The 56,656-nt window shown below is 37.6% G+C and carries 66 protein-coding genes, 2 pseudogenes and 1 riboswitch; of the genes and pseudogenes, 59 read left to right on the forward strand and 9 right to left on the reverse strand.

Translation table 11 applies throughout. The features are described 5' to 3' along the window. A pseudogene (locus tag HMPREF0556_RS13645) lies at positions 1-75 on the reverse strand (hypothetical protein); the annotation flags it as partial. A gap of 151 nt (positions 76-226) precedes the next feature. Between HMPREF0556_RS13645 and HMPREF0556_RS12540 the strand changes: the two are divergent. The 4 genes and pseudogenes from HMPREF0556_RS12540 (at position 227) to HMPREF0556_RS12555 (ending at position 1,962) form a co-directional block, all read left to right on the forward strand. Continuing rightward, positions 227-907: an IS6 family transposase gene (locus HMPREF0556_RS12540; RefSeq protein WP_003759224.1), complete on the forward strand. Its 681-nt coding sequence runs from the start codon at positions 227-229 to the stop codon at positions 905-907. Between the two features lie 22 nt (positions 908-929). Next, positions 930-1,115 (forward strand): annotated as a pseudogene (locus tag HMPREF0556_RS13465) (DUF2185 domain-containing protein); the annotation flags it as partial. A gap of 228 nt (positions 1,116-1,343) precedes the next feature. Beyond that, entirely contained in the window at positions 1,344-1,547 is a 204-nt protein-coding gene (locus HMPREF0556_RS12550; RefSeq protein ID WP_003759228.1) for a helix-turn-helix transcriptional regulator, read from the forward strand. A gap of 1 nt (position 1,548) precedes the next feature. Continuing rightward, positions 1,549-1,962 (forward strand): hypothetical protein, encoded by a 414-nt coding sequence (locus HMPREF0556_RS12555; protein ID WP_003759230.1) that lies wholly within the window; start codon positions 1,549-1,551, stop codon positions 1,960-1,962. Between the two features lie 44 nt (positions 1,963-2,006). Here HMPREF0556_RS12555 and HMPREF0556_RS12560 read toward each other — a convergent pair whose 3' ends face one another. Next, on the reverse strand, positions 2,007-2,573 hold the full coding sequence (locus tag HMPREF0556_RS12560) for a hypothetical protein (protein ID WP_003759232.1): 567 nt from the start codon (positions 2,571-2,573) through the stop codon (positions 2,007-2,009). A 265-nt stretch (positions 2,574-2,838) separates the two neighbouring features. Between HMPREF0556_RS12560 and HMPREF0556_RS12565 the strand changes: the two genes are divergently transcribed. Next, complete coding sequence (locus HMPREF0556_RS12565) at positions 2,839-3,183, forward strand: hypothetical protein (RefSeq protein ID WP_003759236.1); 345 nt, start codon at positions 2,839-2,841, stop codon at positions 3,181-3,183. After that, entirely contained in the window at positions 3,171-4,451 is a 1,281-nt protein-coding gene (locus HMPREF0556_RS12570) for a Y-family DNA polymerase (RefSeq protein WP_003759238.1), read from the forward strand. The genes HMPREF0556_RS12565 and HMPREF0556_RS12570 overlap by 13 nt, the downstream gene beginning before the upstream one ends. A 63-nt stretch (positions 4,452-4,514) precedes the next feature. Here HMPREF0556_RS12570 and HMPREF0556_RS12575 read toward each other — a convergent pair whose 3' ends face one another. Continuing rightward, positions 4,515-4,859 (reverse strand): hypothetical protein, encoded by a 345-nt coding sequence (locus tag HMPREF0556_RS12575; protein WP_003759240.1) that lies wholly within the window; start codon positions 4,857-4,859, stop codon positions 4,515-4,517. Continuing rightward, positions 4,859-5,695, reverse strand: coding sequence for a ParA family protein (locus HMPREF0556_RS12580; protein ID WP_003759241.1), 837 nt, complete (start codon positions 5,693-5,695; stop codon positions 4,859-4,861). Before HMPREF0556_RS12580 ends, HMPREF0556_RS12575 begins: the two co-directional genes overlap by 1 nt. 695 nt (positions 5,696-6,390) lie before the next feature. Here HMPREF0556_RS12580 and HMPREF0556_RS12585 point away from each other — a divergent pair. From HMPREF0556_RS12585 to HMPREF0556_RS12810, 46 genes are all read left to right on the forward strand, one after another. Then, on the forward strand, positions 6,391-8,040 hold the full coding sequence (locus tag HMPREF0556_RS12585; protein ID WP_040486955.1) for a primase C-terminal domain-containing protein: 1,650 nt from the start codon (positions 6,391-6,393) through the stop codon (positions 8,038-8,040). Positions 8,041-8,912: 872 nt separating this feature from the next. Further along, positions 8,913-9,458, forward strand: a complete 546-nt coding sequence (locus HMPREF0556_RS12590) for a hypothetical protein (RefSeq protein WP_013315191.1) — start codon at positions 8,913-8,915, stop codon at positions 9,456-9,458. 632 nt (positions 9,459-10,090) lie between these two features. After that, positions 10,091-10,408: a hypothetical protein gene (locus HMPREF0556_RS12595; RefSeq protein ID WP_003759248.1), complete on the forward strand. Its 318-nt coding sequence runs from the start codon at positions 10,091-10,093 to the stop codon at positions 10,406-10,408. Between the two features lie 136 nt (positions 10,409-10,544). Then, the gene (locus HMPREF0556_RS12600; RefSeq protein WP_003759250.1) at positions 10,545-11,537 is read left to right on the forward strand and encodes an AAA family ATPase; all 993 of its coding nucleotides are present in this window, start codon (positions 10,545-10,547) and stop codon (positions 11,535-11,537) included. Between the two features lie 42 nt (positions 11,538-11,579). After that, the gene (locus tag HMPREF0556_RS12605) at positions 11,580-11,897 is read left to right on the forward strand and encodes a hypothetical protein (protein ID WP_003759252.1); all 318 of its coding nucleotides are present in this window, start codon (positions 11,580-11,582) and stop codon (positions 11,895-11,897) included. 136 nt (positions 11,898-12,033) lie between these two features. Further along, positions 12,034-13,008, forward strand: a complete 975-nt coding sequence (locus HMPREF0556_RS12610) for a hypothetical protein (RefSeq protein ID WP_003759254.1) — start codon at positions 12,034-12,036, stop codon at positions 13,006-13,008. 49 nt (positions 13,009-13,057) lie between these two features. After that, the gene (locus HMPREF0556_RS12615) at positions 13,058-13,423 is read left to right on the forward strand and encodes a hypothetical protein (protein WP_003759257.1); all 366 of its coding nucleotides are present in this window, start codon (positions 13,058-13,060) and stop codon (positions 13,421-13,423) included. Positions 13,424-13,572: 149 nt separating this feature from the next. After that, the gene (locus HMPREF0556_RS12620) at positions 13,573-14,034 is read left to right on the forward strand and encodes a hypothetical protein (RefSeq protein WP_040486957.1); all 462 of its coding nucleotides are present in this window, start codon (positions 13,573-13,575) and stop codon (positions 14,032-14,034) included. 20 nt (positions 14,035-14,054) lie between these two features. Beyond that, complete coding sequence (locus HMPREF0556_RS12625) at positions 14,055-14,432, forward strand: hypothetical protein (RefSeq protein ID WP_003759262.1); 378 nt, start codon at positions 14,055-14,057, stop codon at positions 14,430-14,432. Positions 14,433-14,550: 118 nt separating this feature from the next. After that, a complete protein-coding gene (locus HMPREF0556_RS12630) occupies positions 14,551-14,916 on the forward strand; it encodes a hypothetical protein (protein WP_013315193.1) in 366 nt (121 codons plus the stop codon). 13 nt (positions 14,917-14,929) lie between these two features. Then, entirely contained in the window at positions 14,930-15,661 is a 732-nt protein-coding gene (locus HMPREF0556_RS12635) for a DUF6710 family protein (protein WP_003759266.1), read from the forward strand. Positions 15,662-15,819: 158 nt separating this feature from the next. Next, positions 15,820-16,521 carry a WxL domain-containing protein gene (locus HMPREF0556_RS12640; protein ID WP_003759268.1) on the forward strand — a complete coding sequence of 234 codons (702 nt, stop codon included), beginning with the start codon at positions 15,820-15,822 and terminating at the stop codon, positions 16,519-16,521. A 16-nt stretch (positions 16,522-16,537) separates the two neighbouring features. After that, positions 16,538-17,575 carry a WxL protein peptidoglycan domain-containing protein gene (locus HMPREF0556_RS12645; RefSeq protein WP_003759269.1) on the forward strand — a complete coding sequence of 346 codons (1,038 nt, stop codon included), beginning with the start codon at positions 16,538-16,540 and terminating at the stop codon, positions 17,573-17,575. Between the two features lie 12 nt (positions 17,576-17,587). Further along, positions 17,588-19,180, forward strand: a complete 1,593-nt coding sequence (locus HMPREF0556_RS12650; protein ID WP_003759271.1) for a hypothetical protein — start codon at positions 17,588-17,590, stop codon at positions 19,178-19,180. Positions 19,181-19,203: 23 nt separating this feature from the next. Next, positions 19,204-21,513: a thioester domain-containing protein gene (locus HMPREF0556_RS12655; protein WP_003759274.1), complete on the forward strand. Its 2,310-nt coding sequence runs from the start codon at positions 19,204-19,206 to the stop codon at positions 21,511-21,513. 13 nt (positions 21,514-21,526) lie between these two features. Then, the gene (locus HMPREF0556_RS12660; protein WP_003725233.1) at positions 21,527-21,925 is read left to right on the forward strand and encodes a hypothetical protein; all 399 of its coding nucleotides are present in this window, start codon (positions 21,527-21,529) and stop codon (positions 21,923-21,925) included. Then, the gene (locus tag HMPREF0556_RS12665; RefSeq protein ID WP_003725234.1) at positions 21,925-23,178 is read left to right on the forward strand and encodes an ATPase, T2SS/T4P/T4SS family; all 1,254 of its coding nucleotides are present in this window, start codon (positions 21,925-21,927) and stop codon (positions 23,176-23,178) included. Before HMPREF0556_RS12660 ends, HMPREF0556_RS12665 begins: the two co-directional genes overlap by 1 nt. Positions 23,179-23,214: 36 nt before the next feature. Continuing rightward, on the forward strand, positions 23,215-24,018 hold the full coding sequence (locus HMPREF0556_RS12670) for a hypothetical protein (RefSeq protein WP_003725235.1): 804 nt from the start codon (positions 23,215-23,217) through the stop codon (positions 24,016-24,018). Further along, positions 24,018-24,806 (forward strand): hypothetical protein, encoded by a 789-nt coding sequence (locus HMPREF0556_RS12675; RefSeq protein ID WP_003759280.1) that lies wholly within the window; start codon positions 24,018-24,020, stop codon positions 24,804-24,806. The genes HMPREF0556_RS12670 and HMPREF0556_RS12675 overlap by 1 nt, the downstream gene beginning before the upstream one ends. Before the next feature lie 31 nt (positions 24,807-24,837). Continuing rightward, positions 24,838-25,200: a hypothetical protein gene (locus HMPREF0556_RS12680; RefSeq protein ID WP_003759282.1), complete on the forward strand. Its 363-nt coding sequence runs from the start codon at positions 24,838-24,840 to the stop codon at positions 25,198-25,200. 193 nt (positions 25,201-25,393) lie between these two features. Next, positions 25,394-25,564: a hypothetical protein gene (locus tag HMPREF0556_RS13470; RefSeq protein ID WP_023559425.1), complete on the forward strand. Its 171-nt coding sequence runs from the start codon at positions 25,394-25,396 to the stop codon at positions 25,562-25,564. Between the two features lie 86 nt (positions 25,565-25,650). Further along, a complete protein-coding gene (locus tag HMPREF0556_RS12690; RefSeq protein WP_003759285.1) occupies positions 25,651-25,869 on the forward strand; it encodes a hypothetical protein in 219 nt (72 codons plus the stop codon). 12 nt (positions 25,870-25,881) lie between these two features. Beyond that, positions 25,882-26,508 carry a hypothetical protein gene (locus tag HMPREF0556_RS12695; protein WP_003759288.1) on the forward strand — a complete coding sequence of 209 codons (627 nt, stop codon included), beginning with the start codon at positions 25,882-25,884 and terminating at the stop codon, positions 26,506-26,508. Between the two features lie 31 nt (positions 26,509-26,539). Beyond that, positions 26,540-26,719 carry a hypothetical protein gene (locus HMPREF0556_RS12700; protein ID WP_003725240.1) on the forward strand — a complete coding sequence of 60 codons (180 nt, stop codon included), beginning with the start codon at positions 26,540-26,542 and terminating at the stop codon, positions 26,717-26,719. A gap of 107 nt (positions 26,720-26,826) precedes the next feature. Beyond that, positions 26,827-27,570 (forward strand): hypothetical protein, encoded by a 744-nt coding sequence (locus HMPREF0556_RS12705; protein ID WP_223196546.1) that lies wholly within the window; start codon positions 26,827-26,829, stop codon positions 27,568-27,570. A 24-nt stretch (positions 27,571-27,594) separates the two neighbouring features. Further along, positions 27,595-27,774, forward strand: coding sequence for a hypothetical protein (locus HMPREF0556_RS12710; protein ID WP_003759289.1), 180 nt, complete (start codon positions 27,595-27,597; stop codon positions 27,772-27,774). Between the two features lie 109 nt (positions 27,775-27,883). Then, positions 27,884-28,174, forward strand: a complete 291-nt coding sequence (locus HMPREF0556_RS12715) for a hypothetical protein (protein ID WP_003725244.1) — start codon at positions 27,884-27,886, stop codon at positions 28,172-28,174. 53 nt (positions 28,175-28,227) lie between these two features. Further along, positions 28,228-28,710: a hypothetical protein gene (locus HMPREF0556_RS12720; protein ID WP_003759291.1), complete on the forward strand. Its 483-nt coding sequence runs from the start codon at positions 28,228-28,230 to the stop codon at positions 28,708-28,710. A gap of 18 nt (positions 28,711-28,728) precedes the next feature. Next, a complete protein-coding gene (locus HMPREF0556_RS12725) occupies positions 28,729-31,278 on the forward strand; it encodes a type IV secretory system conjugative DNA transfer family protein (RefSeq protein ID WP_003759293.1) in 2,550 nt (849 codons plus the stop codon). Between the two features lie 3 nt (positions 31,279-31,281). Continuing rightward, positions 31,282-33,513 (forward strand): pLS20_p028 family conjugation system transmembrane protein, encoded by a 2,232-nt coding sequence (locus HMPREF0556_RS12730; protein ID WP_003759296.1) that lies wholly within the window; start codon positions 31,282-31,284, stop codon positions 33,511-33,513. 2 nt (positions 33,514-33,515) lie between these two features. Further along, positions 33,516-33,869, forward strand: coding sequence for a DUF5592 family protein (locus tag HMPREF0556_RS12735; RefSeq protein ID WP_003725248.1), 354 nt, complete (start codon positions 33,516-33,518; stop codon positions 33,867-33,869). Beyond that, positions 33,850-34,665 carry a hypothetical protein gene (locus tag HMPREF0556_RS12740; protein ID WP_003750065.1) on the forward strand — a complete coding sequence of 272 codons (816 nt, stop codon included), beginning with the start codon at positions 33,850-33,852 and terminating at the stop codon, positions 34,663-34,665. Before HMPREF0556_RS12735 ends, HMPREF0556_RS12740 begins: the two co-directional genes overlap by 20 nt. A gap of 12 nt (positions 34,666-34,677) precedes the next feature. Then, positions 34,678-36,612 (forward strand): VirB4 family type IV secretion system protein, encoded by a 1,935-nt coding sequence (locus HMPREF0556_RS12745; RefSeq protein ID WP_003759298.1) that lies wholly within the window; start codon positions 34,678-34,680, stop codon positions 36,610-36,612. A gap of 30 nt (positions 36,613-36,642) precedes the next feature. Then, positions 36,643-37,308, forward strand: coding sequence for a hypothetical protein (locus tag HMPREF0556_RS12750; protein ID WP_003759299.1), 666 nt, complete (start codon positions 36,643-36,645; stop codon positions 37,306-37,308). After that, on the forward strand, positions 37,301-38,386 hold the full coding sequence (locus HMPREF0556_RS12755) for a bifunctional lytic transglycosylase/C40 family peptidase (RefSeq protein ID WP_013315196.1): 1,086 nt from the start codon (positions 37,301-37,303) through the stop codon (positions 38,384-38,386). Before HMPREF0556_RS12750 ends, HMPREF0556_RS12755 begins: the two co-directional genes overlap by 8 nt. Before the next feature lie 17 nt (positions 38,387-38,403). Then, positions 38,404-39,324: a hypothetical protein gene (locus HMPREF0556_RS12760; RefSeq protein ID WP_003759303.1), complete on the forward strand. Its 921-nt coding sequence runs from the start codon at positions 38,404-38,406 to the stop codon at positions 39,322-39,324. A gap of 361 nt (positions 39,325-39,685) precedes the next feature. Next, the gene (locus HMPREF0556_RS12765; RefSeq protein WP_003725253.1) at positions 39,686-39,973 is read left to right on the forward strand and encodes a hypothetical protein; all 288 of its coding nucleotides are present in this window, start codon (positions 39,686-39,688) and stop codon (positions 39,971-39,973) included. Next, positions 39,966-41,129, forward strand: coding sequence for a MobP2 family relaxase (gene mobP2, locus HMPREF0556_RS12770; RefSeq protein ID WP_003759306.1), 1,164 nt, complete (start codon positions 39,966-39,968; stop codon positions 41,127-41,129). Before HMPREF0556_RS12765 ends, mobP2 begins: the two co-directional genes overlap by 8 nt. Then, complete coding sequence (locus HMPREF0556_RS12775; RefSeq protein ID WP_003725255.1) at positions 41,122-41,553, forward strand: hypothetical protein; 432 nt, start codon at positions 41,122-41,124, stop codon at positions 41,551-41,553. Before mobP2 ends, HMPREF0556_RS12775 begins: the two co-directional genes overlap by 8 nt. Before the next feature lie 5 nt (positions 41,554-41,558). Then, positions 41,559-41,777: a hypothetical protein gene (locus HMPREF0556_RS12780; protein WP_003759308.1), complete on the forward strand. Its 219-nt coding sequence runs from the start codon at positions 41,559-41,561 to the stop codon at positions 41,775-41,777. After that, positions 41,774-42,340 (forward strand): restriction endonuclease, encoded by a 567-nt coding sequence (locus HMPREF0556_RS12785; protein ID WP_003759310.1) that lies wholly within the window; start codon positions 41,774-41,776, stop codon positions 42,338-42,340. Before HMPREF0556_RS12780 ends, HMPREF0556_RS12785 begins: the two co-directional genes overlap by 4 nt. 32 nt (positions 42,341-42,372) lie before the next feature. Continuing rightward, entirely contained in the window at positions 42,373-43,818 is a 1,446-nt protein-coding gene (locus tag HMPREF0556_RS12790) for an LPD29 domain-containing protein (protein WP_139028135.1), read from the forward strand. A 63-nt stretch (positions 43,819-43,881) separates the two neighbouring features. Further along, positions 43,882-44,730: a hypothetical protein gene (locus tag HMPREF0556_RS13520; RefSeq protein WP_003759315.1), complete on the forward strand. Its 849-nt coding sequence runs from the start codon at positions 43,882-43,884 to the stop codon at positions 44,728-44,730. A 58-nt stretch (positions 44,731-44,788) separates the two neighbouring features. Next, positions 44,789-46,552: a toprim domain-containing protein gene (locus HMPREF0556_RS12800; protein WP_003759316.1), complete on the forward strand. Its 1,764-nt coding sequence runs from the start codon at positions 44,789-44,791 to the stop codon at positions 46,550-46,552. Positions 46,553-46,689: 137 nt separating this feature from the next. Next, positions 46,690-47,121, forward strand: coding sequence for a thermonuclease family protein (locus HMPREF0556_RS12805; protein WP_241762111.1), 432 nt, complete (start codon positions 46,690-46,692; stop codon positions 47,119-47,121). Positions 47,122-47,173: 52 nt separating this feature from the next. Beyond that, positions 47,174-47,854, forward strand: coding sequence for an IS6 family transposase (locus tag HMPREF0556_RS12810; RefSeq protein ID WP_003759320.1), 681 nt, complete (start codon positions 47,174-47,176; stop codon positions 47,852-47,854). Positions 47,855-47,887: 33 nt separating this feature from the next. Here HMPREF0556_RS12810 and HMPREF0556_RS12815 read toward each other — a convergent pair whose 3' ends face one another. Next, positions 47,888-49,750, reverse strand: coding sequence for a heavy metal translocating P-type ATPase (locus tag HMPREF0556_RS12815; RefSeq protein ID WP_013315200.1), 1,863 nt, complete (start codon positions 49,748-49,750; stop codon positions 47,888-47,890). 130 nt (positions 49,751-49,880) lie between these two features. Then, positions 49,881-49,989, reverse strand: a riboswitch (NiCo riboswitch). A 525-nt stretch (positions 49,990-50,514) separates the two neighbouring features. Here HMPREF0556_RS12815 and HMPREF0556_RS12820 point away from each other — a divergent pair. Continuing rightward, positions 50,515-51,195: an IS6-like element IS1216 family transposase gene (locus tag HMPREF0556_RS12820; RefSeq protein ID WP_003759325.1), complete on the forward strand. Its 681-nt coding sequence runs from the start codon at positions 50,515-50,517 to the stop codon at positions 51,193-51,195. Between the two features lie 230 nt (positions 51,196-51,425). Here the strand turns inward: HMPREF0556_RS12820 and HMPREF0556_RS12825 are convergent, their stop codons facing one another. Then, the gene (locus HMPREF0556_RS12825; RefSeq protein ID WP_223196835.1) at positions 51,426-51,668 is read right to left on the reverse strand and encodes a hypothetical protein; all 243 of its coding nucleotides are present in this window, start codon (positions 51,666-51,668) and stop codon (positions 51,426-51,428) included. A 143-nt stretch (positions 51,669-51,811) separates the two neighbouring features. Here HMPREF0556_RS12825 and HMPREF0556_RS12830 point away from each other — a divergent pair, with 143 nt between their 5' ends. The 6 genes from HMPREF0556_RS12830 (at position 51,812) to HMPREF0556_RS12855 (ending at position 55,102) form a co-directional block, all read left to right on the forward strand. Beyond that, positions 51,812-52,087, forward strand: coding sequence for a hypothetical protein (locus tag HMPREF0556_RS12830; protein WP_223196834.1), 276 nt, complete (start codon positions 51,812-51,814; stop codon positions 52,085-52,087). Continuing rightward, positions 52,072-52,566, forward strand: a complete 495-nt coding sequence (locus HMPREF0556_RS12835; RefSeq protein ID WP_003759334.1) for a hypothetical protein — start codon at positions 52,072-52,074, stop codon at positions 52,564-52,566. Before HMPREF0556_RS12830 ends, HMPREF0556_RS12835 begins: the two co-directional genes overlap by 16 nt. An 18-nt stretch (positions 52,567-52,584) precedes the next feature. After that, entirely contained in the window at positions 52,585-52,962 is a 378-nt protein-coding gene (locus tag HMPREF0556_RS12840) for a hypothetical protein (protein WP_003759336.1), read from the forward strand. Between the two features lie 228 nt (positions 52,963-53,190). Beyond that, complete coding sequence (locus HMPREF0556_RS12845) at positions 53,191-53,736, forward strand: hypothetical protein (protein ID WP_139028137.1); 546 nt, start codon at positions 53,191-53,193, stop codon at positions 53,734-53,736. A 133-nt stretch (positions 53,737-53,869) separates the two neighbouring features. Beyond that, positions 53,870-54,106, forward strand: a complete 237-nt coding sequence (locus HMPREF0556_RS12850) for a helix-turn-helix domain-containing protein (protein WP_003725271.1) — start codon at positions 53,870-53,872, stop codon at positions 54,104-54,106. A 6-nt stretch (positions 54,107-54,112) separates the two neighbouring features. Further along, complete coding sequence (locus tag HMPREF0556_RS12855) at positions 54,113-55,102, forward strand: hypothetical protein (RefSeq protein ID WP_003759341.1); 990 nt, start codon at positions 54,113-54,115, stop codon at positions 55,100-55,102. 125 nt (positions 55,103-55,227) lie between these two features. On the opposite strand, the gene HMPREF0556_RS12860 is transcribed toward HMPREF0556_RS12855, so the two are convergent. Genes HMPREF0556_RS12860 through HMPREF0556_RS12870 form a run of 3 tightly spaced genes read right to left on the reverse strand, consistent with a single transcriptional unit; the run spans position 55,228 to position 56,572 of the window. Beyond that, the gene (locus tag HMPREF0556_RS12860; protein ID WP_003759343.1) at positions 55,228-55,965 is read right to left on the reverse strand and encodes a hypothetical protein; all 738 of its coding nucleotides are present in this window, start codon (positions 55,963-55,965) and stop codon (positions 55,228-55,230) included. Then, on the reverse strand, positions 55,966-56,169 hold the full coding sequence (locus tag HMPREF0556_RS12865; protein WP_013315204.1) for a hypothetical protein: 204 nt from the start codon (positions 56,167-56,169) through the stop codon (positions 55,966-55,968). Between the two features lie 13 nt (positions 56,170-56,182). Then, entirely contained in the window at positions 56,183-56,572 is a 390-nt protein-coding gene (locus tag HMPREF0556_RS12870; protein ID WP_003759346.1) for a hypothetical protein, read from the reverse strand. Positions 56,573-56,656 lie beyond the last annotated feature (84 nt).

The raw sequence follows: 56,656 nt of genomic DNA on the forward strand, positions 1-56,656 counted from the left end.
AGGAAGTGCAATCCCTGTCAGCGGCATCAATCCGATTGTCATCGCAATATTTTCAAAGACATTAAAAGCAAAGGTTCTGTTGCAAAGTTCAAAGAAGTAAAATGATTTCTCAACTATTTTCTAATTTTAAGCTGGAACACCCATTAGATTATTTGGTTCTGTTGCAAAGTTTTATTTAACTGATTATTTAGTGTAGAATGGAAGAAACTACACGAGGAGAATAACAATGTCCCATTTTAAAGGTAAACAATTCAAACAGGATATCATCATGGTAGCCGTGGGCTACTACTTAAGATACAATTTGAGCTATCGTGATGTTTCAGAAATCCTTAATGAGCGTGGAATCAAGGTTTGTCACACAACTGTTTATCGATGGGTACAAGAATATGGTTCGATTATTTATTGCCTATGGAAGAAAAGAAATAAGTCTGCTAGCGATTCTTGGAGAATGGATGAAACATATATTAAAGTAAAAGGAAAATGGCATTATTTGTATCGTGCCATCGATTCTACAGGTTTGACATTAGATATTTGGTTGCGAAAGAATCGGGATAAACAGGCGGCCTATGCTTTCTTTAAACGATTAATCAAGCAATTTGGAGAACCTAGAGTTTTTGTAACGGACAAAGCACCTTCGCTAAGCAGTGCGTTCAATCGACTTAAATCTGAAGGTTTATTTTCTAACACTGAACATCGAACGAGTAAATATTTGAATAATATCATTGAACAAGATCATAGGCCTATCAAGAAAAGGCACAAATTATATCAGTCCATAAGGACTGCCTCATCCACAATCAAAGGAATTGAAACTATACATGCTTTATACAAAACTAGCCAAAGAGACTTTTCTCTCTTTGGCTTTTCAGTGATTCATGAAATAAATAATCTAATGGGTGTTCCAGCTTAAAATTAGAAAATAGTTGAGATATCATTTTACTTCTTTGAACTTTGCAACAGAACCGATGTTTTCAATTGCGCCGGTTATGCTTGAACTTTTTGAGGCTGCTTATGGTACTGATTTGTGCTGGCTTTACGAAAAAGATGTTCATATAGGATTTTATGATCTGAATAAGGATAAAGAAGTAGAAATAGAAGAAATTATGCAATCAAAATAAATTGATGTACTGAAAGCACTGGACAGTTTTGTACTATGTTTGATTTAGGCCAAAACTTTTTGTGAAAATTATTTATAAGTAAAAAGAAAGAAATCACTTAATTGGATTTCTTCCTTTTTTATATACTCCAGATGGTTTTAAACTTTAAAAAATAGTAAAGATACCTTTACATTTAGAAATTTTTATTTTATACTCTATGTAAAGGTATCTTTACTTGGAGATGATATAATGAAAGTGTTTAACGTAGTGAAACAATTACGGGAAGATCGAAATCTGTCTCAAAAGGATTTGGCTGAGGCGTTAGAAGTATCAAGACAGACGATACATGCCATTGAAAAGGGAAAATATAATCCCAGTTTAGAACTTAGTTTATGTATAGCTAAGTATTTTGAGACAAGTATAGAAAATATTTTTTACTTGGAGGAGAGATGAAATGAAAAAATATATAATACAAAAATTTTTAATTGTACTAATTACACTAATCTATACAACTTTATTATTTATGATTATTAGTGGAAGGCAGCCATATGAAAACAGTAATCTTTCTATAATAGGTGGTCTAGTGGTATTTATCACTGCATATGTTATTTCAGCGTTGATGACACCTAAAAGCAAGATTTCTAAGCAAGCACAAGAGGAAAATAGAGCTAATGATGAAAGAAATAGGCATCGAAAGAAAAATGTTGCGTATATTTTTCTTTTGATACTCACATTGATAATACCAATTTTATTATTTTTACTGGATAATATGGAGGTTAATGCTATTTCTATCAAATCTATAGCGTCTATTTTTATCGGGTTAGTCATTTTATATAATGCTATACTTTATATTGTGAATAAATTTTAAAAAAGACACCTTCAAAATCCAATTGATTTTGAAGGTGTCTTTTTTTATTTTTTAACAGTGCTCTCAGTAGTTCTTACATAGCCAACTTTTCCATTCTTTTTGTACATGAATTCATCAATTACCTTATACTTATCTTGTTTTTTTGTAGACCATTTATATATTGATTGACGCATATAGTTATATTTTTTGAATAAGGATCCTCCACCTCCTATAACAGTACCTACTACAGAAGCAATCGTTGTTTGGGCAATTTTACTTACAACCCCTCCGGCTGCTAAAAATGCCAAGTCATAAATAGTGTTCGCAGCAGATAATTTTACAGTTTTTTTACCAACAAATTTGTATTTTGAACCACCACCATCAACAGGTGCGTTTGAAAAAACTTGGATTGGAGGAAGAGCAGACCCTTGATCTAGTAATGTGGTATCTAAAGCAGGTGTTTCATCATCAGAAGTTAAATTTTCTCCTGAAGGAAGAGCGCTATCATCAGTAACAGTCTGTTCATTTTCTTCTGCAAATACTGAAATGGTAGCAGACAAAGGGGTCAAGAATACAGCAATTGCTACAGTAAAGATTAAAAATTTGAATACGTTTTCTTTTTTCAAGTGCATAATTTCATCTCCTTAGTTAGTATGCTCTAATTTTAATCAATCCAAACGGGCAAGTCAATTGTTTTTTCAGAATAATTACAAATGTTACAAAAAATTACCTTCATAGGAAAAAAGTGGAAGAAATATACCTTGAACGAACTATAAGTTGAGTATATTGCAGTAAAATTCTCTCTTTTTTACATAATTCACTTGCTAAATAGAACATTTGTTTGTATAATTTAATACATAAATAGAACGTTTGTTCTTGTTGGAGGAGGTCATTTCAATGACTTATCGAGATCGAGGCATGCAAAAATGGCAGGGCATGATTCTATCTGAACATACAGAACAACTAGAACAAGCAAAAAGAAAGTTATCCTGGCTACCGCGGCAAAGTGAAGAATGCCTGGTAGAAATTTTAAGCTACGCTGTTACAAAGCAGCATGCTATAACGATTCAACGACTAACAAAGGATGAAAACGGATCTCCCCTTCCCTTTGTCGTGGGGAGAATCGCTGGTGTGGAAGATGATCGAATTTATATGAGAGATATGGCCGGCGAGATCAATGTGTTGACATTTGACGATATTAATCATATTTCAGAAGGGACAATAGAAAAATGGTACAGGTAGAAGATTACACCCACGTCCCCTCTCGTGATATTCTTTGTGTCGATGTGAAGTCGTTTTTTGCCAGTGTGGAATGTGTTAAGCGTGGTTTAGATCCACTACAGGCTTTTCTTGTCGTCATGAGTAATGCAGATCGTGCTGGAGGATTAGTGCTTGCAGCAAGTCCACAAATGAAAAAAGTTTTCCGAATCAAGACAGGATCTAGAAAATTTGAAGTGCCAGAGGACGATCCTCGCATTGTTATTGCTCCCCCACGCATGAAGTTGTACTTACATGTAAATGAGCTCATCCAGAAAATCTTCCTTCGATATGTATCCAGGGAAGATTTTCATGTCTATTCTATCGACGAAGCCTTTTTGGATGTGACACATAGTAAAAAACTATTTGGATCAGCGGAAGTCATCGCGAAAAAGATCCAAGCAGATATTTTAAAGGAGTTAAGACTGTATGTCACAGTTGGCGTTGGGGACAATCCCCTATTGGCCAAGTTAGCGTTAGATAATGCAGCTAAACATCAAAAATCAGGTATTGCGGAGTGGCGATATAAAGATGTACCGGAAACTGTATGGAAGATCCGTCCAGTAACTGATTTTTGGGGAATTGGAAAAAGGACAGCTTTTCAGCTAGAGCGAATGGGGATTTATAGTATATATGGATTGAGCCAGATGCCCCCTTCTTATCTCAAAAAACGATTAGGTATCATTGGAGAGCAACTTTATTATCATGCGCATGGGATCGATTATAGCCGTCTGTCAGAAAAGTATAAGCCACTTGAGAAGTCGTATGGAAAGAGCCAAATCCTAGAAAAGGATTACCATGATCCGGAACAGATCGCCGTGATTATTCAAGAAATGGTGGAAGAAGTAGCGATGCGCCTACGCAATCATCATGTTGATACCAGCGTCATTCATCTAAGCGCCGGCTACAGCCGATATTCCACTCGGAACGGTTTTAGCCACCAAAAAAAGATAATGGCAACCGACAGTAGCAAGGAGCTTGTCCCCTACTTCTTAGAAATGTTTTGGAAGTATCAGGAAAATGATGCGGTGCGATCAGTTGCGGTTAGTTGTGGTGGCATCAAAAGAAAAACATCGATGCAGCTGAGCGTATTTGAAGACTATACAAAAACGCTCCAGCAAGAACAGCTAGAGCGTACGATTGATAAGATTCGTGATCGTTATGGTTTTAAAGCATTGATGCATGCTAATAGTTTGATCGATGGTGCTACCGGGTTGAAACGATCTGGCCTTGTAGGTGGACACAAGGGTTAAATTTAATCTACAAATAGATACATCTACATATCTACATATCTACATGGATACATGTAGATATGTTTATTTCCTTTTCTTTTGATAAATAGCTACAATCGTGCGAAGTTCTCTTTTTTCATCAGAAGTCAAAGTAGCTTCATGTTCATCAATTAGTACATCAAGTAACTCATCCACAGAATTTAAACCTTTGAGTGTTACAAGAGCATTGATTCTATCCTTATTTCTATAGCTGAGGCGAGTTGTAGTAGACTTTTCAGCTATTTTATTTTGCACAGTTGCTTTTGGTTCTTCTTCGACTGCTGCAAAAATACTATTTCTTGAAAATGATGAACTAGGTTCGATTTGTTTGTTTCGTTCAATAGTTTTAGGTGATTTGCTTAGTAAATTCCTTTTTTTATCATTACCCATTACTCATTAGCCTCCAAATCACTTAATCTTTGTAAAAACTCAGTTGTAACTTCTTTATAAAGTTTAGTTACCCTCTTATCATGCATATCAGCACCATCATCGATTGAAGGGTCAATAATTCCAGTGAGGTCATATCTTTTTAGTCTTTCCATGTTTTTTACTAGCGTATTAAACAAGTTCTCTTCTCCAAAACTTTTTTTCGCGTTCTCCAAAGTGGAAATATCAACTGCAGCGTTATTTTTTAAGAGTACAGGTAACACTCCAAGTATGTCAAAATTCGCTTTGTATATATCAATAAGTTCTTGAAGATACTTAATATATGCTTCTGCACCTACCAGGCTTCTTTCATGTGTTTGTAAGACTATTATAGTATAGTCACTACCATAGAGAGCAGAATCTGTATACAACGATAGTGTCGGTGGAACATCTATTAGTATAAAATCGAATTCATCCCTTAGGGGATCTATTAATTTTGATAAATAAGAAATCCTATCTAATTGGCTATTAGGGAATTTTTTTTCAAGGAATAAAGGATAAGAAGTAAAATCTGCAAAACTAGGTAATAAGAACAAGTTAGTTTTGATATTTAAAACTATTTCTTCAATAGATCCTTCAGAAATAGCTGTCATTAGAGTTTTATCAAAAGTTACAATATTGTCTTCTAGCCGCTGCTTAGTAAGTAGATATAGTGACGTTGCATTTGCTTGCGGATCCAAATCAATAAGTAATGTCTTTTTACCTTGTCTTGCAAGTTCATTTCCTATCATTGCACTATTGGTAGTTTTACCAGTTCCTCCCTTGAAGTTACCGAATGTTATTACTTTAGCTTTAGACATTTTTCTCGCTCCTTTTTATCTACAAATCTACATGTAGACTTAATATGATTTAAACTTATCACATTTATACCAATAGTTCAAGTGATATTTTTTCAAATAGTCTACAAATCTACAAAATTACAAATATACATGTAACCAAGAATACAAATATATTAATCTACAAAATTACAAATCTACAAATCTACATCTATCGTGATAAAAAACCCCACCGCTGTGATTGTTTACAACTGTATATCTACATGTATATTAAAATACAAATATACAAATATGCAAGTATACTTGTATATTTGTAGATTTGTATACGTTAGTAAAAAGTATCTCTTAAATCTTTTGTTTTTCTAGTTTACAAAAAAACAAACTTGTTGTACAGTAAACTCAAATAAAAAAAAAGGAATCGCCATGAAAAAAGTACGACCAATACTTTTTTCATGTAACTCACCATCTTCCAGATGAATGAGTTTACACGAACCCTTCTTTGCTATAATATTCGATTGTTTATCTAAAAAAAATTATAGCATAAGTAGGCTTATTTAACAATGCTTTTAACCGCATTTTATCTAAGGTTTTTAACGTTTCGTGGCGATAACTTGGCTACGAAACGTTTGTTGTTTTCTGACAAACTTTCTAATTGGCGAAGTTTGTCTTTTTTTATTGGCAAAATCGTGCGGATAAAAAACGGGAAAGGAGACCTCCTTATGCTAGTGAACGATGCAATTTATACGTACTCCGCGGTGATCAACACAGTGGTGCACGAGGGATTAACTGCTTATCGTAAAAAAAATAGTCACGGCGTGATGGCCGTGCGTGATCACTTTGCAACGATCGAAGCAGCCAGTGTAAACCGGAAGGGCGTTCAATTTGTGGTTCGAGAGAAAAGCCACCTGCAAACGTCACGCGGCGTGCGCGGCTTTATCGTGACCAGCCAAGAAGCCTTGATCGCGGAAGCAGATCGGATCAGTCACTGGACACCGAATACATACCGAGTTGGTACTTACTCGGACCGAAATCGAAAATACATAAAAGGACACGAAGAAAAGAACTTACAACAAATCAACACGTTTGTGATCGATATCGATACGCAAAAAGTCGACGTGGCAAAAATGATCACGGCATCGATGCGTGTCTTGAATCAAACACCTACGTTCATCTTGAAAACCGATCACGGCTTTCAAATGTACTTCGTACTAGAAACACCTAGCTTTGTTAGTAATGCGAATCAATTTAAATCGTTAAAAATCGCCAAAAGAATTTCGCAAAACGTCAAATATGCGTTTGCGGAAGAGTTGCCAGCTGTCGATATTGGCTGCAATGACTTTGGTTTCTTTCGCGCGCCAAATACGCAGAATATAGCCTTTTTAAACCTAGAAAGTCAATTCGATTTCCATGAAATGATGGAATGGTCGAAAAGTTACAGTGATCAAAAACGGCGTTCGGTGCTTTCTTTGGTACCGGAATCTTCAACTGCAGTCTTTGATGCGACCAAACAAGAATGGTTTTCCATCATGGCGAATCTAAAAAATGTACGTGGACGCAAAGGCCAATACGGCCGAAATAACGTTGCATTTACCCTAGCGTTAGCTTGTTATGCGTCCGGTAAAAGTAAGCAAGAAGCGACAGATTTGCTTGATCAGTTCAATGACACGCTGGATGCACCATTGCGATTTAGGGAAATCGAAACATGTATTCGTAATGCATACTCGGGAAGATACCAGGGCGCAAATGCTGAAAAAATCAGCGATATCTTGCAGACGTATTGGAAATCTGAATACGAAATCAAGGGCTACACGCCATTTATCTTTGATGAAGTAGGTAAGGTTAAACCTCAATTCTTTAGAAAGCACAGGAAGAGTAGGGAAGAACGTACGTATTCGCATTTTAGCGAATGGGAAAAGGACTTAGAATGTTACATCGAGTCACAGCTGTTATCCGGACAAACTTTTTTAGAACGTTCGCAGCGCTCGGTCGCTGAAGCATTAAAAATGCCTTATGCGACGCTAAAAAAAATACTGAAGCAATCGGATCGTATTATTAGCAGAGTGAACGGGAAGGGGAGAGCTGCCCAAACCCTTTTTTCTACAGTGGCCATCGTTGTGGAGCAAGCGATACGACACGCTCTGACAAAGAAAGCGGCAGAAAAAGAAGCGTACATGGAATTTTTAGCAAGCTTTACGGATGCGGCACGACATGTGATTACATTGATCGAATCTACTGGTAAGTTATCGGAGGCATATAAGCCACCTGTGAGTTTGATTGGAAATGGGGATCGTACTGTCCAGCTGTCATTAAACCTACTGGGGAATGTCTACCGAAGGCGTAATAGCAACGATTATAGACGAAGTAGTTAGTTTTTAAAATAATGGGCTCAATTGCCAATTACTTATCTCTAGTTACTAGGGCTGTTACCTTTGACTGTTCGCTGTTGTTATATCTCTTTATTTAACTTGGTACAACGTTTCTAAGTTTGTTGGCTTGTATAATTATATTTGTGAGTTAGGAAAATTAAAAAAGTCTCGTGGGTTTACGCTAATAGATCTTTAAGTTTTGGATTTGTTATTTTTTTAAAAAACGGAGTTTGTGTCTATTTAAGCAACAATGAAAAGGGCTTTCATTGTTATTGTAAAAGAATTTACACCTAATAATATACTTTTGAATTAGAGGTTATTTTTTTAAAAAATAATTGAAATTAACTTTAAATTGTGCTATAATAATCACAAAGGTGGTATGTATTTTTATTGCCTTTGAGATACGCTTTGTGGAAAGCATTTAGCTTTGAACGGGAGAAATTTTCTGAAATTAGTTCTTGACTTTCAAAAGAATTGCGATTAAAGTTAGGGCAGACATGAGCGTTAAGCTCTTATATGGTGCGTAAAATGCAAAAAAGGGCAAACCACCTAAAACCTTGAGAAAGTTTTAGATGGCATAGCTCGACTACAGATTTAAACCGTTACTGTAGATCGAACCTCTTGCCCCTTATGTTGCACGACTAGCGTACAACTACTCTAATATATCATAAAATGACGATATCGACCATTGTTTTTGGATTATTTTGTATTAATTGTGAATTTAAAAACATGGGATTGAAGCTTATGATGGGTTAGTGAGTTGTGGCAGTTGTGTAATTAAGGGAGGAGTCAATGATCTTCGGGTCGTTGACTCCTTTTTTGTTTTTATAAGAGCCAGCTTATGCCAATTACATATTTTATTTGGAGGGATTCATTTGGGAAAAGTACAAATAATGCCTAAAGAGTTGACATCGGAAGAACTTGCATCGCTTGATTATGAAGTTTATGTAAAATTATTCGATCAATCTACTTATTCTTTAAAGAATGGGATAGCACTTAGCTTACTTACTCAAAAAGAACATCCTGTATCCGCACTATATAACTTAATAAAAAATATCAAAGGGAAAGACAAACAAATTTTAGCGAAAAGAAAAAGCAAGTTTACGAAGCTTTTGAAGACGAGTGCTTTTTATGACCAATCGCCCTATATCCCTAGAAAACGAACTAAGAATCATTTTCCTATGGTAGATCAGCGACAACGTATACATCCGTTAAATGATTTGAAACACTATCAGAAATCACTCAAGGCAAGCAGAGCTAAAACAGTTAGCGTACCTTTGCAAGATCTTCCTTTTGAAAGCCTGGAAAAGTGCAGAGAGTATTTGATTGCGCATGGTTGTGAAACAGTTTTATTTTATGCTACCAAGCAAGGTTTTTCTGTAGTAGCTGATCCATCAACTCCTTTAGAAGCGTTGTTGTAAAGGTTTGATTATCTATTCACGTTTGTCAGTAAGTGAAGGACTGACAAAGCAGCTGATGAATTTTTAATAGCTTATCAGTAAGCGTATAAAAGGGATGCCTCCCCTCCAGCATATAACCGCGCGACCAATATGTTTGGAATGAAAATGTTCTTTTCCTGTTGCGAGAAACGTACTTTTACACATTGTGGTGATGTGGAAAGCGTAGTAGACAAACAGGTACCGTTAACAAGCGCACATTAGCAGATACACTTCAAGTGTATACTCGGCTGCTATAGGGTTCCGTGAGTATCGACTGCCACAAACTCACAGTTGCGAAACAGATTGCTTTTTATCTGGAGTAGAGACGAGGCAAGGTTCCAAGATCAACGATATTGGGAGAATAACGGAGAATCCCAGTTGATCTAATGTTCTTACTTTCTGCGAGATGGTAGACAGAGAGTACCGTGACATTGCTCGATTTTCGATTAGCCAACGAATTTTACACCAATTAAACTAGTAAAATGCTAAAGGGAATACTCGGCGAGCATAGAGTTTGTAGGGGAACGACTGCTAAAAACCTACTTTAGGAACCATTCTTCATTTATTTATTGATAAACGTGAGTAGATATCAACGTTCAGAAAGGGGAATACACATGAAAAATTATTGGAAGAGATCACTTTATTATTTTAGATTTGGACCAGTCTTTTTTTGGAAGTATTTAAAAGGCTATCGTTTTTACATCATTTGGGAGAAAAAACTTTTGCGGATCGATGGCTATCTAGATAAACATCGCCATTGTATCTGTACCGATGTGGAAACTAGATGGAGAAGGCTTGCTATTGAACATACAAATGATAGTAAGGATTCCACGAAATGGATTGTTCTTGCAAATCAAAAGTTGGTTTTCTATAAGAAGTCGAATGAAAAGCAGTTGCTTCAGCAAACAATCGAGAAGGGCTGGGAATTTTAGGATATTTGAATCAAAATATGTTTCGAGTGAGTGAAAAATTTTGATCAGATACTTTCTATTTACATAAAAGTTGCTTGTTAAAACACAAAAATCTATACTTAAAGTGGGGAATTAAAACAGAAGGGAAGAAAGGGATATGAAAAAGAAAATTTCTATCATCGTTATCCTTGCAATCGCAGTTATCGCGGTGGCCTTCGGATCTATCGGTTATCAGCAGCATGTTGAAGCAGCAAACCGAGCAGCCGTTCAAAAGAAAGAGAATAAGGTGAAAAAGCAGGTCGAAGCATTATACCTCGATCCAACCGAAAAAAAGTTAGCGAAGCAGCTGACGAAGGAACAAATAAACAAAGCCAATCACGCTTTATCCTCCTTATCCGATAAGGAGCTGAAAAAGCAGCTGCAGGTAAAAGTAGATGATGTCAAAGACATGTATGCGGCAGAACAATCACTCACTACTTTATTAGATTCCAAATCGGTATTAAAGAATAAGGTTTCAGACGTGCAGTTTAAAAAAGTGAAACAGCTAATAGATAAGGTCCATTCGAGCAAAAAAGTATTCAAGCAATCGCTACATAAACGCTATCAAGCAGCCGAAAAACAATACAAGCAGATCGAACAACTGAAAATAGCGATCCCAAAAGCTTCTACTAAGTCCAACGTGGATTACAAAAAATATACAAAACAAGTAAAAACAGTATCAAACAAGCAGGCAAAACAAGCTTTAAATAAATCTTTGCAAGCATTGAAAAAGAAAATCGATCACTATCAAGCAGAGCAATTGAAAAAAGAACAAGCAGCAAAGGAGAAAGAAGCACAACAACAAGCAGCTTCTTCTAAGCAACAAGTAGTTACATCAACACCAAGTTCACAGAATGGTGATAACTCTTCAAATGCTGGCTCTGGAGCTAAAAACAGCAACAGCAGCACGCCAAAAGGCGGTTCTTCAAATACTACGTCGAAAGGAACTTCTAAACCAAGTAGTGGGAAGAATAACAGCAACGATAAACAATATATGAGTCAAATAAATGGTATTATGGGCAATATAAATAAAGGAAATACTACTAAAAATGGTAGCGGAGATAATGGTACAGGTAATAGTTGGGATTCATACAAAGTAAATGATAAATAAGACAGCCATTGCGGCTGTCTTTTTTTGTTGGAGTGATAAATTATGTTGCAAAATGATTTAAAAGTGTCTATTACTAACGTTGCTTCTACTGCAGCAAAGAATATCGCAAAGGCAATGAACATGAAACAACCAGAGCTACACAGATTTACCGTTATCCATCGGGATAACCTTAGCATAATACTTATTAATTATCCGATTCAGCATTTGGAGTATAACTATATTGGCTACATGGTTCGTTCTTTTGAAGCGGATGAAATAGAGGAGTTGATTATTATTACATCGGATATCCGTTTTATCCAAGATTCCATGCTTTGGAAGCAGTTGCTTCAGCAAACAATCGAGAAGGGCTGGGAATTTTAGGATATTTGAATCAAAATATGCTTCGAGTGAGTGAAAAATTTTGATCAGATACTTTCTATTTACATAAAAGTTGCTTGTTAAAACACAAAAATCTATACTTAAATTGGGGAATTAAAATAGAAGGGAAGAAAGGGATATGAAAAAGAAAATTTCTATCATCGTTATCCTTGCAATCGCAGTTATCGCGGTGGCCTTCGGATCTATCGGTTATCAGCAGCATGTTGAAGCAGCAAACCGAGCAGCCGTTCAAAAGAAAGAGAATAAGGTGAAAAAGCAGGTCGAAGCATTATACCTTGATCCAACCGAAAAAAAGTTAGCGAAGCAGCTGACGAAGGAACAAATAAACAAAGCCAATCACGCTTTATCCTCCTTATCCAATAAGCAGCTGAAAAAGCAACTACAAGTAAAAATAGATGATGTCAAAGACATGTATTCGGCAGAACAATCAATCACTACTTTATTAGATTCCAAATCGGTATTAAAGAATAAGGTTTCAGACGTGCAGTTTAAAAAAGTGAAACAGCTAATAGATCAGGTCCATTCGAGCAAAAAAGTATTCAAGCAATCGCTACATAAACGCTATCAAGCAGCTGAAAAACAATACAAGCAGATCGAACAACTGAAAATAGCGATCCAAAAAGCTTCTACTAAGTCCAACGTGGATTACAAAAAATATACACAACAAGTAAAAACAGTATCAAACAAGCAGGCAAAACAAGCTTTAAATAAGTCTTTGAAAGCATTGAAAAAGAAAATCGATCACTATCAAGCAGAGCAATTGAAAAAAGAACAAATAGCAAAAGAGAAAGAAGCACAACAACAAGTAGCTTCTTCTAAGCAACAAGTAGTTACATCAACACCAAGTTCACAAAATGGTGATAACTCTTCAAATGCTGGCTCTGGAGCTAGAAACAGCAACAGCAGCACGCCAAAAGGCGGTTCTTCAAATACTACGTCGAAAGGAACTTCTAAACCAAGTAGTGGGAAGAATAACAGCAATCAGGGATCTGTTAATGATTTCGTAAACGATTGGAATAAAGGCGCATATAATCCTACAGGCAGTGGAGAGATAGATAAGGGTGGTAACACTTATATTGAATATGGAAAATAATTTTAAAGACAGCCGCAATGGCTGTCTTTTTTTGTTGGAGTGATAAATTATGTTGCAAAATGATTTAAAAGTGTCTATTACTAACATTGCTTCTACTGCAGCAAAGAATATCGCAAAGGTAATGAATGTGGAACAACCAGAGTCACACATATTTAACGTTATTAATAGGGATAAATTGACAGTAATGTTTATTAATTCTCCGGTTCATCATTTGCAAGGAAAATATATTAGTGCCTTCTTTCGTCATTCTAATGTAAATGAAATGGAGGAGTTGATTATTATTACGTCGGACATCCGTTTTATTCAAGATTCCATGCTTTGGATCGAGTTGAATAAATTTTTAGAGGAAGAAAATCTACAAAATATACAAAAAGAGTATGAAGAAGAACTTGTTACTATAAAATCAAAAGGATGATGTTTAAATGAATATATCTAGCTGGGTGGGAAAACGAATTACTGTGGAAGAACAAGATATGAAGTTGATTCAGGATCCAAAATTAATTGCAGTCAAACGGCGAACTCTTAAAAAGAAAGCACACATTTATATAGGGGAGACTGTGGACAATGATGATACTTGTAATTGACTTAGTAATAGCAATATTGTTACTAGTTAGTCTTATGCTTATAGGTATATTTTTTGTGATTATTGCTGATGCTATACGTGGTGACAAAGATGGTTTTTCTTGGAAGTGGAATGTAGGAAGTTCTATTTTATTGATACTGTCAATTGTTGGGGTTATTTATCTTTGGAATCTAGACAATTCGATAAGAAAGGATCTCCCTAAAAAATGGATTTCTGTAAAAGTGGAAAAATTACCGGATAAAGAGAAAGGATTTTCCAGTAAAGACCTCATGATCAATCATCGTGAGCAAAACCCATATGTGGTTTATGAAAATGTGAAGTCTCCAAAATTAATTAAAGAAGAACTAGTTTATACAAACAGTGTACCAACTCTAAACGGTTTCCTAAAACAACGATTGAAGATTGTACTTCCAAAGAACTACGATACTGATAAAAGATCATGATGAGGAAGAGGTGAAATGTGATGGATGAAAAAGAAAGCACATTGATTCAGGTATTCATTGGAGTTATTTCTGGAATGGTTTTGCTTAGTTTTGTCTGGCTCATGAGTTTTTTATTACCTGATGGTAATTTTAATATATTTGGACATCAAAAAATACAGATGATTGGCTTTATAGTAACCATATTGGGATTCATACATCTAACCTATATTATTTGGATTGCTATATTTCATATCGCTGGGAGGAAGAAAATACTTGTATACTGTGTAGTCATGACCCTCCTCTTTTTTGGATGTAGTCAATTAATTATGAGTCAGGGATATATCGGTGGAGTAGTCATTGGCTGTATAGTAGGAGTCTTTATTGCTGGAACTGCTGGTCTTAAAGGATTAGATAGATAAAACGTTAAAAACCTGTAGACGAGCTAAAAGCTAGTCCTTTTATTAAACGATGAAGAACATAAGGACTATCCCAATGGCTAGTCCTTTTTTTGGAGATAAAAAGGAGGAGGTTGAGTGTGTGTTAATTATTGATAAAATTCAAAACTATATTTTGCGTCGAAAACAAGTCATACATGAAAAAAAGATTCTTGCCATTTTCCATACTTTTTGTCTACAAGAACTACTCTTACAATATAAAGCAGGAATCTCTAAACAAGACGAGGCGGTAGTTCATGAGGCATTCATTACTTTAGAGAATATTGGGAAAATATGGGCAGGTAATATAGTATATGATAAACGCTATTTTGAAGGAATTATAAACTATTCGAAACAACTTACTAGGGAAGAGAAGCAAAATCGTTATCTACGAGATTGTCACTGGGAAGCATATGTGATACAAATAATAGTACCAAAGACTTTCTATATAGAAAAAACAGCTTGGTAGAAAAGAGATAAATATGGAAATAAAGAAGCGTGTAAAATCAATCTTCACGAACAAAAAAAGTTCAAATTATGATCTATTAGAAGGAGTTCAGGAACACGTAAAAAAAATAATGACTCAGGATAGGATAAGAAATGATGTTTTGCATCCGGCATTTATATACCTTAGAGCAATTACAAACATGATTAATTTTCAGCAACATCAAAAAGCAATAGTAGGTTATGACTCTCCTGATTACGATGACATATGTAAAGGTCTTACGGCAGGGATAGATCAATATAGTGAGGAAATAAGGATCATAAATTTACAAAAGGAAGATTACTTTAAATTCAAACTTAGAAACAGTCCAATCATAACCCCTATATGGAATTTCAATCGAATTTCTACGAATATTGCTTGTATTGGTGAAAATTATATGAGGATGGATGGGAAGCCTAACTCTTTTATGGAAAATGAGTCTAATCACAGGATTATGTATCTTTATCCGCTAGGAATTGCTGTTATGATGAATGGAAATCACTCCGTGTATTCAGGCTTGTTGAAAGGAGAAGGAGAAGTCACTATCACCCAAATGATTGATTTAACCCCATTGGTACTTAACTGTTCATTCCATCATAAAAAGGGTGTATATTCTAATGGTTACACACCAGTGTATTTCGAGCTAGGTATGTTATTTGAGCTAGGAAAGATTTTTCAACAGAATAAACAGATTTTTCCATTCCATGTTAAGAAATACATCAAACAATAATGATAGTAGACTAGCCGGTGAGCTAGTCCTTTTTTTATGGAATAAAAAGGGGAGATCCTGGCTATTCCACTGAATGAACACAGAGGAGGTGTTGAGCTTGATTGTGTAACTGTTTCTCGTCCCTTTTGTCAAACCAATACAATGAAAAGGAGCAAATTATGGGAAATTATGATGTAAGTTATGCGCACCGTCTTCACAAGCGGACGCACACTCGGCTTTTCCGTTTCGCAATGACGCTAGCGATCAGTACGCTTATCGCAACCCCGTTTCTCGTCCCTCATTCCGTTAGCGCGGCACAATCCACTTCCACGAAAGGAACGGCCGCGGTTAAAGCTGGTGATCTGACGGCAAACTTTGCTGGGAATGTGATCGGTTCTTTTAGTGATACGATTGATCTTTCCACCAATAAGAGTGGCAGTATCACCGCAAAACTCAATAATCTAACGGTACAAGATAGTACAGGAACAGGTCGTGGTTACGATGTTGTATTATCGGCCACTCAATTAAAAGAAGTGACGCCAACTGGAGGATTCAAAGCTGGGACAACAGCTAAAACTCTTCCAACGAAGTCACTTCAATTGAATGTTGCTGGATCGGAGCTGCAAGTAGCTTCGAATACGACATCCGTCAAGCCTACTCTCCAAACCGGCAATAAAACGGTGGATGGCGACTCTGTTACTATTTTAAAGGCTGGGAAGAACGCTGGTCAAGGGCAATTTGATTATTCCTTTTCGGATCAATCGTTGACGCTTTTCTATGATCCAGCAACAACGCCTGCTGATCCAGTGAACTATCCGAGTCAAGATACACCTTATGAGACGACTGTTACGGTTGCTGTGGTACAAGGACCTCAAAATTAAACGGAGGTGCTCTTCAATGAAGCAATTTAGGAACAAGCACGTATTTTCTTGCGTGCTTGTTTTTCTTTTACTGATTTCTGGATTTGGAGAAATCGCAAAGGCTGCAGAAACACCAACGCGTGATCTCGCCGTGACCCCTCTCTTTTCCAGTCATCAAAAGAAAAACGTGACCAATTATTTTTCCGTTTCTGGAACAGGAAAGCAAACTTTTCAGGCGCGTGTAACGAATACAAGCAAGCATACCAAAACGATCCAGATCGAATTAACCGATGCCATCAGCACACAAACTGGTATTCAATATACGAAGGCCACCAAAGCACAAATCAAACCGGCGTATGCCTTAACCAGTTACAGTAAGCACCCAAAACAAACGGTGACACTACAGCCAAGTGCGTCGAAGATCGTCAGCGTATCGGCCACGATCCCCAAAGACCTGGAAGGAACGATTTTAGGCGGCATTCACTATTATGAGGTAAGCAAAAACAAATCCTCTAAGACAGAGGGAAGCAACCACGTGTCGGTGCACGTGCATTACCAGCGCGACTATGTGCTTGCTGTTGCCATACACGCTAGCCCACAAAAAGCAAAAGATGCGTTTTATTTTCAAGATGCGAGTTATTTAGTCTATCCTTCCGGCAGTGTCGTGAAAACAATCTTTACGAATGAAGCGCCTGCTATCACAGGAGCTAAGCAATTTACCTATCGCGTGACCAAACGTGGCCGAGATACTACCTTGTTTCAAGGAAGCAGTAGTGAAATGAAAGCTGCGCCAATGACGACTGGTTATTTTGAATTCTCTTGGGGCGCAAAACGTGTGCGCCCAGGAAACTATACGATCCATTTTTATGAGAATAAGAAGGAAGTTGCTTTTCGAGATTTTACGATTCCAGCTGCGAAAGTAGAACAGCTTGCCAAGCAAAATAATCAACCGATTGCGGACATCACGCCGTGGTGGGTCATCGTTCTTTATATGATCGCCGGTGCTGTGGTGGCGTTGCTTCTTTTCTATATCAGCAAAAAAGTGAAAGCGAAACAAGCCAAAAAAAACGAGTAGGAGGCGAAAAAAATGCGAATAGGCTGGCCAGTAATCAAATCGATTGTACTTGTATGGATGACCTTCGTTATTTTCACTCCCACAAGTGTCTTTGCGGCAAATGGAGGGGATTGGGTCAAGGCGAACTGGGAGAACTATCCCGACAATACGGGGCAATGGACGGTACTGACACGTAATAAGGTAACCAGTATCGGAAGTACCCAAAATGTCAAATGGACTGGATTTCTCAATACAAAAGCCCTGAAAACGGTCGATGCCACCTTCGAGTATGATTTTGTCCATGATGATCCCAATAATAAAGATACCGACAATGATATGATCGGCTGGACGTTCCGGCATACGAGTTCGACCAATAATTTTAATGACATCACGAAACAAAGCTTCTACTATGTGACGTTCCGTGGACCATATGATGGCGACGGTACCGCACCAAGCCGTTCAGGAGTCTTTAAAAATGCGTCTGGCTTAGAACCTCGCTCCAATAACGATACGGACAATTCCACGCCTGCTGTTGGCGAAGGAAGGAATGATTTTAAGCTTCTTCAAGGAATCAGCCTGATCTGGGCGGATAAAAAAACGTATCATGTGAAAATCACTGTCAAAGATGAAGCAGCTGGTACCCGAATACAAGTATGGGTGGATGGTAAAAGTTATGCCAATGTATTAGATAAAGATCCCTTGCCGATTGGTGGTTATGGCCCATACACTTACAGTCAAGCACACGCTTATTTTTCGAACATCGAGATAAACGGTGCATCGTTTTTGAATACACCTCCTGTTTTCACAAGAAGTAGCCCAGCAGATAATACCGTTTTTCGAAATAATCAAGCGATCCCGATCAAAGGGACGATGTCGGATAGCGATGCGACCGGAACGATCGCCGCTTATTATGCGATCGACAACCCGGACGCCAAACAAGTGATCCAAACTGCAGCAAGTACCGGAAAAAATGTTGCGGTAAGTGGGCAAGTTCCGGTCGCCACCGTCCAAAACTTAAAGCTAGGGAAGCATACGCTGTATGTCTGGTCAGAAGATAGTGAAAAAGCAGTGTCGGACAAGGTAGCCATTCCGATCGTGATCAAAGATGGACAACTAGCGATCAATTGGCAAGGAAGCAGCTTTTCCTTTTCCACGATCGATCTAACCACGGGAAAAGACGGCCAAGTAACCACTACCTTACCAAAACTACTTCTACAGGATGGAACTGATAGCAATAAAGGATATAGCGTAAGCATCCAAGCAACTCCTTTGAAAGAAGTAACACCAAAAAATGGGTATGTGACCGGCACGAGTGCACGTAGCTTTCCTTCTGGTACGTTACAGCTGAAGACAACCGGTAAAGAAGCAATCACGCTTGGAGATCAAGGAACGAAAGATAACCAGCCGAACATCCCTGCAGGCAACTATACGATTGATGCCGCACCGGTGACAGTTATTCCGGGGAAAGCTAACGCAGGATCAGGTATTTATACCGTATCCTTCATCGCGAATAGCCTTTCCCTCAACTATCAGTTGAAAAACGTGTTTGCCGATCCCTACAATTATCCAAACCAAGAGACACCCTATGAAACCACCGTAACAGCAACCATCGTACAAGGCCCATAAATGTAGAAAGGAGGAGTGAGAAGATGATAGTAGCAAGAAAATGGCCATTGGCTCTCTTTTTAGTGATTGTAACTATGTTTGTATTTTTTCAACCCAAGCCGGTTGCAGCAGCTACTGCAGAAGCTTGGGGTCCCTATTCATGGACTGATCCTGGAGGAGCAACTCATACTACTGCATTAATAAAGATTAATGGCGTAATAACATATTGCATTAATCCGGATTTACCAGCCCCTTATGGGGGGCATAACTATAATGAAGGTGAATCTCAATATGGACCAGGTGATAAGGCAATTCTCTACTATGGTTATGGAGGAGAAGGGAATCAACTAGGGAATTCAATAGAGGACTATATAAAAACCTATGTAGCCATTAATAATTGGAAAACTGGTAAAAAGACTCAATCCACTTATTCTAATAAAGATCCAAAGGTTTGGAAATTAATTCAACATGCAATTAAAGAAGACGCGCCTAACTATGATTTGAAATTTTCTAAAACTAGCTTAAATAGCAAGGTTAGCGATAATATGCAAAAGTCCGAAACAAACAAATTGGTAGGTAATGGTTCCACAGAAATAGTAGTTCCCTCAAAAGTTACTATATATGTAAATGGTGAGAAAAAAGGGTCTGGGAAAAAAGTGAAAATAGAATCTGGAGACGCTTTTTACTTTACTGCTAATCTAGAATATGATGAAGATTTTGATACTGGAAATCTAAATGGTAAAAGAAAAGAATTGGCTACCCTATTATATCTTCCCAATAATAGTAACTATCAACGATTATTAAGTCCAGAAATCAAGTTTGACCCTATTAAACAAGCAGGTTTTAAAGTTCACTTTGAAGCTAGACAAAGTAAGATCATAGTGGAACATCGGGATAAGTACGATGATGCTTTGTTGGAGAAATCTTCGTCCGATAAAACGATCGGAACAACGTATACCTATAAACCAAAGACCAAAATTACGAAGGGATCTAACAGCTACGTTCCTACATCCATGAAAGAAAAGACTGGGACTGTTGGAACCAAAGATAAAACGATTATTTTTTACTACAATTTACAACGTGAAATCAAAATAGAACACCGGGACGCACGCGATGATCGGTTGATAAAGACTGAGAAATATACGAAGCTACGCGGCCAATCCTATTCTTACGGGCCAAAGAAAGACTTGAAAAAAGACAGTTACACGTATCGACCAACAAGTACTAGTAAAAAAACCGGGACGGTTGGAAAAAATAATGTGACGCTTACTTTCTATTATGATGTTCCGTTAGTAAAAGTAGCGCTAGAAAAACTACAAATCTATACGGCACTTTCTATCAAAGGGCTGCCAGTAAAAGTAAACCTAGCCAAAACCCTGATCTATAAAAATGCGACCAAAGGCATGACCACGGCTGACCTTACGATTGGCTTATATCAAGGGAAAACGAAACTGGATAGAGTGACGTATAGTGCGCAAAAACTACCGAAGAAAGCAACCTTTACGATTAAAAAAGGACTGGCAGTGAATCAGCATTTACCGTATACGATCAAGTTAGAAGGATTTAGTAAACATGATTTTGATGTAGTAAGTACGGCAAAGCAGCTCACTACACAAGGATACACAAGCTCGGAAGAGGTAGTGGAACCTAATGCTGCTAAAAAAACCAAAGTAGATGTGAAGCGCGTGATCATGACGGAAATCACACCAACAACGAAGATGAAAAGCTACTACGAGCGTTTTGTGTTGGAAAAAGCGAAGATCCAGGCGATGAAAACCGGGTACGGCTTTGAAAATAATGTAGCCCTTACGTACAGCAACGAGTTAGCACAAACAAAGACATTTAAGCCCTTTACCTTCGCCACACCGAAAAAACTCATAGACAGCTTTGTAGAGGCGAAAACAAAGGGTGCTTCTTCCGTCTTAACTATGGTGGAAGAAAGCAACAAAACCATGACAGCAGATGGAGTGACAACGACATCGATTCGGTACCAGCTGCCACATATCCAAGTAGAACGCCAAACTGGCTATCTATTTTCCGATGAACAAGTAAAAGCAAAAGACAAACGGATTAAATATGGACTTCGTGATGGTGGAAATAAGTTCTATTTACCGATTTGGATGGATCTTGGCAAGTACGATACGACCACAGCTACTGGAAAACTTGGGACACATGCGATTCAAGTGAATTGGAAAGATCAGGTCAATGTAGAAGCTTTCATGTATGTAGCAATGGACTCAAAAACGAAAGCAAAAGATGAAATTTTGTTAAAACCAATTAATGCAGACGATCCATTTCCTGAAGGATTACCTAAGGGATGGAGCAAAGCGGATGTCAAATGGCTTGGCAAGTAAGTGAGGCGATAGTGTGAAAGGTTATATCAGTATCTGTATTATCCTTTTTGTTAGTGCATTCCTATTGCTGGGGATATTTCACTATGCGATAGAGGATTACAAGCATAAATCTGTTGTTTTAACAGCAACGGAGTCTGCCAGAGCGGCAAGTATAGAAAATGTAGACAAATCGTTGCGTGTTTCTAACGGAGAGGTAATACTATCTACCGATAATTTTGAGAAAGATTTTAAACGATTATTTGCAAAAAACACGAATATCGTTTTAAAAGACCCATCTTATACTTTTGATTATTTAAAGGAAAAAGATAGCGATAGTCTTAAAGCGGTACGCGTAAAGATCAAGAATGATGGGGTAAGCTATCAGGCGACCCTTGTTTCGGATATCGAAACAAATAAGGAGGAAAAGAAGTAATGCAAGCAATGACTGTAGATCCACATGCTTTTGTTAGTTCAGAGGTCATCGATAGTATTTCGCAAGATCTCATAAAAAAGCACTCTGAACTTTATCTACAAGCGTTCACGGACGAAGAAGCCAGAGAAGTACTACGAGAACTGATTGCTGCTGAACATGCCAGTGTTTTAAATGAGGATCATTTGATTGACTATTGTATTCAAGAAATGGTGGGGCTGGGCATCATTGAGGCGATTATCCAGGACGAGAGCGTAACAGATATACGTTTTAACGGAACGGAATTGATTATTAAGACCAATGAACGCAAATATGTATATGAAGCCATTGAAGTCACGGAAGATTATATCATCAAGATCATCCAAAAGTTTGCGAACGCTGTGCAAAAAGAATTTACTACAAAATCGCCTATACTCAGTGCAGAATTTAAAAACTTACGAATTAATGCCATTCATAAGGATATCAGTTCTTATGGAACGGCAATGGCTTTGCGTGTAACGCGTCCGCATTTAGCGTTGAATGAAACTAATTTTAGCAGTTTTGCCCCTAAGCCGATAGAACGTTTCTTGCAGGCAGCTGCGCAAGCAAAATCAAATATAATCATTTCTGGAGAAACTGGAACGGGTAAAACGGAATTGCAAAAATTTTTAATCCAATCGATTGGCTTTCAAAACAATATCATCATGATCGAAGATACGAATGAAAGTCATGTAAAAACGATGTTTTCTGAAAAAGATATTACTTCCTTATTAACCTCTGAAACGATTGGTATTGATAAATTAGTGCAACAAGCATTACGACAAGATGCAGATTATATCATCGTGAGTGAGACACGTGGGAGTGAAGCGTATCAGATGCTGCAAGGTGTTTTATCTGGTCACGCTGTCATTACAACGCTACATGCAAGAAATGCAAATGCGATTCGAACGCGATTTATCAATATGTGTCGTATGGAGTACACCTTTGATGAAACAGTGTTAAGTGAAGATTTTGACAGAGAATTTCAATTAGGTATTCATATCAAGGCTGCCACAATAGATGGCAAAGTACATCGCTATTTAGATGAAGTGATTGAATTTCGACCAAATGGGGCGAACATCACACTTTACAAACAAACCTTAGATGCAGAAGGAAATTTGAAAATCAAAACAATAAATCCGTATAGTGAAGAACTTCAGGAACACTTCAACGAGGGGCGTATCGATTATCATAATAACTTTACAAAAGAGCTAAGAACAGCTTGTCCTTCTGAATGATGTTTCTCAGAAAAAAAAAAGGAGGCTTGAGCGTCCATGAAACGGAAAACCTATACGATTGATGAGTTAAACGCTTATAAGACTGCTTACGACAAGCCGATTGTTCGACAAGATATTATCACTATCATGAGTAAACCTTTTATTTTCACATTTCTATTTGCGTACATCGTTTACTTTAATTGGTGGATCAGTTTGATCTATGCTGGAATAGCAGCCTTTTATGCCTATCGCGTGTTATTACCGGGACAAATCAAACGGGTGTATGTCGAGAAAAGTTTTATTGAAAGACATAATATGATCAACCATATTACGCAAATATTAACCAATGAAGAAGAAACCGTTTTGAGTGCATTGGCGCAAGTCACGGATGGGGCAAACGGAAAGTTTAAGGAGGATCTCTTAAAATTGCGTCTGCAGCTTTCAGGAGCAAATGATAGTCAGATTCTCCGTGCATTTAAGGAGTTTGAAGACGCTTATCAAGAAGATAAGATTTTTCAAATGTATGTCAACCAATTAACGACCACTATGATAGAAGGTCGTACCAATGTAGATACACTCAAAAATCTAAAATCTTACCATAATACATTAAAGAAAATGCAAGATGGTTTTTTTGCAGAAAAATTGCATTTACATCGAAAACTTATGGGCATGATTCAAGGTGGAGCTATTTTAATTGGTGCTATTATTGTTGGTCTTGGATGGCAGCAATTTATTGACCAGTATGCACATACGTTGATAGGGATTGTTTTTTCTACGGTGTACATGTTTGCCATTGGAATAGCGATTCATCGTCATAACCTTCTCATGCAAGACGATAAAGTAATGGAGGTGAGGGTGTGATGGGAAAACAAAAAGAAGCACTACTTCAGGAAGAACGCCCATATGGTTCTAGTTTCTGGGTAAGAATTGCTGAAAAAAATCTGTTCACCATGCTTATAGAAATGGAACAAATACCACCTTTTGAGACAAAGGAAGAACAGATCCACTATTTAATTAACTTGCAGCGAAAGAGAGTTTTCAAAGGGATTTTACTCCTTCTGATCGGTGTTCTTGGGGCCATTTTTATAAACAAATGGTTATTACTCGCTTTTTTTGTCCTAGCATGTCTTTTTTACAGAATGGACTACACAAAAGTGGTTAAAACATACAAGTATTGGAAGTTCGAAAAGCAAATTGAATTTCTTAAATTTATTCGCTTACTCATTCCAATTTTGTTAGAAAAGAAAACCTCTCTTTATCTCGCCATGAATAAAATGCTTCATCGACTAGATGAGGATAGTAAGTATATCAAAGATGAAATAGAACGCTTCTTGATCGCCTTGAACCAGCAACCAAATAGTATCGAACCATTTATAAACTTTGCGAAAAGAGCCTCTGGTACTGAAGAGGCTCTTTTAATGTTGCGAACACTTTTTGCGTATCAGCAAAAATCAAATGATCCAACGATTATTAAGGAGTTAGGCGAACTTTCCAATGAGCAATTGATGGGAGGGGTCGATGAGATTATTCGATTTAAAACGAAGCGATTCGGGATCTATCCTTCGCTAACGTTAGCATCGATTTTTTTCATCGTTATTGGCTATACCATTGCGATGCTTCTTCATGGCATGCAGGCCATTCATTTATAAGAAGAAATAGATTTGAAAAGGTGGTGATTTCTTGTTAGAAGGAACAACGATGGAACTATCAAAGATTTTTATTAGTATTTTTATGATTTTAAGTATTGCTTCTGTCAGTATCTTTTTCATTAATCTGAATCAAGCGCAGGACTTTAAACAGATGGTTAATTATCAAATAGAGCGACATGGAGGACTCACAACGGAAGCACAAACGAAAATCAAAAACTACAGTAAAGATCACTTTGATAATCAATTTACCGTTAAAAGTAATTCTGGTACCGACAAGATGGAATATGGAAAAGAAGTATCCTATACGGTAAACGGCAAAATTAAGTTGTTGTTTATCACGCTACCTGTCCAAAATATTGCGATTAAAGGTGCGGCAATTTCCATGGTGAGGTGACCAATCATGCTAGATCAAAACACAACCCGTTTATTATTTGCTGTTCTGGGAGTCATTGTATTTGGGATTATCATTCAGTTGGTTCATGCAACCTACCCAGATATATTGGCAGATATGCACCAAATGTTTATGGAACGAATTCCTAAGTTTTAAAGAAAAAAACTATAAACCAAAAATAGAATGGAGAATGTATATGTTAGATTCAAATACTGATCGTTTATTGTGGACCGTTGTTACTGTTGTTGTCGTAGGAGCTATTTTGCTTATTGTCAAAACGGCTTTTCCAGAGTTAGTTACGGACGTCATTTCTGCTGTTAGAAGCAAGCTAACGGCAGGTGCGATCACTGGTCCATTTGGTAGATAAGCATAAGTTTATAGCAAGAGATCCCAGCATATAGGATTATGTGTTGGGATTTATCAGTAAACTAACCTAGATAGAGGAGCAGGGGCATGCGCACAAAGATAGAAAAAAATAGTGTTTGTTTAACGGTAAATAGCAATGAATGGTCAAAAATAAGCAAAACGAAAATCGTTCATTTACCGTATTCGGAAAAAATAACAGTTGGAACCAAAATCGAGATTACCTGTAAGCAAACAGGTACTTATACAACCTATCAGATCCATATGATATATGGAATGAAGCATTATACCAAAGTCGAACTTAGATAAGGAGGGAGATCTGTGGGAAATCCAGCGTTAGAGGAAGAAGAAGAAATCAAAAAACTAAAAGAGAACCTTGCAGCTAGCGGTGATAGTTTTGATGAGTGGTTTCTTATGACAGCTAAATATACAAACCAAGTATATGAAGGCAATGAGGATGTGGAAGAAACTTCTGTTGAGGCGCCAAGCTTTTGGGATAAATTTAAAAATGCTTGGGTGGCCACTTGGAAATGGATTTGGAAACTACTTCAACGTTACTGGCAATATCAGAAAAACAAGAAGGAAAAACGCAGTCATAATGAACAGCCATCGGCGCCAAAAGAAGAAAATCATCAAGAAAAAATGGCACAAGCGCTGACTGCGGTCATCCAAAATGTTCAAAAAGAAATGCAATATCAACTCGAAGAAGATCGTGCTGCTTCCAGGAAACTGATTCGGCAACAGGAGAGAGCCATAAAAAAGAGTGAACGAAAGCAGCAAATGTTACTAAAAGACGTTAAACGGAGACAAACAACTACGCAATCTTTATCTGTCATCCGTTCGGTTTTTCCGTGGGCTGTTGTCATTGGTACGGTTGTTTGTATTTATCTCATTTATCAAAGTCAACCTGAATGGCTCGTACATGTTTGGAAAAAGATAGATGGATAAACAATATCTCAAATTATAAGGAGGATAAAAAATGAATTATGTTATTTATGCAGTTATTGCTATTGTATTAGCTTTTGTGGTGCTAACGCTTGTTAGTTTATGGAAAAGAGATCTTCAAGAAAGTTTCAAGAAAATAGTCATTGTCTCTTTTGCAGCTGGAGTTGTGGTTGATGTTCTTTATCTTATGCTTCATGGGTTTTTGATTGCATGATCATACCTATCAGTAAGATGATCCGACGGTTAAAACTAGATGAAAAGACGACACGGTACACATGGACACTTACCATAAGTGTTTTGGTACGTAGGCTTGTTGAAGCAATGACTGCGATCTTTATAGTAGGAGTAGGATTTATTGGCATGCAAAGTTGGACCACTTGGATAGAAAAAGGTTTATCTGGAAATGAGGTAAGCACCAAATACTTAAAAGGAATGGCTGATGGTTATACAGTTTGCTGGATGCTACTTTATTTCGTTGCCTTTATTTTTCTTCTCTCATTCGTGATGATGCGGATTCCTAGTGAAAAAAAATGGTGGGGGATTTTAACTATTGGAAATCTCTTTATTAATTCATTTGGTTTAAGTGCTTGGTTATTTAATCCTTATCTCAACAATCAAGGAAGAAAACATGCTTTGATACTTCTTGGAATATCCATTTTTCTAGTCGGCATCGTGAAATTTACGGAGTGGTATCTGAAGCGGAAAATCATGAAGGACATTATAAAAAATTGGCCTAAAGAGAATGTTTATTTAACAGACTTTAATCCCACTGAAGAACAAATTAAAGATTCTATATTACCAATCAATCATGAATGGGAACGCTACATTATAAGCGATGAGATATTTACGGTTCGCTATAAATGTCTCAAAAGTAATTACAAAAGAATCCAAAAGGATACCAGTGATATACAGCAACAAAAAGGAAACGAGCAACTAATTGTTACTCGGAAAATTAAGATCAATCAAGCTGTCGAAATGGATATGCTTAAAGAGATCAGAATTGTTACGAAAAGTCATCCGATTGTCTCTAAAATAATCCATCCTATGGAAGCAACAAAATTATAAATAGTTGGGAAGGAAGTTGAGAAAATGTCAACAAAAGTAGAAAGAGATCGAAATAAAAAACTAGCACAAACGATTATGGGCGTTAATGGAGTTGACTATGATGAATGGTTAAACCAGCAGCATAGTGACTACATTGCCCAAAATGCAGATATCCTTATGAAAGGAGTAAAATCCTTAGAAAACCAAATAAACGTTACCAACTGACCATGTAGTGAAGCTACATGGTTTTTTTATTGGGTTTGGTCGTTTCCCCAGCTATTCATAAAATTTTGTATCAGCGAAAAACGGAACCAACTTTGAAGGAGGAAGGAACATGAATCAACTTTATCTTGCCACTATGGCAAAAATCCATCTTGCGGTAGGAGCAGCGGACGGAATGAACGGATTGATCCGAACCGGTCAAGGAGTCATCAAATGGCTTCAAAAAGGAGCGTTAGTGGGCGCGGCCATCGCGTTATGCTGGGGTGGTTACTTATTAATGCTTGGTGGAACGAATGGGCGACGTTCCTGCATTCCTATTTTTCTAGGTGCTGCAGCTGGACTTGTCATTGTTATGGGTTGCTACCAACTCGCAAACGGCGTTAATACTAACGTCAAATTCTAATAAAGAGAAGAGAGGGGATATCCTCTCTCTTTTTTATTTTTGAGGAGGTACCTATGATTATAGAAAAAAAAGAAACGACCATAGAGAAAAGAAATCTCTTCAGTAGATGCTTTCAACGTTATCAACAAAAAAGGGAAACAAGTATTTTATTTCATTCCATCTTATTTGATTATGAAGAGCTGAAACAAAAATACACCTTTGAAAACGGGAAAATCATTGCAGCTGAAGAGAGTGATATACGTGCATTTAAGGAAAAATGGTTCTCGGAGGAACGTATCGATCAAATTGAAGATGCCTTTCCAATGATTCGAGTTTTCTTGCTTCAAGAAGAGGGCTTATTGAAAAGCGACATAGTAGATGGAGAAAAAGTTTTATTTCTCCAGCATGTCGGTAATATTTTGACAACCTGGAAACAACAAAAAGTTTTTCCATGTTTGTCGATCGCAAATAGTGTTTTTCCACTTCATGAATTTATTATCCCGATGATTTTTACTGCTTCCCTTAGCTTTGTAGTTATGAAATTCATCGGTGCTTAGAAGAAAGGAGGAAAATGGATGCCTAAGACAGCAGGAAAGTTTAGATCCTTTATTGGCAGCTGGTATTTCATTTTACCATTTAGCATCCTATTCTTTTTGTTTTTGATAGGAATCGGCAATTTTGGGATTCACATCTTTGAACAATGGAATCAAAGCGGTCCTTTAGAATTATCCAATACAAATTCAGCACCGACTTTTACTATTAGTAGTGATTACTTTTTCCAATATGCTTACGCGGATCATCCTGGATATTACAAGGTGATCTATTTTATTGCCATCTGTATTAGTTTGAATGTTGGCTATAGGATACGTTCCAATTTAGGGACTTTACTAAAAGGACTCAAATCTGGCGGTGCTTTTGAAGCCATGAAGGAATTAAAAAAGCAATATATTATGGTTCCTGAAGCCGGAACAAAGTTTCCGGGAGAAGGAGGAATGCCAATCGCCAGGTTTGCCTATTGGACAAAGAGAACGGTTACGATATTTGGAAAGCAGCTAACGATACTATGGCTCACTTACCGTCTATTAGTAGATAACAGTAATACGAATACAATGCTTTTGGGAACGACTAGATCTGGTAAATTCGTTTACTTTTTTTCTTACTACATTGATAATTTGTCACGTGCGCTGCTTTTAAAAGATCGGCCTAGTTTTGTTACATCCGATTTAAAGGGAGAAATCATAGTTGCGTTCAAGGCCTTATTAGAGGCAAGAGGATATGACGTGCATGCTTTAAACCTAATTGATCTTAAATTATCTATGTTTTATAATCCCTTGCAAAAAGTCATTGATGCGTACATTGCAGGCGAGTATGATGAGGCACAAAAAGAATGTGCCACCATAGCAAAAATCTTATATAGTGAAGAAGGAGACACCAAAAACAAATACTTTACAAACTCTGCGCAACATCTATTTTCAGCGTTAGTCTTAGCAATTTGTGACAAAGCAATAAACGTGACACGTAATATTAATATTGCTGATGGAAAAATAGAGCCGCTTACGGATCTGTCCAAAGAAATCGTTATTCGGGGCGATAAAGGAGATAGGGTGCTGTTGACATATCCGAATGGTACGCACCAACAAATTGATTTTCTTCTATCAGAAACGAAGCATATTCCGCTAGAGGAGAAACTTCAAAAGGAGCAAACCTTTACCTTCCAGTTTGTAGATCGCGAAACAGGGGAAGTGGAGACCTTTAATGTTCCGGTATTTGAGACACACATTGAGACGATCACGCTTTATGGTGTCTATATGTTAATTCGGAAACTAGGAACAAGTTCGAGTAAAGTGGAAATCGTGAGGACTGTTAATGGAGAAAAAATTCCGGATGAAAAACAAGCTTTAGAGTATTACTTTGAACAATTCGATGATCATCATCCAGCTGGTAACCAGTTTGCGCAAAGTGAATTTGGATCATCTGATTCCAAAGGAGACGTCTTCAGTACCACTGTTGAAAAATTATCTCAATTTTCACTTGGTGCCAATGGCCGTGTTACTTCAAAAAATAGTTTGGATTTTGAAAACATTGGTTTTGGGGATAGACCTGTTGCGTTATTCTTACTGATTCCTGAATCAGACAAATCAAATAACATGTTAGCATCTATTGCAATCAAACAAGTGTATCAAGCTAATATCAATCGCGCAAACAAAACACCAGGACGTAAATGTAAACGAAAAATTTACTTTATGCTCGATGAAGCTGGTAACTTAATTCGCATTGAAGATTTAGATACTATGATGACGATGGGACTAGGCGCAAATATGATCTTCACATTAGGACTTCAAGAAATTATTCAACTTGAGAAAGTGTATGGTGCGCAAGATGCGGAAACCATACGCGGTGCTTGTGGGAACACGGTTTATTTGAAGTCTAGCTTAGGCAAAACGAATAAAAGCATCAGTGAAGAACTCGGCACCTATGAATATGAATCGAAAAGTCGTTCTGGCCAAACCTTCAGTTTGGATAAACATAAAAGTGAGAGCGTGGACGATCGGCCGCTTATGCGCCCAGAGGAACTTGCATTACTTAGAAAAGGAGAGATGGTTATTTACCGAACGATGAAACGTGAAGATAACAAAGGGAAGGATATTACACCTAGACCGATTTTCATTCATGGAAAAAACCGAATTTTGCCATCTTATAAAAGACTGAAAAACTGGATATCTATAAAAGGCAAGTCTTTGCAAACGATTGGACTTCCAGAGGAGGTTGGGAAAGTAGATTTAGAAGCTATCACACCAACAGACTATATTCCATATGCGAAGCAAATGCATGCCAATAGACCTTATTTTCCGGATAGTTTCTTCCAATCATCTTGGGAAAATCAATCTCCAACAACGTTCTTCAGTGAAGCGCAGCGCAAGCAAATACAAACTTTATTAGAAAAAGAACCCAACCTAGATATAGAGCAGAATCAACATTTATTAAATCCTTCCACGATGGAAGGTTTTTTAGATAACTGGAAGTTATTAAAGCAACAACAATTCCTAAGTGATAAAGTATACAGTTTGATTCTTGCGTGGATCGAGCAAGGAATTGAAGCAAGCAAAAGAGAGGAGGCAAGTTAATTTATGGCAGTAAAAGATGAAACTGTTATAAAGCTCCATCAGAAGTTTCATGAACTTCTGCATCCCTCCAATATTGGTGTAGATATGATGCATAATATGGGCTGGTCATTTGTAAACGGACTCGCATGGATTATGGATCAATTGGAGGGCATCACAGATAACGTGTTATCCTTTTTTGGTTTCTTTAAATCGGCTCCAGTCAAGCAATTTATTCAAGACTTCAAGCCGTTGTTAGTGGTTCTACTAGCCATTTCTTTTATGTATGTAGGCTATCTACTGATATTTCAACGTAAATTTGATCGGTCGCTTATTCTCATTAACATGGTCCTGGCTATTTTCATGATCATTGCCCTTCCACATGGAATGAATAAAGGGGTTGAATTTACAAAAGAAGCAGTGACTGTCATTAAGAAACAAGGCACGAAGGCGAATGATACAAGTACGGCAGATAGTATCATACGAAAAAACACCTATGACCTAGCTCTTTTAGATGCAAAAGGCTGGAAGAAAAAGTCGAATGGCATAGTAAACTACTCTTCAGCTACGTTGCGCAATTTATCAATGGACAGCACGATCGATGAAGATTTCGAACCAAAAAAAGGGAAAGAACTTACGGAGAAAACACAACGTGTGTTGGAAACAAAGCTCTCTGCTGATGCTGAAGGGGAAGCAAAGTTAGAAGATTTAAATACAGGCTTAATGTCTAAAATCCTTCCAAGTGCTTATTATCGGTTTAAAGTAAACTATGGACCTGTTTTATGGCAACTCTTAGTCGGATCGCTTGTATTATGTTTTATTACGTATAAACTGTTGCGTGTTTCCTATGACTTTGCTATGAACCGAGTAATTTTTAATTTTGTTGCAGTATTAAATTTCCCTAGTTGGCAAAAAATAAAAGTCGTGATCAATGACATACTGACTTCTCTGGCCATTGTGCCAGTGATGTTTATCAATTATAAAATGTATTTTTGGTGGGTGGAATTTGCTAATCATACTACCAATAATATTATTCTTCAATGTATTGCTGCATTAGTTGGTGCACTGGCTGTCATGGACGGACCAAATGTGATTGAAAAAATTGTCGGTGCCGATGCTGGACTTAAATCCGGATGGAAAACGGCAGCAGGATTGTTTGCTGGCACGCAAGCTGCTAAGAACATTGGCGAAGGTATTAAAAATATGACTGGTAACTTTGCTCGTCGCGCAGGGAAAACGATGGACTTTGCAGGTGCGGCGGTTGGTGCAACAGGTGGGGGTGTTGCCGGGAATCTAGCAGGCTATTTCAGTAACAAAGGAAAAGAAAGTGGTGGAGATAAGACAGATAAAAAATCTTCTCCTTATAATTCCACAGTGACTGCTGGAAAAGAAAAGCCAGGAGAGACCAGTGGTGATGGAACCGGTGGTAGTGTGCCGAGCAAGGATAGTAAAGAAGCAAACCCACTTACCAAACAAGCTAACGCTAATACGATAAAAGCACAAAGTCCAGAAACTGGATCTCCTGGGACTAATGATTCTATGAATACTCCAGAACCCAAAGAGGATAACCCTCTCCAACAAAACGGAAACATGGGGGCTAATCAAACTGCGCCTGAAAATCAGAAGGAACAGCATAATAAAAACAATTCAAAAGCACCAACGAATCAAGCTGATGAAAAAGATAAAGGGAATACCGATGCTAATAAACTTCAAGCCAATCCAAAAACTACTACAGCATCGCTGTCCGCTGATAAATCAAAAGCTGCGGAAAGTATTTCTCCATCAAAAGCAAGTAACGGATCGAAGGTTGCTTCGTCCAATCAGACACAAGGAAAAACAACTTCTACATCACCAGGGAACGTCGCTTCTCCTGTATCTAGTAGTGATACGAGCATGATGACACCTTCTGCCTCATCTGGTGATGCAATTAGTGGAGGAGGAGTGACAGGCAACGAGCCACCAGCTGGCTATCAAGACTCGCAGAATGATACAAGTTCTCCAGAACCAACCACGCAACAAGTGGAGAATGTGAGTCAAGCGGTCGATCAAGCAGTAGCGGATCAAGTAACCCCTGCAAGACCAACAGAAAATCGTACGGTTGGGGAGTTCGCAAAAGATGTGGTGAAGGACAAAATCGTAAGACCTATTGCCAATACTAGAACGGTACGGGCTTCGAAGAAATCGTTTGAAATTAGTAGGAATTCTGCTATCAAACGTGCATCGAAGAAAAATACGATCCCACCGAGAGGAGGTAAATAAGCATGGATGACAATCCAAGAGAACTTAGTATCACGATTCCAAAAGAAATCAAGTCAGAAATCAAACTAAAAAAGAATATCTATTTAAAAGACTTTTTTACGATGATAGGGTTAATTCCAATAACCATGATTTTCATGAATTTTGTCCATAGTTCTGTTATGTATTATTTTTATGGGTTGATGGCAGTCATTGCGATTACGTTGCTTATTCGACCGAAAAGTAATCCCGACTTACGGATTTATAGTGCTGTTTATTTAGCTTTAACGAGAAACCGAGCAAGATATCGTGCAGTGGATATGAATATTGGCGATGCCATGTTATTTGAGGAGGAAGAAAATGGCCACTTTGAAGGATGAACATTTCCAAAAAAAGATAAAATCAGCCGTCCATCAACGTGTACGCGAAAAAAACACGACGATCGAGAAAACGAAAAAGCCCTTGTCTAAGACAGGGGCTTTTTCTGATAAGTCGGATAGTGTAGACGTCACTGTTTTAAACATAGGGCGCGAGGTATTACCCTCAAAAAATAAAGAACCTGATCAGCAAGTAAGGAAACCAGAAAAAACAAAAAGGGTTGCTAAAAAGCAACGGAAGCCCAAAGAACGACGGATTAAAGTTCGACCTATTACCGTAAAACGAACGACAGCGGACGCTATTCCTTACGTCGAACTAGAGGATAATCATCGGCTTAAAATGAGAGGCCAAGTAGATACCTATTCGACGATTGTTCAAATTAATACCGATGATCATTTTGTGAAAAATAATGATGACTTATGGTTATATCTCCAGGCGCAAACTAATTTTTATCGGGTTTATTCCGGGGATATTAAAATTATTGGTATGCGATATCCGGTAATTACTAAAACGCAAGTAACACATCTGATCGCAAAGCAAGAACAAACGGAAGATCCATTGATGATCCAGTTATTAGATGAAGAGATAGATCAGTGTCGAGCTATTGAACAGACAAAAACAGTCAAAGAGTTTTTTATGGTTCTATACGGCTCATCGATTATTGAACTGGAAAAAAATGTGCGGACTGCCTATCAACTTGCAGGGCACTTGCCTGGATTAATAGAAATGTCTGATGAAAAAATTATCGCAGTACTAAACAAGTTAAATAATATTGAGAAAAAAATACTCATTAATTAGGAGGAGATAAAATTGGGACTCTTTCAAAAGACGCTAACCAAAGAAGAAGAAATTGATAAACAAGGCTTCTATGCTCCTTTTATAGCTGCGATACAACCACAAGGGGGCATCACTTTTCGACTTGAAAAAGTGGTTCAAAAAGGAAGTTCCTATGAGGCCATCTACCATGTGACTGTTTATCCTTCCGAAGCCAATTTGTTTTGGCTAGAAGGAATTATGGGGCTTGATGATATTGTTGTAACAAAAGATGTTAAACACATCGATAAAGAAGAGGCGAAGGACTCCATTGGGAACAGTATTGAAGAATATTTAAACCGTGCTTATACAGAAAAGAAAGAACGTGGCCGAGTAGATGCATCCCTTGAATACAACGAGATTAAAGATCTTTATGAACTGGTCAGCAAGAATAAAGAAGTCATGAAACGGATCATTTTACGACTCTTTATCACATCTCCTACCATCCAAGATTTAGAACAAAGAATCAGAGATGTTCAGACATCCATTGAAACAGAAGGTTTTCAAGCGGATGTTTTTTCTAATGAAACAGAATATGAATATTTAAGTAAGTTCGTTAGTTTTAGTGAACAAGAAAGCTATCCCAATAAACGATATGGACAGCCTATTCAAGCATCTGCATTAGCGCTTGGTGTTCCTTTCACGGGGGTTTCTTTACGGGACCCACGTGCTATATATTGGGGAGAATCTCGAACGGGTGGCCCTATATTTTGGGATGTGACCCACGTCGATAAATTTAGAAAGTCCTTCGATATTGTGGGTGTTGGGAAAAAGGGTGCTGGTAAGTCTACTACGATCAAAAAGTTAACCGATGAACGATTGATGAAAGGGGACTATATCCGGGCGTTGGATGTAACCGGAGAATATACGGAGCAAGCAATCCAGCGAGGGGGAACCGTGATTTCCATGGATGGTTCTTCCGGCGTATTGAACATTTTAGAAATCATGCGAACAGGCGAAACGAATAGTGTATGTTGGTCACTGCATACAACAAAATTAAAACAGTTTTATAAACAAATTAACCAAAATGCGAGTGAAAATGAACTATCTACTTTTTCGGAAGTTGCAACTGATCTTTATAAAGCATATGGACTCTATCTTCCAACAGATCTAGAAGAAATCAATATGGTAAATCGTCCTAGTACGGATTATCCTATTCTTTCAGATTTACGAGAACATGTTCGTCAAGTTCTTTACAAAAATGGGTTGAATGGACATATGAATGAAGATATTTCATTATCTAAACAGAACTATTTAGAAAACATTGAGACAACGATCAATGACTTAATTAGCAACTACGGGAATATGTTCAATTCCCATAGTACGATCCAAAAAATTGAGGATATTCCATTCGTTGTTTTCAATATGCAGAATGTGGTGGATATGGAAATTTTCCCTGCTCAATTATTTAACATTTTATATTTAAACTGGCGTGGAATGTTCCATATCGGTGGACCACAATTGGAAATGTATCGACGCAATGAGATCGATTTAGAGGATGTCCATTTTTACTTTACTGTTTTTGATGAAGCCCATCATATTCTAAACACTCGTTATCCGGATGCGATTAAACAATTGAAGAAATTTTCTCGTGAAGGTCGTAAATACTTTGCTGGACTTTGGTTGTTCACACAAAATATCACGGATCTTGTTCCATCAAACGGTGCAGACCAAAGTAGTGAAGTCGTTCGTGACATTATCAGTTTGCTTGAAATGGCAGAATACAAAATGATCATGCAGCAAGATCCAAATAGTATGGATGTTGTTCGTAATGTCTTTAAAAATACATTCTCAGAAAGTGAACTACAAGCGATTCCTCAGCTCGAACAAGGGGAAATGATCTTATCCCTTTCAACCGTTAAAAACATCCGATTTAGCGTCCATACGACAGCGAAACAACGTGCTATATACGGTGGCGGTGTTGGTGCATAAAGCATATAAAATAAAGGAGGCTTTTGTAATATGGGGAAAAAATTAGGTGGAATAGGATTTGTTTTAGTGGCGCTGGGACTTATTGTCTATGCGCTTTTTTTATGGTTCCATACAGATAAGCCAGCACCCAAAGTAACTTCTTCTGCGAAGCAAGAACAACGACAAGAAGATAAAAAAACAGAAGAACAGGTTCATCATGATCTTCAAGCAACGACTACGAAAAAAGAACCGAACAAGCATACAGAAACATCGGAAAAAAAAGAAGAAGTGATACAGCCAGAGAAGATTGCTTTACAGTTTATTCGTACGATAGTTCCTTATGATGGAACGAAGAGATCTGTTCAGGAAGATAAGGTATACAAGCTAGAAAAATTAAAACCTATTTTGCAAGATGTTGTCTATAAACAATATCAAAATGGGGGGGACATGACTGCAGCTAATGACGAAAATGGTGGTAATCTTAATGAGTTTCCGCCTTTCCACTACATTGGAAAAATATCGGAGGTCACTGCAAAAGAAACAGACCATGAAGGCGACAGCTGGACATATCAAGTGAACTACCGAATTACTTTTTATAATCAATCTCATAAGGCTACGGATGATGTTAAGCAAGCAGGAATGATTCAATTAGAAAAATGGAAAGGGAAGATAGTGATCACTTCCTACTCCATCGGAATGGAACCGGACAATGAGTAATCTTGCCCGGATATGGTTGAAACGTACACTGTGGGGTTTGGTTTTCTCTGTTCCAGGATTAATCCTCTTTGGAGTGGTAGCAATAAGCATTATTATTGGTGTGTTAGTAGCAGATGATCAAGCAAAAAAGAATGCAACTACCGGCGCAGAAATGTCTGACGTTGGAGCAGAAGAAATACCAAAAGACTATATTGAAATCTATCAAGCTGCTGAAAAAAAATATGGCGTGCCGTGGACGCTTTTAGCTGCTCATCATAAAGTAGAAACGAACTTCAGTGTAGACTTAAATGTTTCTTCTGCAGGAGCGATTGGACCAATGCAGTTCATGCCCCTTACGTGGTTAGGATGGAATTATCCAGGAGGTAGTCGACTAGGGAACGCATCGATTCCAGACGCGATAATAAGTAGCCCCAAGATGATTGCCAAGTATGGTGGTTATGGTGTAGATGGTGATGGGGACGGGAAAGCAGATCCATGGAATTTAACCGATTCCGTGTTTGCTGCAGCCAATTATTTAGCAGCAAATGGTGCAGCGAATGGGAATTACCAACAAGCGGTTTTTGCCTATAACCACTCTGATCAGTATGTCAACGCAGTGTTAGATTGGTTTGATAAATATACAAAAAATAAAGATGCCTTGTTAAGCGGAGGGGACACGGTAGTCGGTGGGAATAAAATCATCGAAAGGGCTATTCAGACTGGAATGACGATCCTCAACAAAAGCCCCTATAATTGGGGAGGAGGCCGAACACAAGCAGATATAGATGCACGAAGTTTTGACTGTTCCTCTTTCGTTAGGTGGGCTTTTTCTGGAGCTGACGTGGACTTAGGACCAATTGCTTCCACTACGACAGATACCCTTGTAATAAAAGGAAAAGCTGTTTCTGTGATGAAGATGGAGAGAGGAGATCTTCTCTTTTTTGATACCTATAAACGTAATGGCCATGTCGGAATCTACTTAGGAAACGGAAAGTTCTTAAATGATAATTCCAGCCATGGTGTTTCGATCGATAGCTTAGATAATAGTTATTGGAAAGGCGTCTTTCATGGAACCGTGCGCCGGATAATTATCAAATAAAAAACAGATAGGAGAAGATGTTGGTGGCAGGGAAAAGAAAAAACCGACAAACCGTTTTTTTAGAGCGTAATAACACAGTCCTACTATATAGTGGGACTTTTATTTTACTTGGATTACTGGTGTTCTTCTTAGTTTCTAAGCTCATCTTACCGGATGATTCTCCGGTGCTTGCGACCTCCCTTAATACCTTTGAACCGTTGGGGGATACAGACTATAAGATCGAAAGTTGGAAGTACAATCCCAAACAGAATTTTATGGAAGTAAGGCTTACGATTAGTGAAGAATCTGAAACGATTGCACCAAATTTAAAGTATGAGGCGAGAGAGAAAACGCAAGTGGAGCAAGGTGTTAAATCGACTTTGAAAGCGAAGCTAGTGTATCAAGATGCACGCAATATTGTCGTGGTTATTTCTCACATCCCAACGAAGTGGGAGGCAGTGAATTTAACCCTTAGCAACAAGCAAATTTTTCTTCCTTCGGCAGATTTTATTACAGATCCTTCGGACGAAGAAGATAATGTAGCAAGTGATACGACCAGCGACGAAGAAGACAACCGCTTGTCTTTATATGCCGATTATCGAACGATCCACAAGGATAATAATTTGCAAATTCAAAGCGATATTGGCTACCAAGTACTGGTTGCAAAAACGAATAAAGCATATCAACTAAAGTTGCTAGAAGAATTGAAAAAGTATATTCAAAATGAAAAGGATCGTCGGATACAGCTGACAAAAGAAATCCATATTTTGAAAGAGGAGTTACCAAGTCAAACACTACTTGATCAACAAGATACACGCGATTTAATCAAGCAAAAGCAAGGAGAGATAGTGGACTCCAGTCAACAAGAGAAGGAGTATTTCAAACAACAAAAATTGATTGAAGAGAAAGCGGCAAAATTAGATGAGTTGATTACAAAACATCAATCTGATGTGAAATAAGCGTGGTGCAAAATTGGTGCAAAGTTTGTATAAACTGAAATATCAGATAATATTTTTCTCTACAAAGCGCTTTGCGCTCGTGTTTTTATAAGTGCAAAAATTGCACCGACTTGCACTGTGTAGTGCAAAAACCTATTTACGCTGATATCATCGAAACACCCGGCACTGCCGGGTATATCACGTAAGTGATATCGGTTTCTCCTTATGCTCTTGCAGTAAAAAGAGAGTTTTTTGAACTTCCTGCTTGGGTTTGCAGGGGTCAGGGGAGATGCTGTTTATTTGGCATAGCAAAATAGAGCAGCTTAGTAACAATAATAACGTGCATGTTAAAGGCTTTATGATGAAAGAAGGAGGAGGGTACATGGATCTTGTTGTCCGTGGATTAAATCCAAAAGATGTTGCATTTTTAGAAGAGGAAGCCAATCGAAAAGGGCAGCGTGAAAAGAGGAAAGTATCCAGGAATGAGGTAATCGTTTCGCTGATCGAACGGTATGCCAATCATCAATTTGAAAGTGAAATGAATCGGAAGTATGAAGCCTTAGTCCGGGAAGTATTGGTTTCATTAAAAGCGAATACTGATAGCAATCAACAAGTTCGAATAGTATTAGATACGCTGATGAACTTTGAGGAGGAAATAGAGAATGCATAAGGTGAAGTCAGGGGTCAATATCATGTATAAATTTGCCTTATCAAATTCCAAAACATTTCAAGAATATATTGATTATATCGATCGTAATGAGGCAACAAGGAATCAGCATGCTGATAAATTTTCTTTGTTTAATGAGTATATGGGGAATCCAGCAAAAACATCTGCACTCTTTACAGCAGACCACGATAACTTGAGTGATGAGAAGAAAAAAGATTTAAAAAAGTCTTTTGAATCGGCACAAGAAAAAGGCAGCATCATGTGGCAAGATGTTATCAGCTTTGATCCGTATTTTTTAGAAGAACAAGGACTGTATAACCGGGAAACAAAAGAGATCGATCAGATTAAAATAAGAGAGATTACAAGGAACATGATGCAGGCAGTTTTGAAGCGAGAGGGTCTGGGTGAATCGGCAATATGGTCTGCGGCTATCCACTTGAATACGAAGCACCCTCACGTCCATATTGCTGTTGTAGAACCAGAACCGACAAGGACAAGAGGTAAGTGGGAGCAAGGGACATGGAAGCTCGCGAGAAGTAAAGTCGTCAATGATATTTTGAACTTAACGGAAGATCAAAAACTGATTACGGAACTGATACGTAATCAAATCGTTGGTGGTCAAAAACAGCGGCCAACTTTGCATGATAAAGAACTGAAAAAGCAATTTATAAAAGTCTTTCAGCAGCTGCCGAGTGATCGCAGACAATGGTCTTATAATTACAATACATTAAATGCATTGCGGCCTGACTTACATCAATTAATGGACATGTACTTGGCGAAGCATGAAGGAAGTAGCGTAGAAACGATCCACGAGATCTTGGATAAAAATATGGAGGCATACCGACGCGCATACGGGGAAGGTAAGTATGATCGAGGGTTGTATAAAGATTACAAAAAAAATAAGATCGATGAATTGTACGAGCGTCTGGGTAATAGCTTCTTAAAAGAAATGCGAGCGTATGATAAACGGTTACTTGCTATTGAGAAGAAAGGCTTCCATCCAGGTTCAACAGGTTATCAAATCAATCATGGTAGAGCCATTGATTTTGCATTAAAGAAAATAAATAAATATACCAAGCAAGATTATCAATCCTGGAAAAATCAAATGGTTTATCAGCGGATGCAAGAACAAATGGAAAGGGAGAAGATAGATGGATAATTTGAAAACATATCGGCACAATTGCCATTTGAACGAGCAATCACATCAATATTTATTAGAAGAAAAAGAGAAAACGCAATTAAGTGATGGAAAAATCATGGACAAGATCATTGCAGAATATCAATCACTCAAACAAGAAAAAGCGTCGATTGCTTACGTGGGACAGGAGATTAATAAGACTGTTCAAGAAGCCTTCGGTGCTCTCTTTAATAGTATACGGTTAGGTATCAATTCAACGGATAAAAATACACGTATTTTAGTAGAAATTGCTAATGGCTTTTTGATGAAACAAAGTGATCAAACGATTATTACAACGGACGACTTAATCTCCGTGGGACTCGAAGAAGCAACACGAAAAGTACAAGCAGATATCAAACGTGCGCAACAAATGAAATTAGATAAGCAGAAAAAAGAAAGGGGCTGATCTTGTTGATAAAATTATTTCCAGATCACTTTGATTTTGCAGTTATAGAAGGGATCTCAAAAGGGACGCTGCATGTTGCTTATCAAGGTATTCCTCTTTTGATAGAAGTAAACGATCAAACAATAGAAACACTCATGGAACGAACGAATCAAGACAACCGAATGGTTCTGATTGATTTGAAAACAAAGCACCTAGTATCGATTGAAGTGGAGGCAATAGAATGATTATTTTGGATTGGGTTCGCGATAATGCGTTCCTTTTTTTATTGCTTGTCATTACTGTTCTTTGCACGCGACCAGTAATAAGACAAATAAGAAAAGCACGCTGGAAAAGAAAATTTTTAAAAAGTGGTATACGTGATGTCGATCGGATGAATGGACTCCAGTTTGAACACTTTGTAGGGCTACTATTAGCCAAACTTGGCTATCGATCAAAAGTAACAAAATCATCCGGGGACTTTGGTGCGGATGTGGTTCTGGAAGGTAAAGATAGAATCGTGATCCAATGCAAACGATATCGTCGTAAAGAAAAAGTAGGCATCGCTGCTGTCCAACAGATATTTGCTGCAAGAGCATTTTATGATGCCAAAGAAGCGTGGGTGATCACGAATAATGTATATAGTCCAAGTGCTAAAAAGTTAGCTTTTAAATGTGGTGTGACACTCATTGATCGAATTGGTTTATGCCAAATGATTTTAAAACTTCATCCAGATGAATCAGCGCGGCAAGTTTTAGATCGAAATGAATTTAAAGGGGGTGAAAGCTATGTAGGAAGAAAAAAGAGATAACCAATTAATTATAAATAAAGGAGTGAATGGCAATGAGCGGTGAACAAACTTATGTAGATGACTTTTTCAAGGGAATGGAAATCCCACCAGAAGTCGAGGGGTTACAAGGAGATACATTAGGACATATAGAGGACGATGTTCTAACAGAAACAGGAACACTTGCAGAAAAGCAAGCAGAGCAAGCCTTTATCAAAGAAGATCCATCGATAACAGCAAAAAAAGTGAAGGGTGCGCTTCAAAGTGCTTTTCCTGATTTACCTAAGAAACATTTTTCCGTTCAAGTAAATCGCTTAGGAGATATTGATGTAAAGTGGGTCGATTATCCAGCGAAAAAAACGGTGGAGGAGATTACAAAGGGCTATCAATCAGCTACTTATGATAAAGAACTTGAAACAGATATTGTGCATGGCTATGAAGAGAATGGCCAACGTATTCAAGGAGCAGGATATATTACTTTGAGCGGAACGCTAAGTGATCTCACAAAAGAAAGAATGCTTCAATTTGCCGATCGAATTGGATTAGATACTTCTAACCGGCAATTAGCGAAAGCAGCCATTGAAAAAGTAGCAGAAGGATATTATTTACTCTCTCATAATGAAGCGACTGCAGGTCTTGATGCTAAAGAAGTTCTTCCTGTGATCGAGATACCACCCACCCAACAAGAAGCTGAAGCAATGAAGCATGAAATGGTCGGCCAAGCAAAAGAGCAGGAAAAAACAAGAGAAGCTTTTGATCCTTTAAAAGAAATAACGATAGAAGATACGCAGACTTCAGCAAAACAAGAAGCTGGGGAAGGTGAAAAGGTTAGTTACGTTATTGAAGTGGAAGACAAGGCAATTGATTTTACAGATACACAAGCAGATCTAGCGAACTTAAAGAATGGCTATACAGTTAAATTTTCTAATGGTAGTAAGAAAGAAATGCCAGGGTTCAATGCCAATTTGTATAAAGATCCGGAAGAACAAATTCGGACGCTGCTGGCTGGTAAATTATCTAATGAAGAACTTGCTGCTATTGACGTTTCGAAAAGAAAAGAAAATAACATTGTGGACCGAGTGCGATCAAAGGAACAAAAACATACAGAAGGAAATGAAATCGAAAAAATATCCGATGAAGAACGTTTTAAAGAAGATTACAAGGCTTCTGTGCTCTATGAATTGCAACAGACCACAACCATCAGTAATTTCTTGCAGCCAAGTCACTCTCCAAAAACACAACTGACAGATGAGGATAAAGAATCGATTGATAAACGTTTAAAAGCCTATGAAGAAAAGATGGGATTCAACAAAGTTTATGAATTGAAAATGGACGCGCTGAACGATTTAAAAGAGGAGCCAGAGCTTTCAGAAAGTATGAAAAAAGCAATCTCACGTGTTCAAAAAGCTTTGACCGAACAAAAAGAAAGTCAAACGCAAGTACGTACAGAACGGAAAAAAATCCATCATAAAAAGGGGAATCCCTTTTCTTTATCTCGATAAAGAGAGAGGTCATCAAAAAAGATGACCTTTTTTTATTTCTAATTTAAAAGGAGTGGGCTCATTATGAAACATGACGAACGAAATTATCCATTATTTAATCAAGAGGCGCTAAATCAATTTGTGGAAGAGACGGGTGAATATTTTACCGAAGACATTGAAAAAGCAATGCACTTATGGCCGAATGGTCAAATGACAAGTTCAACCTATGAAGGCATGCGAGGGGAAGATCATTATGTAATAGCTAGTTATTTCGAACATGTTGAGATGGAAGAACTTGGGCATATGAAAAAGAGTGAGGTATTAAAAGTTGCTTCTGCCGGAATTGGGGTAGCAATGGTGGTTCCTGAAACTAGAATGGTACTGAAGGCGGAAAATCAAATCCTTACAGATAAACAAATTCAAGTATTAAGTAACAATGATTTTGATTTAGATTACTTCAGTGAAGGAATTATACTTAATGACGAAAAATTGAGGTCGTATGGTGTGCCGGAAGAGAAAATAAAAAAGCTTTCGGATGGGAACGTATCTTTTTCAGTGGCAGATGTTCTGCCAAACCGATTGGAGAATGTTAGAGAAAACAAGGAAGAGAATGATCTTAGCCAAGAAGAATATGCTAAACAATATAAAGAGGCAGTGACTAAACAGGTTCAAGGTTCTCTTTTAAATGTAACAGATGTACAAAAAAATGTAGAGATGGAAAAATTTGAGAAAGGACAAAAACCAGCTGATTTGCATGAGATTCAATTGAAAGGCCTAAATGATCTTCAGACCGATTTTCGTTTTAATAATGCTGAAAGAAAACACATTCATCAGTTGTATCAAAATCTTCATGAAAAGAGAGTTCAGGAAAGTCCAGCGCTAAAGAGTGCAAACAATCTTTCTAAAAAAAATACGACATCAATCAAACGATAAAATAAATGGAAAAGCTGTAATCTAAGGGTTGCAGCTTCTTTGAAAGGAGAGGTATTTTATGATGGCCGTGGAAAAGGTTGAAAAGGCAAAAAAGGTAGATATCCAAGATTTCTTAGATAAAAATAGCATTGGTTATAAGCAAGAAGGAAATTATTTACGCTTAGAGGATCATGATAGCTTTTTAATACATCTTCCAACACAGGGTTTTTCATGGAACTCCGAAAATAAACAAGGGTTTGGTGCTGTGAAATTTGCATCTGTTTATTATGGGATTCCTTATGCGGAAGCGGCTGAAATGGTAAATAGTGGAGATTATAAACAAGCTGTGCATCGAGAACCAATTAAGAAAGAATTTCAATACGATCAGCAAGACGAAATCAAGGACACAACACAGCTGTACCGGTATTTATGTGATGTACGTGGAATTGATCGTGAATTGGTTCGGAAAGTTTATGAACAGGGCATTTTACAGCCGATGAAAAAAAACTGGATTGCAGCCAAGTGGTTGAAAGAAGGAAAACTTGTTGGCTGTACCAAACAAGGGACATGGCAACCCAAAGACGGGGGGAGATCGCCGAAGTTTATTTATCCGAATCAAGAGCCGTTTGGTGGCGTAACGATTGATTTTGGCAAACCCGAAAAACTAATCATTTGTGAAAACTTTGTCGACGGATTATCTCATGCGACACTATGTCCGGAAGTTTATCAAAATGCTAGAATGGTTGCTTTAGATGGTGCTTCTACCAAACTGAAAACGGTATTTCGTGCTGCGTATCAAATGCGGAAAGAAGGTCTTGCTATTTATGAATTCAATATTGCAGCGGATAATGATAAAGCAGGACTTCAGTTAGTCGAAAGTGTATTAAACTATGTTGATGAAAGTATGGTCAAACAAATGCTTCCTATAAGTGAAGAGGGGGAAGATACCGACTGGAACGAAGAACTAAAAAAAGCGAGAAAAGACGGTCGAGAAATCCCAAAAGCTAATTGGGATCATGTTAGTAGCCCAGGCGGTCAAATTGCAGCGCCAATTCCTGACAATCAAAAGCTAGTGCATTTGCCTGATGCAAAAACTAAAAAAGAGTCTAATCTATCTGGCCGTACCCAAAGCAAAACAGCTGCGAGACGATTAAGTAATCGACTAGCCCATCAAAAAGATTTAGTGGATCAGAATGTTTCAGTAGATCCATATTCAGCCAGCTTGACTAGTATGACTCCTCCAGAAGATTATTCGACCATAAATACAGAAGACGTAGGAGAACAATCACAAGTTGCTGTGAAGCCCTCAGCTGAGAAAAGAAACGGGCAGGCTAATCCATCCGAAAACAAAAAGGATCTATTTGAAGATCCGAAAGCACATGAGAGATTCAACAGAATCGTTCAAAAACGGAATAAAAATCCATATCAACAGTCAAATTACGCCAGGAAAAAATATTCAGATACTGTGAAAGAAAAAAATATAGACGATGATCTGGAAAAAGTGGCGAAGGATAGGGATAACCAACAAGAGCGTGAATATATTGATTTAGTTAAGGAAGCTATTCTACGCCCGGTATTTAATCAAAAAAACACGGTGAAGCTTTCCGCAGAAATGACTCGCAGTATGATCTTAGAGGAGCAAGAAAAAGAAGAAAGACGCAATCAATTAGAACGTCTTTATACGCCAAGAAAATTATATGAGCTAAGAATGACTGCTGTGGCAGAACTAAAACAATTACCTTTAGATGAAAAAATGAAAGCTGCTGTAACGAAGTATGAACATAAGGTGTCAATAGAATACAAATTGCGTCATGGCATGGGGACGAAAGGAATTACACGATAATGAAAAAATACCTAGTTCTTGTACTAACTACCTTACTTTTACTTTCGGGGTGTAGCTTTAGCTTCACTCCGAATCAAGGAATGGTAAAAATACCGGATGAGCCTGATTTGGTGCAAAAAAAGGCAAGAGTAGTACGTGTGATTGATGGAGACACTCTGATTTTGGCAATGGGGAACCAGCAGAAGAGAGTGCGTCTTCTATTGATCGATACACCGGAAAGTGTTAAACCAGGTGTGAGTGTCCAGCCAGTGGCTAAGGAAGCATCAGATTATCTGAAGGAATCACTTACTGATCAAGATGTTACCTATGCCTATGATCTCGGTAATAAGCAAGATAAATACGGACGTGAACTTTGCTACGTGTTTGTAGAAGGCACATTGGTTCAAAAAGATTTGATTGAGCGTGGTTACGGGATCGTTCGTTATGCGGAAGCTCCAAACACTACCTATTTAGAAGAATTAAAAAACGCGGAGAAAATAGCGAAAGAACAGCATTTTGGAGTTTGGGGGATCGATGACTATGTTCAAAGTAAAAATGGAGATGAGTGGTTCTGTTGCAAAGTTTTCTGATAAACTGATTTTAAGGTAAAATGAATGGAAAAGATAGCTTGGAGGAATCAAGATGGATCATTTTAAAGGCAAGCAATTTCAGAAAGATGTGATTATTGTCGCCGTAGGCTACTACCTTCGGTATAATCTTAGCTATCGTGACGTCCAAGAAATCCTATATGACCGTGGCATTAACGTTTCTCACACCACCATCTACCGCTGGGTACAGGAATATGGAAAACTACTTTACACTATTTGGAAAAAGAAAAATAAACAATCCTTCTATTCGTGGAAGATGGATGAGACCTATATTAAAATCAAAGGGAAATGGCACTATCTTTATCGAGCAATCGATGCAGATGGTTTAACCTTGGATATTTGGTTACGTAAAAAACGGGACACACAAGCAGCCTATACTTTTCTTAAGCGGTTAGTGAAGCAGTTTGATGAACCGAAGGTTGTAGTCACAGATAAAGCCCCCTCTATTACAAGTGCCTTTAAGAAACTAAAAGAATACGGCTTTTATCAAGGGACAGAACATCGTACCATTAAATACCTGAATAATTTGATTGAACAAGACCATCGTCCAGTAAAGAGACGCAATAAATTCTATCGAAGTTTACGCACTGCCTCTACCACGATTAAAGGCATGGAAGCCATCCGAGGATTATATAAGAAAACCCGAAAAGAAGGCACTCTCTTCGGGTTTTCGGTCTGTACTGAAATCAAGGTATTATTGGGAATCCCAGCTTAAATCATAGATACCGTAAGGGATTTTATTCTTTATTTAAAACTTTGCAACAGAACCATTCCGCTTTTGTTTTTTGGACCCTAACAACCGCAAGCCGTTTAAGATGACGAGGATTGTGGAGCCCTCATGGAATAGTACTGCTAAAGGAAGTCCCAGAACGCCGAACATATTTAAAGTAATCAAGCTGACAATAACAGCGATGGAGAAAATGACATTTTGAATAATGATTTTATTTAATTTCTTGCTTAGCTGATAGCTATAAAACAATTTAGACAAATCATTCTTCACTACAACGACATCAGAGGATTCCATTGCGACTGACGAGCCACTTCCCATCGCAATTCCGATATCTGCATTCGCTAGCGCGGGCGCATCATTGATCCCATCGCCAATCATCCCAACAACTTCTTCTTTTCCTTGGCTTTTTAAGACAAAATCTATTTTATCTTCCGGTAACATGGAAGAAATATAGTCATCTACCTTTACTTCCTTTGCAACCTGTGCCGCAACCTTTTCGTTATCTCCCGTTAAAAGATAAACCTTGATGCCCTCTTTTTGGAAATCCGCAACCGTACTCGCTGACTGCGGACGAATTCGATCCCGGAGTGAGAAGTAACCGACGACTTCATTTCCCTTCGCTACAAATATGGTCGTATCGCCTTTTTCCAGTAGCTTTTCAAACTGATCAAATTTATCATATTGCTTAAATGCATCCGGTTTTCCAACTAGGATTGCCCCTTTTTTAATTCCCGAACCAGCAATTTCTTCAATCGATTCCGCTTGATTCACTTGTGCTAAGTTAATCTCTTTAAAGGCAGAAACAATTGCTCTTCCGATTGGGTGACTGGATTGTTGCTCCATATAAATGACTTCTTTTAACAGCTCTTGGTCCAAATGATAATCGACCACTTGGAAGTCGCCATACGTCAATGTTCCGGTCTTATCTGTATACAAAATATTCATTGTACTTAACGCTTCCATTGCGGCTCCACCTTTAAATAAGATACCGTTTTTGGCTCCATTACTTATCGCGCTTAACGTAGCCGGTGTAGCTGATGCCACCAATGCACATGGACTAGCCACTGTTAAAAGTACCATTCCACGATAAAATGCTTCTTCTAATGGTAGGCTTAGGAAATAATATAGAAAGATGATGAAAATAGGTACGATAATTAAAACGCCAATCACGTACTTACTTTCAATACGGTCTATAAACTTTGCGATTCGAGAAGGTTTGTTTTGTGCTTCTTCAACCATCCGGATAATATTGGAAAACATGGTTTGATTCAGTGTCTTGTTTACTTCTATATGAAAAACATTTCCTTCATTAATCGTTCCGGCAAAAACTTCCTCCTTTAACTCTTTTTCTACTGGGACAGACTCACCCGTTAAAGCCGCTTCATTCACGATTGCATTTCGGTCGATCAAGCCATCAATAGGGATTTGACCACCTTTCGATACCACGACAATGTCCCCAATAACTAACTCTTTCGTAGGGGTAACCACTACATCCCCATTTTCTTTTAGCACTTGGGCTGTGTCGGGTACTTGCGCCATTAATTCTGAAATCGCGCTGGTGGATTTGTTCGTTGCATAATCTTCCAAAACTTCTGCAGCAGCAAAAATCAATAGCAACGCCGCTCCTTCAGACTCAAAATCAATGATTACTGCACCAACTGCTGCCAAAACCATTAATAGGTCGACATTTGGTGAGCGATCTTTAATCGTTTCAACAACAGCATGTTTTGCCGCATAGAAGCCTAAAAAGAAAATTGAAATATAAAATAGTATGGAACTGTATGCATCATTTAGTGGGATAAAGATAAACCCTAAGATTGTAAATAAAACACCGACAACTAAAAATTGTCCTTGCCTACTTTTTGTTAGATACTCAACCATTTCTAAAACCTCTTTCTTATTTTTTGTTTTTTTGCTTACCAATTATTACAAATCCATTTCATCTCATCTTTTCACTCCCCTTTATTTAGAAATATATATATAAAAAAGGGCACACCTATAGAACAGAATTAACTGTCCCACAGGTATGCCCTTATTATTTACATACTCTGCTGCCGCAAAAATTGCAGCCCGGCTGCATGGACCTTTTATATGTCCACCGCCTGTTCAGATCACAATGAATATAACCAACAAACAAAATCTGTTATATTCCAAAGCTTTCATTATTTAGTTTTAATATGCTTCATTGATTCTCATGTGACTATTATAACAAATTTTTTTTGAATTTCAAATCGCTTTTCCATTATTTGAACAGGGTAGAATAGCAATCGCAGCCATAAGCTTTGTGGCGGATCGAAGTCTAGGAAATGTATGCTTCCTTAGTTAGTTCATAAAGTTTTATTTCCACTTTTTTAAATAATTTTTGATATTCTTCTCCCATTTTTTGGTAAATTTCTAATAATTGCATCAATTCTTTTTTTTTAATAAATCACCCATGTGTTAACTCCTGTTCTCCCTCTGTTGTTTTGAATATTCATAATACTTTAAAGTTAATATTCTTATTTTACCCTATTCCGTTATACGATTGTTTGAAAGTATTCATATAATTATTTACTCTTTATACTATTTTCGGTTCTGTTGCAAAGTTTTCTGATAAACTGATTTTAAGGTAAAATGAATGGAAAAGATAGCTTGGAGGAATCAAGATGGATCATTTTAAAGGCAAGCAATTTCAGAAAGATGTGATTATTGTCGCCGTAGGCTACTACCTTCGGTATAATCTTAGCTATCGTGACGTCCAAGAAATCCTATATGACCGTGGCATTAACGTTTCTCATACGACGATTTATCGTTGGGTGCAAGAATATGGCAAACTACTCTATCAAATTTGGAAAAAGAAAAATAAAAAATCCTTTTATTCATGGAAAATGGATGAAACGTACATCAAAATTAAAGGAAAATGGCATTATTTGTATCGAGCCATCGATGCAGATGGTTTAACCTTGGATATTTGGTTACGTAAAAAACGGGACACACAAGCAGCCTATGCTTTTCTTAAGCGGTTAGTGAAGCAGTTTGATGAACCGAAGGTTGTAGTCACAGATAAAGCCCCCTCTATTACAAGTGCCTTTAAGAAACTAAAAGAATACGGCTTTTATCAAGGGACAGAACATCGTACCATTAAATACCTGAATAATTTGATTGAACAAGACCATCGTCCAGTAAAGAGACGCGATAAATTCTATCGAAGTTTACGCACTGCCTCTACCACGATTAAAGGCATGGAAGCCATTCGAGGATTATATAAGAAAACCCGAAAAGAAGGCACTCTCTTCGGGTTTTCGGTCTGTACTGAAATCAAGGTATTATTGGGAATCCCAGCTTAAATCATAGATACCGTAAGGGATTTTATTCTTTATTTAAAACTTTGCAACAGAACCAGATGAGTCATTCAACATGAAGGAGGATGCGAACAAATGAATTGGCAAATGAACACAAAAATGGTTGGGAAAGAAATGCTAAAGTGGTTAGTCAACGTGAAGCGCTTCTACAAGAAAAGCATATTGGCTAACCAACTATTTTTGATTGGCCACAAAAAAACTAATGCCAAGTTGCATTAGTTTTTACTGTTTCGAGACTTTGCCTGTCTTTCGGCTATTCTAGCTGCATAGGCTTCTATATCTTGTTTGAGATATAGTCGTATCATTTGACGTTGTTCCCCTTTTTGAAAAAAGGGTTGAATAAGACCGGTTCTGATCGATTGATCGAAGGCTGGTTTTGATTGTTTCGTAATTTTCATTGCTTCTTGTCGTGTAAGCAAATTTTCGTACATCCAATCCTGGAGTTCTTTGTTTTCCATAAGTGCCCTCCGTTCTATATATAAAAATAGTATCATATGCGAAAGATAATGTAAATGCTTGCTATGTCTTCCACCTTCTGATATAATTATCATATACAAAAGACAATGTATAAAAGGGTATGCAAAACGAGGTGGACGTTATCGTGGATGTTCGTTGTTATTTACCAGATATGTGCTACAGTTACGATCCTATTCATGGCCGGACAGTATGCATCAGAAAAGACATCATAGGAACTTTTGTTGCATTAGGCAGATCCGTTCCTCCAGAAAGACTGAATAAGGTGATGAACCTTACTCCACTACAGGTAGAAGCAATGGAATATGGGTCAAAATATGGTTTTGACAAGATAGAATCAAATCACATATTAGTTTCTAAATTATCTAAAGAAATGGAGGAAAGAAAATGGTACACCTTTTAAACTCACAAGTAGTGGTTTACCGTAAAGAAAAAGAAGCAGCTTTAAAAATGCTGCCATTGTATAAGCATGACCTATTTCTGGAATTATCTATGCCGTCGAAAGGGATCACACTTATAAAAGAAGCACCTTTACAAACAACGGACAAAAAAGAGATCAAACGCTATAAAATAGTTACATTACCGCAAAGAAATCGTGATATACTAGTACTAGAGCAAGATGTGGCAGGAGATTCGGATGATTATCTAACCTTTATGTGTTTGGATCAAGCGTTATCTATAGAAATGGTGCAAGCGTACCTAGCGGAGCTTGAAATAATCATTAATGATGAAATATATATGATCATCTGCAGCGATGAAGATACTGGAATGGTAAGACAGCAAAGATACTCCATTGGACGGGAAAAAACCATCCATATTTTAGAACATGACTTCGATATGGTACAAGAGGAAGCAATGCTAGCACTCGATATGGCTCTTTAAAAAAAGGAGGAGATAGGGATGCAAGTAGTTCAAGGTTTATTTCATTTTGTCGATTGGATAGTGGAAGGGATTATGCAATTAGGGATGATTATTCTAGCCCTTTTAGGAAAGGGATGTTTAGCGTTCCTTCATTTTTTAGGCGATCAATTTCAAGCGAGTTCCAATGGTACAAAGTTTATTTATGCGATCGCGATTGTGGTAACAATCCTTATTATCCTCTACTTTACCTGGCATATATTACTTATGAGTGCCTTCGTACTTGCTATTGTGATTCCTCTCTTTTTATTTGTGGGCAAAATCGTGGTAAGTATTTTACTTGTCGCAACACTTATATTTGTCGTACGATGGCTGGTTGTTACAGCGAAAAACGTTTATCAAACCAAAATGGCACAATAGCTTTCCTAGCTGCAGATACTTGAGAAAATCGTTTGCATGATGTACAATGAAAGAAATTAGGGAAGTTTTATTGGTTATCTTCACAGAAAAAATAAAAAACCAATCGTATTCGAGAAGTTTTATTGGTGATCTTCTCATAAAAAAATAAAAAACCTACAAACTTATAAAAAAAGACTCGTCTAAAACTAGACGGGTCTTTTTTTTATGGATAAGAGGGTGCTGCAAGGAATGAACGATAAACCATACAAGTATCAAGTAGTACGGTTGAAAAAAGAATTTTTTCAGTCTAATCCCCATTTCATTAATATGCTTGATCCAGGAAATCCAGAAAAACAAATGCGGCGTACTTATTTATATCTAGATATTCAAAAGGACCACTATCATTACTTAATTCCTTTCAGAAGTCATTTGAATCATCGAAATGGTGTAGCGACACCGTCTAAAGATCGACCTAAAGCTGGACTAGATTATAGTCATACACTCATTGTCAAAGATAGTACACATATTCAGCCAGCTTTCATCTCTAATGACCAGTATCGGGAAGTGAAAAATAAAATTAGGCCTATTTATACCAGGACATCGAGATATATTTCAGATTTTATGAATGCCTACAAAAAAGGGATAGTGCTCGATCTTCCGAAGTATCAGAACTCTACTTTGATAAACTTTGTCGGTTATTTGGAAAAAGAATGGACCAAACAAGTTCCGCTACAAGACAGGAAACAAACAAAGAAAGTAAAAGAAAATAATAGACCTAAAAAATATCGTTTTTAACATTGGTATCCCATCTATAGCCGATATAGGCATGTCTATATCGGTAAACCTGTATCGGCAAGTTTTCTATAAAATAGGAGATAAGATCAAGGAGATGGGGTAGAATAATTTGCGGTTATATGAGGAACCAGATGTGCGTATCAGGATCAATATCAAAGGCATTTGTGAAAAATATAAGCTGACAATGGGAGAACTTTCTAGGCGAACTGATATTGAGCCGTCCAAAATTAGTGCGTATGCCAATGATCGTCGACAGCGTGTCCAAATTACTCATTTAGAACGAATCTGTCAATCTTTACATATTCGGGACATGAACGAATTGTTTATTCTAGAAGTTCTGGAAGATGAACAAGTCGATAATAAGGAGTAGAGAAGCATGAGGACAGTAGAAGATATCTTATATGATAAGCAATCTGCTATTTTCTTATTGGCCGAATTGTATGAGACGCACGAAAAAGAACACGAAGATCATAAAGAAGGGACGCTGACAACTTGCGAGATATGTCGACAAATTGAAACGTGTTCGATACTGATCCGGAAGTTGGAACAGGAGCTGCTTCAAAAAAAGGATGAGATGCGGACAGAAGAAAAGATAAATGCGAAAGATCTCTTAAAATGGCATTATATCAAGTACCCGATAAATGCGACTAATTTAGAACGAATCTTACATTGGCAAAAGATGTTTAGCAAACGGATGTTTGACGATTTAACGAGGATGGGTTGGTCTGCAGATGAGATACAGCGAAGGTATGATATCCCAGACTTTTTCTTTAAGCGCTGGCTGTTTAAGAATGGTCTATATGCCGTGGTCCCATTAATACTTAGGGTAATAACGATAGATGATCGAATATTCATTTATAAAGTTTTTCAAGAAGCAGATCTGAATTTGCTTTTGACATTGGATGATATTGTGATGAAGTCTTATGATCGAATTGAAAGAGAAGACTGGAAACATGTGTATTTCTGGCACCATGGCTCTTACCATCACTTAGAACAAATCATTGTCCAGAGTGTGTTTGGAAAGGTTGGCGAAACAGTTTATCACGCTGAAGAGCAATTAGGCTGCAAGAAAAAGGCGACGGATCAAGTTATTTTTTATGATGGATTTAACCAGGAAGCAGTCGCCTTTTTTTGTGAAGAAAATGAGATGAAACGCTTAGTCAAGGGGAATCGACTCCTTATAAATACCCGATATGGTACAATTACGCTGTTTCCAGGGGAATATGTAGTGAAAGAAATTACAGGTCGTTTTGTGAAGTATTCAGCTAATCAATTTTCGCAGTTGTATGAGATTGTTGATACAGTTCGGCCTATGGGGCTTGTGAGTGAAACTTCTAGATATAACGAATATACAAATAAAATATAATAATTCGTTCATAGCGAGGTTATTTCCCTATGGTTTTCTTTCCGAACAGAGCGGTGGTGGTGGCTGGAGCGCCGTGAGGAAAGTGTCCTAGGGTCTTGCCTTTAAAATACCGAATAAAGCCAGCGCTACCTTATGCGCTGGCTTTTATAATTCTTATAGACTCGAATAAAATTGAGTATAAATTCCTCGACCTCATATTCAAGCAAAATGTTGTAATCGGAGTAGGTATAGTACATCCAAAAACCCCTTTTTACTTCATCGTTTATTAAGATATTGAATTGTTCAAATAAATAGTGATAAAAATTGCAGTTCAATATTTCCATGACATTGGAAGCGTCATAAGCAAGGGCGCTTATACCGTTTTCAACGACATCCTTGGCAGTAAAATTGAGAGGGGTTATCTTTTTAGATAAAACAAACGTTGAAAATGTGTTCTCTTCGCGAGAAACAGAGACATGTATCGTAGCGTGATAGAAAACTTGAGCGTACGGTTCAAAATCGACAAAGTCAAATAAAATATAATATTTTTCTGGTGAAGAGGCGAGGATAGACAAGAGATAGCGTAAGTCAGCGTGATAATCCAAGGTTTCTTGAATGGATTCAAATAATGTATTTAGATTATACTCAAATCGCCATTTTCCAAATGCTTCAAAGTTAAATACTGTATCAAGCACAGAAGGGTTCTTATTAAAATCCACATCCTCTCTTAAATCGTAAAGCGTGGTTTCTGCACGAATATTATACTCCCATTCGTCCTCTGCTTGTTTCAAAAACCTTAAAAAAGTATAGACGACTTTGGGGTGGTCATGTACTAAGTTGGGTGAGAAAGATAAAATGCCATGTGCTTCTGATATATTTGCCATTTAAATAAGCTCCTTTCCAAAATAGACGGTGTAGCTATCTGTTGAATATTCCTCTTCTTTTTCATATAGAACTTGACTAGCGGTTTCCAAGACTTTCTTTTTCTGCTTCAAAAAGTGTTCAGTAGCTAGAACTAGGTTTGCGAACAAACGTGTTTCTGCTGTGTAGTTTAGAAAATCAGCGGTCGTTATAAAGTACATGTACATGGAAATATCCTCCTTAATAAATAATGTCACGCATAATAAAGTCAGCGTAGAAAGCTCGCCCTGTGAAATGATAGATAAAATCTTGACTCACCCAACTGTTGAAATTACCAATCATCTGGTGAATGGGACAATATATGTACCGTGTCACTTCCATTTTATTCCCATATGCAGTGATATAAAGCATTTCATTATCCGTTCGGTAATGTATACTGACAACTATTTCTATATCAAGGGGACATATAGTTGGGACTATATCACAACAAGAAATAGGGGTATGGATTATACCAAATGTAGGGGTCTCGGATAGTGGTTGTGCAATGTCAAAGCTATCTGTGTCTCCAAATTCTTTTTCCAAATAGCGTAAATACGCTTCTTTCAATACGTCCATTTGAGTATCTACCATTTATTTTGCTCCTTTGGGGCTTAGATTTTTCCCTTTCTGTTTTGCCAAAAACAGAAAGTCGAAAGGCTGAATTTTTCCCTTTCT

Origin of the sequence: Listeria grayi DSM 20601 (assembly GCF_000148995.1) — a bacterium.
GTDB lineage: Bacteria > Bacillota > Bacilli > Lactobacillales > Listeriaceae > Listeria > Listeria grayi.

Bases quoted from the DNA above. Each gene is read 5' to 3' on its own strand.
- HMPREF0556_RS12540 (WP_003759224.1), top strand. From the start codon at position 227: ATGTCCCATTTTAAAGGTAAACAATTCAAACAGGATATCATCATGGTA.
- HMPREF0556_RS12550 (WP_003759228.1), top strand. From the start codon at position 1,344: ATGAAAGTGTTTAACGTAGTGAAACAATTACGGGAAGATCGAAATCTG.
- HMPREF0556_RS12555 (WP_003759230.1), top strand. From the start codon at position 1,549: ATGAAAAAATATATAATACAAAAATTTTTAATTGTACTAATTACACTA.
- HMPREF0556_RS12560 (WP_003759232.1), bottom strand. From the start codon at position 2,573: ATGCACTTGAAAAAAGAAAACGTATTCAAATTTTTAATCTTTACTGTA.
- HMPREF0556_RS12565 (WP_003759236.1), top strand. From the start codon at position 2,839: ATGACTTATCGAGATCGAGGCATGCAAAAATGGCAGGGCATGATTCTA.
- HMPREF0556_RS12570 (WP_003759238.1), top strand. From the start codon at position 3,171: ATGGTACAGGTAGAAGATTACACCCACGTCCCCTCTCGTGATATTCTT.
- HMPREF0556_RS12575 (WP_003759240.1), bottom strand. From the start codon at position 4,859: ATGGGTAATGATAAAAAAAGGAATTTACTAAGCAAATCACCTAAAACT.
- HMPREF0556_RS12580 (WP_003759241.1), bottom strand. From the start codon at position 5,695: ATGTCTAAAGCTAAAGTAATAACATTCGGTAACTTCAAGGGAGGAACT.
- HMPREF0556_RS12585 (WP_040486955.1), top strand. From the start codon at position 6,391: ATGCTAGTGAACGATGCAATTTATACGTACTCCGCGGTGATCAACACA.
- HMPREF0556_RS12595 (WP_003759248.1), top strand. From the start codon at position 10,091: ATGAAAAATTATTGGAAGAGATCACTTTATTATTTTAGATTTGGACCA.
- HMPREF0556_RS12600 (WP_003759250.1), top strand. From the start codon at position 10,545: ATGAAAAAGAAAATTTCTATCATCGTTATCCTTGCAATCGCAGTTATC.
- HMPREF0556_RS12605 (WP_003759252.1), top strand. From the start codon at position 11,580: ATGTTGCAAAATGATTTAAAAGTGTCTATTACTAACGTTGCTTCTACT.
- HMPREF0556_RS12610 (WP_003759254.1), top strand. From the start codon at position 12,034: ATGAAAAAGAAAATTTCTATCATCGTTATCCTTGCAATCGCAGTTATC.
- HMPREF0556_RS12615 (WP_003759257.1), top strand. From the start codon at position 13,058: ATGTTGCAAAATGATTTAAAAGTGTCTATTACTAACATTGCTTCTACT.
- HMPREF0556_RS12620 (WP_040486957.1), top strand. From the start codon at position 13,573: ATGATGATACTTGTAATTGACTTAGTAATAGCAATATTGTTACTAGTT.
- HMPREF0556_RS12625 (WP_003759262.1), top strand. From the start codon at position 14,055: ATGGATGAAAAAGAAAGCACATTGATTCAGGTATTCATTGGAGTTATT.
- HMPREF0556_RS12635 (WP_003759266.1), top strand. From the start codon at position 14,930: ATGGAAATAAAGAAGCGTGTAAAATCAATCTTCACGAACAAAAAAAGT.
- HMPREF0556_RS12640 (WP_003759268.1), top strand. From the start codon at position 15,820: ATGGGAAATTATGATGTAAGTTATGCGCACCGTCTTCACAAGCGGACG.
- HMPREF0556_RS12645 (WP_003759269.1), top strand. From the start codon at position 16,538: ATGAAGCAATTTAGGAACAAGCACGTATTTTCTTGCGTGCTTGTTTTT.
- HMPREF0556_RS12650 (WP_003759271.1), top strand. From the start codon at position 17,588: ATGCGAATAGGCTGGCCAGTAATCAAATCGATTGTACTTGTATGGATG.
- HMPREF0556_RS12655 (WP_003759274.1), top strand. From the start codon at position 19,204: ATGATAGTAGCAAGAAAATGGCCATTGGCTCTCTTTTTAGTGATTGTA.
- HMPREF0556_RS12665 (WP_003725234.1), top strand. From the start codon at position 21,925: ATGCAAGCAATGACTGTAGATCCACATGCTTTTGTTAGTTCAGAGGTC.
- HMPREF0556_RS12670 (WP_003725235.1), top strand. From the start codon at position 23,215: ATGAAACGGAAAACCTATACGATTGATGAGTTAAACGCTTATAAGACT.
- HMPREF0556_RS12675 (WP_003759280.1), top strand. From the start codon at position 24,018: ATGGGAAAACAAAAAGAAGCACTACTTCAGGAAGAACGCCCATATGGT.
- HMPREF0556_RS13470 (WP_023559425.1), top strand. From the start codon at position 25,394: ATGTTAGATTCAAATACTGATCGTTTATTGTGGACCGTTGTTACTGTT.
- HMPREF0556_RS12690 (WP_003759285.1), top strand. From the start codon at position 25,651: ATGCGCACAAAGATAGAAAAAAATAGTGTTTGTTTAACGGTAAATAGC.
- HMPREF0556_RS12700 (WP_003725240.1), top strand. From the start codon at position 26,540: ATGAATTATGTTATTTATGCAGTTATTGCTATTGTATTAGCTTTTGTG.
- HMPREF0556_RS12705 (WP_223196546.1), top strand. From the start codon at position 26,827: ATGACTGCGATCTTTATAGTAGGAGTAGGATTTATTGGCATGCAAAGT.
- HMPREF0556_RS12710 (WP_003759289.1), top strand. From the start codon at position 27,595: ATGTCAACAAAAGTAGAAAGAGATCGAAATAAAAAACTAGCACAAACG.
- HMPREF0556_RS12715 (WP_003725244.1), top strand. From the start codon at position 27,884: ATGAATCAACTTTATCTTGCCACTATGGCAAAAATCCATCTTGCGGTA.
- HMPREF0556_RS12720 (WP_003759291.1), top strand. From the start codon at position 28,228: ATGATTATAGAAAAAAAAGAAACGACCATAGAGAAAAGAAATCTCTTC.
- HMPREF0556_RS12725 (WP_003759293.1), top strand. From the start codon at position 28,729: ATGCCTAAGACAGCAGGAAAGTTTAGATCCTTTATTGGCAGCTGGTAT.
- HMPREF0556_RS12730 (WP_003759296.1), top strand. From the start codon at position 31,282: ATGGCAGTAAAAGATGAAACTGTTATAAAGCTCCATCAGAAGTTTCAT.
- HMPREF0556_RS12735 (WP_003725248.1), top strand. From the start codon at position 33,516: ATGGATGACAATCCAAGAGAACTTAGTATCACGATTCCAAAAGAAATC.
- HMPREF0556_RS12740 (WP_003750065.1), top strand. From the start codon at position 33,850: ATGGCCACTTTGAAGGATGAACATTTCCAAAAAAAGATAAAATCAGCC.
- HMPREF0556_RS12750 (WP_003759299.1), top strand. From the start codon at position 36,643: ATGGGGAAAAAATTAGGTGGAATAGGATTTGTTTTAGTGGCGCTGGGA.
- HMPREF0556_RS12755 (WP_013315196.1), top strand. From the start codon at position 37,301: ATGAGTAATCTTGCCCGGATATGGTTGAAACGTACACTGTGGGGTTTG.
- HMPREF0556_RS12760 (WP_003759303.1), top strand. From the start codon at position 38,404: ATGTTGGTGGCAGGGAAAAGAAAAAACCGACAAACCGTTTTTTTAGAG.
- HMPREF0556_RS12765 (WP_003725253.1), top strand. From the start codon at position 39,686: ATGGATCTTGTTGTCCGTGGATTAAATCCAAAAGATGTTGCATTTTTA.
- mobP2 (WP_003759306.1), top strand. From the start codon at position 39,966: ATGCATAAGGTGAAGTCAGGGGTCAATATCATGTATAAATTTGCCTTA.
- HMPREF0556_RS12775 (WP_003725255.1), top strand. From the start codon at position 41,122: ATGGATAATTTGAAAACATATCGGCACAATTGCCATTTGAACGAGCAA.
- HMPREF0556_RS12785 (WP_003759310.1), top strand. From the start codon at position 41,774: ATGATTATTTTGGATTGGGTTCGCGATAATGCGTTCCTTTTTTTATTG.
- HMPREF0556_RS12790 (WP_139028135.1), top strand. From the start codon at position 42,373: ATGAGCGGTGAACAAACTTATGTAGATGACTTTTTCAAGGGAATGGAA.
- HMPREF0556_RS13520 (WP_003759315.1), top strand. From the start codon at position 43,882: ATGAAACATGACGAACGAAATTATCCATTATTTAATCAAGAGGCGCTA.
- HMPREF0556_RS12800 (WP_003759316.1), top strand. From the start codon at position 44,789: ATGATGGCCGTGGAAAAGGTTGAAAAGGCAAAAAAGGTAGATATCCAA.
- HMPREF0556_RS12810 (WP_003759320.1), top strand. From the start codon at position 47,174: ATGGATCATTTTAAAGGCAAGCAATTTCAGAAAGATGTGATTATTGTC.
- HMPREF0556_RS12815 (WP_013315200.1), bottom strand. From the start codon at position 49,750: ATGGTTGAGTATCTAACAAAAAGTAGGCAAGGACAATTTTTAGTTGTC.
- HMPREF0556_RS12820 (WP_003759325.1), top strand. From the start codon at position 50,515: ATGGATCATTTTAAAGGCAAGCAATTTCAGAAAGATGTGATTATTGTC.
- HMPREF0556_RS12825 (WP_223196835.1), bottom strand. From the start codon at position 51,668: ATGGAAAACAAAGAACTCCAGGATTGGATGTACGAAAATTTGCTTACA.
- HMPREF0556_RS12835 (WP_003759334.1), top strand. From the start codon at position 52,072: ATGGTACACCTTTTAAACTCACAAGTAGTGGTTTACCGTAAAGAAAAA.
- HMPREF0556_RS12840 (WP_003759336.1), top strand. From the start codon at position 52,585: ATGCAAGTAGTTCAAGGTTTATTTCATTTTGTCGATTGGATAGTGGAA.
- HMPREF0556_RS12845 (WP_139028137.1), top strand. From the start codon at position 53,191: ATGAACGATAAACCATACAAGTATCAAGTAGTACGGTTGAAAAAAGAA.
- HMPREF0556_RS12855 (WP_003759341.1), top strand. From the start codon at position 54,113: ATGAGGACAGTAGAAGATATCTTATATGATAAGCAATCTGCTATTTTC.
- HMPREF0556_RS12860 (WP_003759343.1), bottom strand. From the start codon at position 55,965: ATGGCAAATATATCAGAAGCACATGGCATTTTATCTTTCTCACCCAAC.
- HMPREF0556_RS12865 (WP_013315204.1), bottom strand. From the start codon at position 56,169: ATGTACATGTACTTTATAACGACCGCTGATTTTCTAAACTACACAGCA.
- HMPREF0556_RS12870 (WP_003759346.1), bottom strand. From the start codon at position 56,572: ATGGTAGATACTCAAATGGACGTATTGAAAGAAGCGTATTTACGCTAT.